Origin of the sequence: Streptosporangium sp. NPDC000563 (assembly GCF_040299985.1) — a bacterium.
Lineage (GTDB): Bacteria > Actinomycetota > Actinomycetes > Streptosporangiales > Streptosporangiaceae > Streptosporangium.
Map to the genome: position 1 here is coordinate 402997 of NZ_JBEPDA010000002.1, position 56909 is coordinate 459905.

Sequence of the window (56909 nt, forward strand, 5' to 3'; positions counted from 1 at the left end):
ACGCCCAGCAACCTGAGCCTTCTGCTCTGCCACTAGTAAGACCCCGTGCCCGGGACGGCCAGCGACGGCGGCCGTCCCGGGCACTCCCGTTCCGGGAGGGGCCGGAACACCAGGAAAGCCCGGGAGTTCGAGGAAACCCGGGAAGCCGGTCGGTTCAGGAAGGTGCGAACGTGCGAGCAGCGGATCGGCTGGTGGCCGACACCGTACGGCGTGGCGGACCCTGGCTCGCCGTCCTCGTGGCCACCTCCGTCCTGGGCGCCTTCGCGCAGCTCGCGCTCCCGCTCGTGCTGGGCAGGACGGTCGACGAGCTCGTCACCGGCGCGCCCGGCGGCACCGGAGCGGCGACCTGGCTCGGTGCCTGCGCCGCCGCCGTCACCCTCACCGTGCTCTGCGACGCCCTCGGCGTCTGGGCCTCGGGATCGAGCGGCGCGCGGTCCTCGGCCTGGCTCAGGAACCGGGTCGTACGGAACGTGCTCGGCGTCGGGCCGACGATCACCCACCGGTTCCCCGAGGGAGACCTGGTCACCCGGATGGGCCTGAACACCGAGGAGATCGGACGCGCCCCCGAGTCGATCGTCACCGGTGCCGCGCTGGTCATCCCCACCGCGGGCGGCATCGTGGCACTCACCCTCATCGACCCCCTGCTGACCGTGACACTGGTCGCCGGGCTCGTCCTCATCGCCCTCGTCCTGCGGGCCTTCCTCACCGTGAGCACCTCGATAGCGGGCGACTACCAGGCGGCGCAGAGCGACATCGCCGCCCGCCTCGTCGACGCCCTCGCCGGGGCCCGTACGATCGCCGCGGCCGGTACCGCCGACCAGGAGCGGGCGCGGGTGCTGACCGCCCTGCCCAGGCTGCGCGGCCACGCCATGGACATGTGGCGGGCCAACGCGCGGGCCGGCGTGCAGGCGGGAGCGGTGGTCCCGCTGCTGGAGGTGGCCGTGCTCGGGGTGGGCGGGCTGCGCCTGGCCGCCGGGGACCTCACCGCCGGAGAGCTGTACGCCGCCGCCCGCTACGTCGTGCTCGGCGCGGGTCTCGGCTCGGCGCTGGGCTACATCGGCAGTCTGGCCAGGGCGCGGGCCGCCGCGGCCAGGGTGCAGGAGCTGGTCTCCGAGAGCCCGCGGGTCTACGGTGGGCGCTCACTGCCCGCCGGTCCCGGCACGCTTGAGCTTCGCGGCGTCGACGCGGGCGGCCTGCACGACGTCGATCTCGTCATCCCCGGTGGGCAGGCGGTGGCCGTGGTCGGCCGTTCGGGGGCGGGCAAGTCCCTGCTCGCCGCGGTCGCCGGACGGCTGGTGGACCCGCGCCACGGCACGGTACTCCTCGACGGCGTCCCGCTGCCCGACCTCTCCCGCGAGGCGCTGCGCCGCGCCGTCGGGTACGCCTTCGAACGCCCGGCGCTGCTCGGCGAGACCGTCGGCGCCGCCGTCGCCCTGGGGCTCGACGCTGCCACCCCCGGCGCCGGGTGCGACGGCCGGCCGGGTGAGAAAGGCGAGGTCGTGCGGGCGGCGGCGCGGGCGGCCCGCGCGGACATCTTCGTCAGGCGGCTCCCCGGAGGGTACGACACACCGCTGGAGGACGCGCCCATGTCCGGAGGCGAGCGGCAGCGGCTCGGCCTGGCTCGTGCCTTCGCGCAGGGGGTGCGCCTGCTCATCCTGGACGACGCCACCTCCAGCCTCGACACCGTCACCGAACGTCAGGTCGCCCGCGCGCTGTCGCGGGAACTGCGCGACCGTACGCGGCTGATCGTGACCCACCGGGTGGCGACCGCGGCGGCGGCCGACCGGGTGATCTGGCTGGAGGAGGGCCGGGTACGGGCGTGCGGCGGTCATCGCGCGCTCTGGGCCGACCCCGCCTACCGCGCCGTCTTCCAGGCGGACGCCTCCTCCGGCTCCGGGGCCGGCGCGTCCTCCCCGGCGGGTGCGCCCTTCCAGGCCCGCGTCCCTTCTCCGGCGAACGCGTCCTCCCTCGCGGCCCCACCTTCCCCAGGGGATCCGTCTTCCCTCGGGGACCCGTCTTCCCGGACCGGCACGTCTTTCCAGGCGGGTACGTCGTGAATCCCTCGGACGTACGCGTCGCCGGCAGGCCCCTGCGGCGGGCGCTCAGGAGGGACCCGTACCAGCTGGTCAGGCTCGCGGGCTGGTCCGTCGCGGAGACGGCGCCCTCGCTCGTCATCGGCCTGGCCATCGCGCGGGCGATCGACGACGGCTTCGGCACGGGGCGTCCCGCGACCGGGTTCGCCTGGCTCGCGCTGCTCGGCGGCGCGTGGCTGCTCGCCGCGGTCGGCGCCCGGCAGGTGGTGATGGCCGTCGCCTCGATCGTGGAGCCGTTCCGCGAGGAACTGCTCGCGCACGTCGTCGACGACGCGCTGCGCCACTCGGTCATGTCCGGGCGAGGGCCGGGAGCCGCCGCGGTGGCCCGCTCCAACCTCCAGGTCGAGCTGGCCCGCGACGCCTTCGCCTCGGTCATCACGGTGGTGAGGTCGTTCGCGTTCACCGTGGTGAGCGTCGTCCTCGGGCTCGCGACCCTCGTGCCCGAGGTGCTCGCGCTGGTGCTCCCCCCCTTCGTCGCGGGCCTTGTCGTCTTCCTGCTGTCGCTGCGCGCCCTGGCCAGGCGGCAGCGGGACTTCATCCTCGCCGACGAGCGCACCGCCGAGGCGCTGGCCACCACGGTGGGCGGGCTGCGTGACATCACCGCCTGCCGGGCCGAGGAGCGGCTGGCGGACGACGTCGGCCTGCGGGTGGCGGAGCAGGCCCGCGCGGCCCGGTCGCTGGCGCGGGTGACCGCGCTACGCACGCTGTCGCTCGCGGTGGGCGGCTGGCTGCCGGTCCTGCTGGTGCTGTTCGCGACCCCCTGGCTCGTAGGCGAGGGCGCGGGCGCCGGGGTGATCCTGGGCGCCCTCGCCTACGTCACGCAGTCGCTCGCGCCCGCGCTCGGCAACCTCGTGGAAGGGCTGGGCATCAACGGGGTCCGGCTGCGGGTGGCGCTGGGCAGGCTCCTGCGCGACGGCGAGCCGCCCGCGCGGGCGCGCGGGCGGCTCGCGGCGCGGGGCGGGGGGGCCGAACTGCGCGGCGTGACGTTCGCGTACGGCCCGCACGCGGAGCCGGTGATCGACGGCCTGAACCTGGTGATCCCGGAGGGGGACCACATCGCCGTCGTGGGTCCCAGCGGCATCGGCAAGTCCACCCTCGCCGCGCTCCTGACCGGTGTGCTCCCGCCGAGGTCGGGCGAGGTCCTGGCGCGCGGGGTGCCCGCGGACCGGCTCGACCCCGCCGACCGGGTACTCATCCCGCAGGAGGCGTACGTCTTCCGCGGCTCCCTGCTGGAGAACCTGACCTACCTGGCCGGCGCCTCGCGGGAGGCGGTGGACGACGCGGTGACCGCGGTCGGCCTGACGAACCTGGTGGCGCGGCTGGGCGGATACTCCGCCGAGATCCACTCGGGGTCGCTCTCCCCCGCGGAACGACAGCTGGTCGCCCTGGCCCGCGCCTACCTCGCCCCGGCCCGGCTGGTGATCCTCGACGAGGCGACGTGTCACCTGGACCCGGCCGCCGAGGCCCGCGCGGAGGAGGCGTTCGCCCGCCGTGGCGGCACGCTCCTCGTCATCGCCCACCGGCTCACCTCCGCCCTGCGCGCCCGGCGGATCCTCGTCATGGACGGCACCAGCGTCCGGCTGGGCACGCACGAGGAGATGCTCGCCACCTCCCCGCTGTACGCGGACCTGGCCGGACAGTGGGATCCGTCGAGCACCCAGGAGCTGGTGCCTTGACCTCCCCGCCCTCCTTGACGTCCTCGACCTCCTTGCCCCTCGCGACCCGCACACCCTGCTCGCCGTGTTCCCCGCCCAGGGCCGAGGCCCGGGGACCTCACACCGGAGGAATTCGATGATCTACCCCCCCGCGGAACGGCACCCGGTCGTCGACCACCTGCACGGTCGCGCGGTTCCCGACCCGTACCGGTGGCTGGAGGACCCCGACAGCTCGGCGACGCGAAGGTGGACGGCCGCCCAGGGGGAACTGTGGCGCGAACACGCCGGCACGCTGCCGGGACGCGACCTGTGGCACGCGCGGGTGGCCGCGCTGACCGGGGCCGGAACGGTCGGCACGCCGATGTGGCGGGGCGGGAGCCGGTTCTTCCTGCGTCGTACGGCCTCCCAGGAGCACCCGGTCCTCTACCGCACCGACCCCGGCGGGGCGGAGGAGACACTGATCGACCCGATGGAGCTCGACCCGAGCGGGCTCACCACGCTCGACCACTGGCAGCCCGACCTGGACGGCAGGCTGGTGGCGTACCAGCTGTCCAGGAGCGGGGACGAGCGGTCGGAGCTGCGGGTCATGGACGTCGCCACCCGCCGGGTGGTGGACGGCCCGATCGACCGCTGCCGGTACGCGCCCGTGGCGTGGCTGCCCGACGGCAAGGCGTTCTTCTACGTCCGTTCCCGCCAGGTCCGCCTGCACCGGCTCGGCACCCCCGCCGAGGACGACGCGGTGATCATGGGTGAGGAGCGCTCGTACGGCCTGGGGATCAGCTACAACGGGCGCTGGCTCACGGTCTCGGCGATGGCGGACGGCGGCAACGACCTCTGGCTCGCCGACCTGTCGTCCTCCTCCCCCGAGCGCCCCGACCTGCGGGTGATCCAGCGAGCGGCGGGCGCGACGACGGCGCCCGCCGTCGGCCGCGACGGGCGCCTGTACCTGCTCACCACGCTGGACGCGCCCCGGGGACGACTGTGCGTGGCCGACCCGGCGCGGCCGGGTCCCGAGTACTGGGTCGACCTGGTCGAGGAGGATCCGGAGGCGGTGATCGGCGAGTTCGCGATCGCCGACCAGGCGCTCCTGGTGAGCTGGACCCGGCACGCGGTCAGCGAGATCAGCGTCCACGACGCGGTGACGGGAAACCGGCGAGGCCTGGTGCCGCTGCCCGGCCTCGGCTCGGCGAGAGAGATGACCACCCGCCCCGAGGGCGGCCACGAGGTCTGGTTCACCTACACCGACAGCGTCACGCCCCTGGGAGTGCACCGCTACGACACGCGCACCGGGCGGACGTCGCTGTGGAGCCCCGCGCCCGGCGCCGTGCAGGTGCCCGAGCTCGAAGCCCGCCAGGTGGTCTGCGTCTCCGCGGACGGCACACCGGTGCGGATGGTCGTGCTGGCCCGCCCCGGCTCGGGTCCCCGGCCGACGATCCTGTACGGCTACGGCGGTTTCGGGCTCTCGCTCACGCCGTCGTACTCCAGCTACATCCTGCCCTGGGTCGAGGCGGGCGGGGTCTTCGTCCTCGCCCAGCTGCGCGGCGGCGGCGAGGAGGGCGCGGCCTGGCACCGCGACGGCATGCTGGAGCGCAAGCAGAACACCTTCGACGACTTCGCGGCGGCGGCCGAGAAGCTCGTCTCCGACGGCTGGACCACCCCCGCGCACCTGGCCGCCTGCGGCGAGTCCAACGGCGGGCTGCTGGTGGGCGCCGCGCTGACGCGGCGCCCCGACCTGTTCGCCGCCGCCGTCTGCTCGGCACCGCTGCTCGACATGGTCAGGTACGAGCGCTCGGGCCTCGGCCCCGTCTGGAGGTCGGAGTACGGTTCGGCCGACGATCCCGAGCAGCTGGGATGGCTGCTCGGCTACTCCCCCTACCACCGGGTCGTCGACGGCGTCGACTACCCCGCGACGCTGCTTACCACGTTCGGCGGTGACTCCCGGGTGGACCCCATGCACGCGCGCAAGATGTGCGCGGCGCTGCAGGCGGCGACGTCGGGGACGCGGCCGATCCTGCTGCGCCACGAGGGCGACGTCGGCCACGGCTCCCGCTCGGCGGGCCGCGCCGTCGACCTCGCCGCCGACATGCTCGCCTTCCTCGCCGCCCACACCGGCCTGGAGGTTTTCGAGACGCGGTAGACGATCCCGCCCCCCTCCGATCCGGTGTCGCGCGAAGACCGGATCGCCTCGGTATCGGCGCCCTCAGTCGCGGTAGCGGTCGGCGAGGGCGGCGAACGCCGCCTTGGGCTCCCACGGCATGTCGGGGTAGGTCCGGCCGGGACGGTCTTCGAGCACCTTGACCAGGCCGTAGCTCGCCATGTCGAAGTCCTCGCGAGGGTCCTCGCGGTGCGGCAGGTTGTAGGACGCGAAGGTGCACCAGAACGCGGTGTCGACACCCTCGGCGGCGAAGACCTCCAGCGACTCCCTCAGGTATGTGACCTGCTCGGCCTCGTCACGGATGTAGTCGCCCTTCAGGCCGATCGCCTTCGCACCGTCCCATTCGACCATGAACATGCCACGCGCACCCAGGTCTGCCGCGCCCCGGTGGGTCGTGCACCCGAACTCGGTGATCGCGACGGGCTTCCCCCGCGCGACGAGGGAGCGGATCGCCTCGGCGTACTGATCGGCCACCTCGATCGACGTGTAGGCGTCGACCGAGACGATGTCGAAGGGCGTCCAGTCGATCCGCTCGGACGGCAGCGCGGCGTAGGTGACCTTTCCTGCGAACCGGTCGCGGACCGCGCTCACCGCCTTGGCGAGGAAGTCGTCGAGGAGGGCGGGGACCCGCGCCATCACCTCGCGCAGGCGATGCGGCTCGGCCAGCAGGGCGAGCCGGTCGGCGAGGGTGTCGCCGGGCAGGAACCCCTTGGTGAACAGGGTGAGTTCGGCGCCGGTGACGAGGACGACCTCGGCTCCCCTCCCGCGTAGCCGCTCGGCGCGTTCGGCGCAGTCGGCGAGGAAGGTGAGCAGCTCTTCGGTGGTCAGGTCGCAGGTGAACGGCGAGAACCAGACCTCCAGTCCGGCGTCGGCGGCGTGACCGGCGGCGATCTCCAGCCGGTCCGGGTCACCGCCGGTGATCCGGACCGCGTTGCAGTGCAGGTCCTCGCGAATGACGCGCATCTCCCGCTTCACGACGTCGGGGTCGAACGGTTCGCGGGTGCTCGGCCCCGCGTCGGCGAGACCGGTGTCGATGAAGCCGGTGTCGTAGGTGATGCCCTTGCCTCGCATGACTCGTACCCTTCTCAATGCCGATTGGATACCGCCGCACGTCAGAGCACAGACTCTCCGACGGGGAGGCATTTACGGTACTCATCGTACCTTAATCGGATGACAGCGCCGATTTTCGGCGGAAAAACAAGGTACACAGAGTACCCACTAAGGAGAGAAGATGACCGAGGAGCCCACCGCCGCCCCGACCAGGCGGCGCGGCGCCGCCCTGGAGCAGGCGATACTCCGCGCCGCGGTCGACGAACTCCTCGAATCCGGATATTCGGGCCTAAATATGGATAAAGTCGCCAGCCGAGCCGGTACCAACAAGAACGCGATCTACCGCCGCTGGCCGAACCGGGCCGCGCTCAGCATCGCCGCCTACCGGCAGCTGAGCGCGGCCTCCGCACCACTGCCCGACACCGGCGAACTGCGCGGCGACGTGCTGGAGCTGCTGCGTGGCGCGAACCGCCACTGGTCCTCGCCCACCGGCGACATCCTGCGCAGCCTGCTGTCGGGCGTCGCCGACGATCCGGAACTCCTCGCGCAACTCCACGAACAGTCCGGCGACGCCGGGTCCGGCATGTGGTTGACGATTCTCGGGCGCGCGGTGGCCCGCGGCGAGGCTCCGCCCGAAGTCCTCCACCCCCGGGTGGCCACCGTCGCCGTCGTACTGCTGCGCAACGAGTTCGTCACCCGCGGAGTCCCCACCGTGCCCGACAACGTCCTCGTCGAGATCGTCGACGAGGTGTACCTGCCCCTGATACGCGGACACCGCCGGACCCCGGACTGACCCTTCGTCACCTCACCCGCCGTCGCGGAGCCGTACCGGATCCAGGTCGTCGCGGACCCGGCGAGGGTGCTTCAACGTCCACTCCTCTGGACGGAGCCGAGACGGGTCATCTCCTCCTCCGAGAGCCGCAGGGCGCCGGCGGCCACGTTCTCGGCCAGGTGGTCGGGGTTGCCGGTGCCGGGGATGGCCAGCACGTGCGGCCCGCACCGCAACGTCCAGGCCAGCCGTACCTGCGCGGCCGTCACGCCGTGCGCGCGTGCGACGGCGAGCACCTCCTCGCTCTCGGCGACGCTCGCTCCCGCCTCTCGCCCGGTCCCGGCGATCGCGAAGAAGGGGACGAACGCGATGCCCTGTTCCCCGCAGGCGCGCAGGAACTCGTGGTCCTCGGGCCGTGCGCCGATGCCGTAGGCGTTCTGCACGCAGACCACCGGCGCGACGGCCTGGGCCTCGGCGAGGTGCGCGGGCGTGACGTTGGAGACGCCCAGGTGCCGGATCATCCCGGCGTCGCGCAGGTCGGCCAGCGCACCGAAATGCTCGGCGATCGAGCCGGGCGCCATGCTCCGCGGGATGCGCAGGTTCACCACGTCGAGGTGGTCCCGGCCGAGCTGGCGCAGGTTCTCCTCGACCTGGCCGCGCAGCTGCTCCGGCCTGGCCCACAGCCACTCACCCGACGGATCCCGGCCAGGCCCGACCTTGGTGACGATGACCAGGTCATCGGGGTACGGCGCGAGCGCGCTGTTGATCAGCTCGTTCGCCGAACGCAGCGCGGAGAAGTAGAAGGCCGCGGTGTCGATGTGGTTCACCCCGAGCTCGACCGCACGGCGCAGCACGCCGATCGCCCGGCCCCGGTCGCTCGGGACGCCGTTCCCGAACGCCGCACCGCTCTGTGTCAGGCGCATCGCGCCGAACCCGATCCGGTTGACCGGCAGGTCGCCGAGCTCGAAAACGCCCGCGGCCGCGGCGGTTACCGTCTTTGCGGTCATCGAATCTCCTTGTGCGTGGAGCCCCGCCTGCGGGCGGGGGAAGGAAGTCCGGGATCAGTGAGTCGTCAGTCGATCGCGGTGCGCTCGATTGGCGTCGATGAGCCGGTCGAGGGCGTCGCGGGCACTGAGGATCTCCTTGATGTGCTGGTCGATCCGGCCTCGCTCGTACACCAGCCGCTCGAACGCCTCCTCGGAGTTCTGCTCGCTGGGCGAGTCGACGCACGGCAGCAACTCGACGATCGTACGGCTGGAGAGCCCGGCGGCGTACAGCCGCTGGATGAACACCACCCGCTCGACCTCGTCGTCGGTGTAGTGGCGCTGGCCGCTGGAGCTGCGCGTGCTGGTGAGCAGCCCCTGCTCCTCGTAGTAGCGCAGCGACCGGACGCTCACCCCGGCCCTCGACGCCAACTCGCCGATCCGCATCGCGCCTCCCATCGAAAAAACCTCGGCCGAACACTTGCCTCTGACGTCAATGTCAGGTCTTAGCGTAATCGTCGTGTCCAGCCGACGGACGCGACCGTTCTCAGGAACCTCGGAAAGGCGTACGCAGATGACGACCCTGTTCGACCGCTACCGGTTCGGTGCGCTGACCCTGCCCAACCGCGTGGTGATGGCCCCGATGACACGGGTCCGCGCGGGTGCGGGCGGCCTGGCGACACCCTCGATGGCGACCTACTACGCCCAGCGCGCCACCGCCGGGCTCATCGTGACCGAAGGGGTGCAGCCCAGCCTGGTCGGGCAGTCCAATCCGGGCACCCCCGGTCTGTACACCGACGAGCAGGTCGCGTCCTGGCTACCGGTCACCGACGCGGTCCACACCAACGGCGGTCGTGTCTTCGCCCAGATCATGCACGGCGGCAGGGTCTCCCATCCCGACACCACGGGGACGCGGCCGGTGGGCCCCTCGGCCGTTCCCGCCACCGGGGAGGTGTTCACCCCGACAGGCCCCAAACCGGCGCCCGTGCCACGGGCGCTGGAGACCGCCGAGGTGCCCGAGCACGCCCGGTCCTACGCCGAAGCCGCCCTCCGGGCCGTCGACGCCGGCTTCGACGGCGTGGAACTGCACGGCGCGAACGGCTACCTCATCGCCCAGTTCCTCTCCAGCAACGCCAACCTGCGCACCGATGTCTACGGCGGATCGATCGCCAACCGGATCCGATTCGCCGTGGAGGCGGTGTCCGCGACCGTCGAGGCGGTCGGAGCGCACCGGACGGGCATCCGGCTCTCCCCCGGCGCGGGCATCTGGGGCGCGCAGGACACCGACGTCCCCGCCCTGTACGGCGCGCTGCTCGCCGAACTCGCCCCCCTGGACCTGGCGTACGTCCACCTCGAGGCCACCGCCGACGAGGACGTGCTCGTCGGGCTGCGCAAGTCCTGGCCCGCCACGCTCGTCGTCAACCCGGTCTTCCCGATGGGCCCCCGGCAGACCGACAGGGCAGCCGCCGACCACTGGCTCGGCCTCGGCGCCGACCTGATCAGCTTCGGCCGCGCCTTCATCGCCAACCCCGACCTCGTGGAACGGCTGCGCCAGGGGCTCCCGATCGCGCCGCACGACGAGTCCACCTGGTACCAGGGCGGCGACGCCGGCTACCTCACCTACCCCGCCTACCGGCACACCGCCTGAACCCGAGCCGCATCGGTCCTGTGCGAACAGCCACGCCCGCTGCGCACGCGGCACGGGCCGCGACGGCGTGTGCAGCACGCCCAGCCGCTGGGTGGCACAACACCTTTTGCCCGCGCCCGCATCGCCACCACGCGAGGCCGAACAGCGGGCGGCCAACCGGAACGACCCAAAAAATGACTGGAACAATTAGGCTATTTAATGCCTTGGCGTAATTCGTTCCATTATTAACATTTGACTTCTTTTGGTCGCAGATCACGATGTAAACGTACGAGTCACGGCCCCACATAATCGTGTACAGTCGAGGCCACGATTTCCCTCTTCGTTTCGAGTGGCGACCAAAGAAAGGTCATGCAATATGCAGAAAGAAGCAATTGATCGAGTAGGTCTTGTCTTCACCCTGCTCGACGCCGACGGCACCGGCTTCCTGGAGTCCGACGACTTCGAGCTCATGGCGAGCCGGGTCGTCGAGGCGGCCTCCGACTCCGACGACGCGACCAAAGCCGCCATGCTGGCCGCCTTCCGGGGCTACTGGGCGGCCCTCTCCTCCGAACTGGACGCCAACGACGACGGCCGCATCAGCTTCGAGGAGTACGCCGCGTGCGTCCTGTCTCCGGAGCGTTTCGACGCGGCGATCAGCGACTTCGCCGAGGCGCTGGCCGAACTGGGCGACCCGGACGGCGACGGGCTCATCGAACGGCACGTCTTCATGGCGCTCATGACGGCCATCGGCTTCGAGCGCGCGAACATCGACGCGCTCTTCGACGCGTTCGGGCCCTCGGAAACCGACCAGATCACGGTCTCGGTCTGGGCCGCCGGCATCAAGGATTACTACCGCCCGGAGAAGGCCGGAATTCCGGGCGACCATCTGGTCGGAGGACTGATCTGATCGAGACAACGGCAGCCTGACACCCCTGGCCTTCGATGAAGGAGTACACGTGAAACTCGTTATCGGACTTTCCGTCGGCCGGGGAACGGGTCCCGAGCTCGCGACCGTCTTCGAGCGGGTGCTGGCCGGAATCGCCGATGCGTATTCGGTTGAAATCGGTGTCACCCGGTCACAAAGGCTCTATCACTCCTACTCATCACTGAAGGCCGGCACCGACGTCGAGCGGGTCCGTGAACTCACCGGGGAGGACGCCGATCACTACGCGGACTTCTGCCGCACGCTGGCCGCTCTCGGCGTTCCCGCCGTCTTCCGCACGGCTGTCAACGCCCAGTCGCTCTACCTGGTCCGCCGACGCCTGCAGGCGGTGAAGGTCGACGTCATGACCACCCCGGAGGCGTCACTACTGCTGGTTCGGGACCAGGCCCAGGGCTTCTACACCGGGGAGAACACCCACGTCCCAGGCGCGCTGGTCCGCACCATGGCGTTCAGCCGGGAGATCACCGAGAAGGTCATCGCCTTCGCCGTGCGGCGTGCGCGGCAGGAGTGGCCGGACGGCGGAATCGGCCAGATCGTCATGGCGTACAAGTTCCACCTGCTCGACGGGGCCCTCGACGAGTGGGTCGCCGAGAGCGCCGCGCGGCACGGCGTCGAGATCCGCCTGTTCCAGCCGGACACGGTGAACCGCAACCTGATCGAGCACGGCCCGCATCCCCGCACGCTGATCATCGCGGGCAACGAATGGGCCGACATCATGCACGTGGTCCTGCTGGACCGCTTCGGCTCCGAACGCCAGGAGAACCGCTGCACCGAGAACGTCTATCTACATCCCGACGCGGCCGGACTGGTCGAGTACCAGACCGTGCACGGCTCCGCCGACGACCTGGCCGGAACGGACACGGTCAACCCGGTGGCGACCGTACGCGCCGCGGCGGCGATCGCCGAGCGGCACGCGGGCTGCGCCGGAGCGGTTCGGCTGGTAGAACGCGGTCTCGAATCACTCGGCCGCCGAGGCATCGGCACTCCCGACCTCGGCGGACGGCACTCGACCACCGCCATGGTGGACGCACTGCTCGACGCGCTGGAGCCCGCGGGGCTGCCGACCGCGGCGGTTAACTCATGACCACCGCGCTGGTCGTCGTGGACCTGCAGAACGACTTCTGCGTCGGACCGACCGCTCACGCCCGCTACTCCGGCGACCCCGCGACCCTGGAGTCCGTCGCGACGCGCACCGCGCTGGCCGTCGACCGGGCCCGTGCCCGCGACATGGAGGTGATCTTCGTCCGGTTCGTCGGCGACGCCGAACATCAGGGTCCGAGCTGGCGGCGCCGGGATCGCATACAGAACAAGCCGCTCAAGTGTCAGGAAGGTTCGTGGGGCGCGGAGTTCCACCGGGTGTCACCTCTGCCGGGAGAGCATGTCTTCACCAAGCGAGCGTGCTTCGACGCCTTTCTCAGCCCCGGGTTCGAGCAGCACCTCGTCCACCGGGGCGTCGAACGGCTCGTCTTCGCGGGCCTGTACGCAGACGTCTGCGTGGACTCCACCGCCCGGACCGCGTTCCAGAAGGGCTTCCACATCACGGTGCTGACCGACTGCACCACCGGTCGGCACCTACCGGACGCGGACGTCATGCGCTTCATGGCCCGTCTCTATGGCGCTCACCTGAGTGCCCACGACCATCCGTGGGTGCCCCCGACCGGAGAGGAGGACGCGTGCCAGGTGTCGAAGGCGGCGTCGGCCTGACCGCCCTCATGGTCGCCGCCGCGCGGGCGATCGAGACCCACCGGCCCGACGCTCTGGCCGCCGACACCTACGCCGAGCACTTCGTACGCGCCGCCGAGGCGTCCGTGGCCTGGCCGGTCCGCCCGGCACAGGTTCCGGGCGGGGACGCCAACCCCCTTTGGGGCAGGCTGGGGCGCTACTTCGGTCTGCGCACCCGAGTCCTCGACGACTTTCTCATTCGCTCGGTCCACGGGAGCGCCCGGCAGGTCGTGCTGCTCGGCGCGGGCCTCGACACGCGGGCCTTCCGGTTCGGCTGGCCACCGGGCCGGGTCGTCTACGAGATCGACCGCGACGGTGTGCTGGCGTTCAAACACCACGTGCTCGACGACCTCGCCGCCGTCCCGACGACCACCCGGCGCCCGATCGCGGCCGACCTGCGCGAGGACTGGGCCCGGCCGCTGCTGAACACCGGCTTCGACCCGGCCGTACCGACCGCGTGGCTGGCCGAGGGCCTGCTGCTCTATCTCCCGTCGGCCGCCGAGCGGCGTCTCATCGACACCGTGGACCGCCTGAGCGCCGGGGGAAGCACCCTGGGCTTCGAGGTCAAGCTCTGGACGGAGTCCCCGCAGGTCCGCGCCAGTCCCGTCTACGTCGCGACCAGGCAGCAGATCGGCGTGGACCTGCTCGCCCTGTTCGACGGGGAGCCGCGCCCAGACTCCGCCGGCCGCCTGCGGGAGCTGGGCTGGTCCACCGCGATCCACACGCCCTTCGACTTCACCCGCCACCACGGTCGCGGCCCGCTGCCCGAACCGAACGACGCCCTGGCGAGCAACCGCTGGGTGTTCGCCGACAAACCCGGCGCGTAGGTCTGATCGGCTTCTTGGCTGCAAACACCTGATGGCACCACCGCGACCCGAGCCGCCTCAGTCCCGCACGGACAACTGCTTCCGCAGCGCACGCGGCACCGTCCACGACGACGTGTGCAGCACGCCCAGCCGCTGGGTGGCGCGGGTCAGGGCGACGTAGAGGTTGTTGAACCCGCGTGGCGACTCGGCCACGATCAGACCGGGCTCGACCACCAGCACCTCGTCGAACTCCAGGCCCTTGGCCTGCCGCACGTTCAGCACGACGACGGGCCGGGGCGCGTCGGGGTTCTCGCCGACCGACGCCTCCGGCACGCTCGCCGCGATCGCGAGTCCGAGCGGCTCCAGCAGCGAGTCCGGCACGATGACCGCGAGCCGCCGGTCGACCAGTCCTGCGGCCTCGGCCGCGACGACCTCGACCAGCCGGTCGGTGAGCTCCTCCTGCGGCACGCGAAGTGCCCATGGCCCGACCCCGCTCTCCCGTACCGAGACGGGTGCCTCAAGGTCGGCGTCGATCTCCGTCAGTACCTCGGCGGCGACGGCCATGATCTCCGCGGGCACCCGGTAGTTCCTGGTGAGGTTCGCAAGGCGCCAGCGGCCCTTGACGTAGGGGTCGAGCACCCGCCCCCACGACAGGGTGCCGCCCGGCTCGCCGCTCTGCGCGGTGTCCCCGACGACGGTCATCGACCTGGCCGGACATCTGCGCATCAGCAGCCGCCAGGCCATCTCCGACAACTCCTGCGCCTCGTCGACGATCACGTGCCCGAACGTCCAGGTCCGGTCGGCCGCCGCGCGCTCCGCCGAGGTGCGGTGGTCCTTCTCCTCGTGCCGCCCGGCGAGCGTCTCCGCGTCGATCAGGTCGTTGACCGTGAGGATCTCGGCCTCCTGGTCGTCCTCCAGGTCGGTGGCCCGCGACCCCATCGCGACGTCCAGCACTCCCTGCGCGTAGCGGACCCGCTCACGCCGTTCGCGCTCCCGCCGGATCCGCTCCGCCCTGGTGTCCTCCCCGAGCAGTTCGGCCGCCTCGTCCAGCAGCGGCACATCGGCGGGCGACCAGCCGCCGCCGGGCTCCCGCAGCAGCGACGCCCGATCCTCGGGGGTGAACCCCGGCGTCGCCGAGGCGATGCGCTCCGGCGAGCCGAACAGGTCCGTGAGCAGTCGCTGTGGCGTCAGGTCGGGCCAGAGCTCGTCGAGTGCCGCGAGGACCGCCTCGTCGGTGAGCATCTCCCTGCGGATGCCCTCCACCTGGTCGTCGTCCAGCAGGAGCTCACCGTCGAACGGATCGGTGGCGACGCGTTCGGCGTACTGCTGGGCGAGGGCTCCGCTGATCTCCCGTACCACGATCGGCCTGGCCGGGTTGTGCAAGAGGGAGGACCGCGCCAGGTCGCGTACCCGCTCGCAGGTCCGCCGGTCCAGGCGCAGTGTCTGTCCCTCGTACTCCACCTCAAGGTGGTCCTCGGGCACCCACTCGCGGTCGCGTACCGCGGCGGCGACCACCTCGGCCATCGCCGACCGGCCCTTCACCTCAATGGTCTCCGGTCCTTCCTCCCGTTCCGCGGTCACCCCGGGATACAGCTCGCCGATCGTCGACAGCAGCACGCTCGTCTCCCCCAGCGCGGGAAGCACGTTGCCGACGTAGCGCAGGAACGTCGCGTTCGGCCCGATGACCAGCACCACCCGCCGCGCCAGCTGCTGCCGCCGGGTGTAGAGCAGATAGGCCGCGCGGTGCAGCGCCACCGCGGTCTTTCCCGTCCCCGGCCCTCCCTGCACGACGAGCACTCCGGTGTGCTCGGAGCGGATGACACGGTCCTGCTCGGCCTGGATCGTCTGGACGATGTCGGCCATCCGGCCGGTTCTGCCCGCGTTCAGCGCGGCCAGCAGGGTGGCCTCGCCCGCCAGCCCCTCGTGCCTGGTCCCCGCCGCGGATTCGAGGTCGAGCACCTCGTCGTGGACCTCGATCACCGTACGGTCGCGGTCCTTGATGTGCCGGCGCCGCCGGACGCCCTCCGAGGTGACCGCGGTGGCGAGGTAGAACGGGCGGGCGGCCGGTGCCCGCCAGTCGATGAGCAGCGGGGCAGCGTCCTCGGCGTCCTCGGCGTCCTCTGCGTCCTTTGCGTCCCCGGCGTCCCCGGCGTCGTCGGTGCCTTTGGCAACGGATGCGGTGGTGGCGTCGTCGGCGAGCAGGCCCATCCTGCCGATGTGGCGGCGCTCGCCGTCGAGCATGTCGAGCCGTCCGAAGCACAGGCCGTGCTCGGCCGCGTTGAGCTGGGCGAGGCGTTCGGCGTGGGCGGCGTGGGCGGCCTCCCTCTCGACGCGCGCCTGAGCGTTGCCGCCGGTCGTCGCGAGCACCCGGGTCAGCCGTTCGGTGACGTGTTCGCGGAGTTCGTCGAGTCGGCCGTACAGCATCGACACGTACTCCTGCTCCTCGCGCAGCACCTCGATTGACAATGGCACTCCCCGTGATATAATTAACCAGTAGACGTGTTTGTTTTTATCTTTTGAACGGCCAGCAGTGTAGCTTTCGCCGACGTGCCCGTCTACTTTCTCCCCTCTTCAGTCAATGCCGGGCAGCGCCCCTTTTTTTGCGGGCCGATCCCCCTGGGCCCGAGCATCACCGGAGAAACGGCCGACGTAGTCTCAGAACGTGGCGTGACGAGGTGTCCTGCGGTCGCCTACAGTTCGTTGTCCAATGGCCACCGTTCCAGTTGCTCAGGTGACGCGGCTCGCGACGCGAGGAGGCCGCCGATCCCGGGAACGAGCGCGAGCCCCCACACTCTGCGGCGTCCGCCCATGACGAGGATGGCCGTGATGACCGTGGCGGTGTAGGCCAATCCGTGCACAGGGCCGAGGACTCGTGAGACTTCCGGCAGGTGAACGGTGACGATGTTGGTGAGCATCAGCACGAGCGTGACGAGTTCCACCGTGCCGACGATTCGCAGTATGCGACGCGAGTTCATAGTCCGACTCCCGTGGTCGAGCCGGGCCGGTAGATCATGAGGACGACGACGATCACCCACAGCAGGTTGAACACGCCTGTCAGCATTCCGAGTCGGCGGGCGATCCTGTCAGGCACCGCCTCGTCCACGTCGTCCGAGCCCGCGTCGAGCGTGCGGACGACGCGCGTCTGATCGGGCAGGATGAACGCGATCAGCAGCGCAGCGGCGGCGGCGGTCAGGATCATGGAGACGATCAACCATATGTCGTCCAGCACACCGATGCTCGCGCCGGTTGCGATGCCGAACACGGGAACGAGCACTCCGATCACCGTGTAGACGCGGGTGATGCGGTGCAGGATGCGCACCACGGCAACGTTCCTCGGGTCGTCGGGTGCGGCGAGGGCGAGGCGCGCGAAACGTGGGAGCATGCTCGCAGCGATGGCGACCGGGCCGATGGTGAGGATGACCGCGAGCACATGGACCGAGAGTAGGAACGCGCTCACGCGCCGGTCCGCTCGCCGGTCACGCGCGCGCGTGGCAGTCGCCCGGCGCGGGACTCGCCGGTGAGGGCATCGCCGTTGACGGTGACGTCGTATTCGAGGTTCAGTCGTAGCGGCTTGGTGATGCACTGTCGCCAGGTGACGCGCTGACCGTCCGGGCCGTCCTCAGCCGCGATATCCGTGAGGGACGTGGTTTCGCCGCCACCGCTCGCGCTACCGCGGATCACCCCATCCTCTTGCTCGAAGTGGTAGTCGGCTTCGATGGTGCCGACGGGTGTCTTCATACGCAGCAGCCAGGTTCCGGCGATGGTGCTCATGTGTTCGGGACTTCCGTTCTCTGAGGGATCGGGGTGAATGGATCAGGCCGCAAGCCGGCGCGCGCTCTTCCAGGTGGTCCCGCGGCGCTCGTATTCGAAAAGCTCCTCGACCGCGTGCGCGGTGTGGGAGCCGAAGTCGCGTTCGAGCAGGTACAGGGCGACGTCGAGGCCCGAGGTGACACCACCGCCGCTGATGAGGTCACCGTCGTCCACCACGCGTGCGCGGATGGTGTTCACTCCCGTGGCGTCGAGCATGTCGATGCCGAGCACATGCGTGGTCGCGGTGCGACCCTTGATGAGGCCGGCCATCGCAAGCGCGAGTGAACCCCCGCAGTGAGCCGCGACGGTGATGTCCGGGTTGTCGAGCGCGCGGCGCATCAGGGGCATCGCGTCGCTCGACGCGAACCGGCCCAGAAGAACGGGGATGGTCTCGTCTCCGGCATCGGGATCTCCCTCGACGGGACCGGCCGCTCCTGGGACAAGCACATAGCCGGGCGCATCAGGATCCAGCGCGGCGACGGCCGTGAGGGATATCTGGGGCGTACCGGATCGCACGATGCCGGGACCGCTCGCGCTGACGAGTTCCACCGCGAACGCTCCGCCGAGGAAGTCGCTGCCGGCGGTGAGCGCCTCGAACGGGGCGATGACATCGAGCGGGTCGAACCCGTCGAAGAGCACGAACTGGGCGCGGAGCTGAGGCACGGATGGTTCCTTTCAATGGACGGCTCCTTCCCATCCTCGCCTTCGCCGGCAGGTCAGACCAATGGCTATCAAGACATAGAACACCTGAATCCAGCCACACGCTGAGATGGCTATCATCCGAGGATGTACACGGTTGTCGTGCTCGCGCTTCCCGATGTGATCGCCTTCGATATGGCCACACCCATTGAGACCTTCGGACGCGTACGCCTACCGGACGGAAGGCCCGGATACCGGCTTGTCGTTGCCGGCCACGAGCAGTCGATCCAGGCAGGCCCCCTGCGCCTGGCAATCGATGAGGGACTGGACGCGCTCGAACGTGCCGACCTCATCGTGGTACCGGGGAGGAACGACCCGTTGCAGTCGTCGCCGCCCACGGTCCTCGCAGCCCTTCGTGCCGCAGCGGAGCGGGAAACACGGATCGCGTCGATCTGCGTCGGCGCCTTCACCCTGGCCGAGGCGGGCTTGCTCGACGGCCGGGACGCGACGACCCACTGGCTCGCCGCGGACCAGTTCGCATCCAGGCACCCCGCTGTCCGACTCAACCCCGACGTGCTTTACACGGACAACGGGAACATCCTGACATCCGCCGGCGCCGCATCCGGTCTCGACCTGTGCCTGTACATCGTCCAGCGCGACTACGGAACGGCGGTCGCGGCAGACGCCGCCCGCCTCGCGGTCGCGCCGCTGCACCGCCCGGGCGGGCAAGCACAGTACATCGTCCGGAACCGAGCGACCTACCGGACGACGACTCTTGAGCAGGCGCTCTCATGGATCGAGGCGAACGCGCACCGCGACGTGGTACTTGCGGACATCGCCGCCGCGGCCGGTATGAGCGTGCGCACACTGACCCGCCGATTCAAGGACGAGACAGGGCAGAGTCCTATGCAGTGGGTGTCGGGGGTGCGCATCCGTCACGCGCAGGAACTACTCGAAACCACCGACCACACCATAGACCGGATCGCCGCCCAGACCGGATTCCCGACGACGAGCAACTTTCGTGCGCAGTTCGGCCAAGTCCTCGGCGTCACACCGGGCGCGTACCGCAAGGTGTTTCGCCCACAGGTGTCCAGGACATGAACGGCCTTGGATACGAAAGGAACCACATCAGTCCTTCATCGTCTTGATGGTCACCGGGGCGTCGGGACTTGGCATGTCCGCCTAGGCTGCTGGCCTGCCAGCGGGCGCGGAGCCTGCCCGTACCGCCGCTCCGGAGCCTTCCCCACCTGGAACACCAACGCCTCCGGACCCATCGAAGCCAGAAACGTCCAGGACCTGCTGGCTCAGATCAACGACACCGAACTTCAACACCCATCATCAGGAGGATCTTCCAGCCTGCTGGGCACACGAAAAGGGGCGGGGGCTTACAGAGCTCGAAGCCATCGATCAAGGACTGCGAAGTCTTCGTCCGCGAGTCCTCGGTATGACTCCACGCGGTGGAGGAGAGCCCGGCCGCTATGGTGCCTGGAGACCCACTCCCTGTCGGCGTCGGTGATCTCGTCGTCGACCCAGGCGAATGGGCGTCCGTCCGCCCACTCCACCAAGGTCCGGGTCTTCCAGCAAAGCCCGAACCATTGGTCTTCACGTTCATGCCGGCCGTTTGACTCCGGCCAGCTCACGACAGGCAGCCGTGGCAGCCCGACTCGGGGCGCTATCTCGGCATTCGCCGCGTCTTCCCAGGTCGTCGCCCAGACGAGTTCACAAGGCAGCGCCGCCAGCCGACGCCCCGTCTCGGAGGTGAGCCGCGCCAAGCCGGAGTCCGGTGCGGTAGCCCGTGGTGCGCGTTGCGGGTCCTCCCCAAACGGGAGAAGTGGCCCGTCGACGTCGAGGAAGAGCAGCGGGCGTACGGTATGGCCGGTCATACCGCGATGACCTGGTCACATTCGATGAGTACGCTGCGCTCGAAGCGGGCTCCGGCACGTAAGAGAGCGACCAAGCGGGGCCCACAACGCATCGGGACTGTCAAGATTCCTCTAGAAGCTCGGCGGCGGCCTTGGGATCCATGATGTTGGACCAGACCTGTTCTGCGGGCAGGAGGTCACGTTCGGGCAGTGCGTATTCGGGGAATCAGCCGTCCGTCTCGCAGCCGGGAACCCGGCCCAGGATCATCGCGACCAGGTTCGCCGGGACTGAGCCGGTAATGCGAATCGCCGCGTAGGTTTCGTTGCCGTTGTCGGCGCGGACCTGGATCCCGAGGCGGAAGCCGGAGAAGTCAGCAGCGTGTTCGTGGCCGTCGTGCAAGGATCCACGTGCGAGAGCGCGGATCGTGGAGTTGAGTCGTAGGGCGAATCTGGTTGCCGCTTCGAGCTGGTAGCGGTCTTGGTCGTCACGGGTGGGTAGGAGATGCCCGCTGTAGGTGCCGGTGGTCAGGGCATGATCGTGCTCGGCGTTGTAGCGGGCACGGGCCGCTTTCCCACTGGTTTCCAGAGCGGTGTAGAAGTCATCGTTGGAGCCGTCTTCGCGGGTCCCGGCGGCGACCATCCACATTGGGATCTCGGCCTCGGGGTCGTCCGCCATACGGCTCCGCGCCAGCGTTGCACCTTCACCTTGAACAGCACCACATCATCGATGGCACGGATGCGCTCATGCGCGGCGCCAAGATCGGCAAACTGCTCGGATGCCTTGTCCAACAGCGGGTGGCAGACCATGTCCAACGGAGTCCGCGCGGACGGTATGGGCAGTTTCAGGTCGTCACGGAGGACGCGCAACGTAGGACGGACGCGGTGCATGGAGATTTCATTCCTCCCAATCGCCGGTGCCACCGAGTTCGTTGATGCGGTCGGGCGTCAGGCCAGTGAGCAAGGACACGTTGGACGACAAGGAGCCGTCCAGGACCTTCATCGACTCGATCATCCCGCGGCGGATCTGTTCGCGCTGCTGGTCGAGGTAAGTGCGGACCGCTGCAGCGACCAGGTCTTTCTTGGTCATCCCAAGGAAGTGGGCTGCTTGGGAGATCAGTTCGTCGGTCGCCGGGTCGACTTTCAGCGGTGATTGCCGCTTGGCCGGGTGGGGCATCGTCATGACTTCCTCCTTTCCGCTCCCACGGTACCCAGGTACCTCAAGGTAGGTAAACATCAGGTGAAGTGCTCCAGAGATTCCGGACAGCCTCCCAACATCGGGGAGCGCATGTCGAAGGTGGTCACTCCGGCCACCGGGCGCTGGAAATCCGCGCCGCCTCTCGTCGACCCGTCGCATGATCCCCGGTGGTTAGGATCGCGGCATGCCCGCCTTCCTTGAGACCGAGCGGCTCGTGTTGCGGCCGTTCACCGAGGCCGATGCCGAGCATCTTCTCGCGCTGGACAACGATCCCGACGTCATGCGCTTCATCAACGGTGGCCGGGCGACGACTCTTGAGACGATCAAGGCACGAAGCCTGCCACGGCTCCTGCATGTTCACCCGTGCTTCGGGACCCGTGGTTACTGGGCCGCGGAGGAGAAAAACGGCGGTGTCTTTCTGGGCTGGTTCGAGTTCAGGCCCCTGGCCGACCACAGCCCCGCCGTGGTCGAACTCGGCTACCGCCTGCACAAGGCCGCCTGGGGCAACGGCTATGCCACGGAAGGGGCGCGAGCCCTGATCCACAGGGGGTTCACCGACCTCGGAGTGGAACGGGTGACCGCGAACACCATGGCGGTCAATGCGGGATCCCGGCGGGTGATGGAGAAGGCGGGCCTGTCGTTCGTCCGAAGCTTCACCGAGGACTGGCCGGAGGCCATCGAAGGTTCCGAACACGGTGACGTCGAGTACGAACTCACCCGGGCCGAGTGGGAGCAACGAGGCCGGGACAAATAACCCTGAGCTTCCCGTGGCGACCCGGCTCTGGGTGCTGTCTCGGCATTCGCCTCGTCCGAGTGGTGCCCATGCTTCATGCCTGAAGGCGTGGGTCGCGTCGCGATCGCGGATCGTCCGGCTTGATCCGGGCGCCTTGTGATCGCGGTTCGCAAGTCTCCGTAGGCGGTGCTCAAGCCTCCGGTAAGCGGGACGCCGTATCACTGGAGGACGACACCCGCAGCGAGCAGAACGGCGGGTCTCACCTTCCAGGAGTCCACCATGAACCGTCGCGCGATCCTCTCGGTGACCACCGCCCTCGCCTCGGCCGCGGCCCTGGCCGTCGCCCTCCCCGCCCACGCCGAGACCACCAAGGCGAGCGGCTGCAGCATCCAGCCGTACGGTCTCATCGGTGCCCGCTGGGCCCAGCTCGGCGGCGAGAACGGCAAGCTCGGCTGCCCGACCACGACGGAGCGCGACATCTACCAGAACAACGTCGGCTGGGCGGGCCGCCGCCAGACGTTCGCCCGCGGCCAGATGGCCTGGTCTCCCAAGAACGGCCCCAACCTGGTGGTGGCCGCCTGGTCGAGCAACGGCTACGCCTACTTCGACTGGCGCACGACCGATCGCGCCTTCGACAAGTTCCTCGTCCGCTGGACCAGTGCCGCCGACCCGAACGGCGCCCAGGAGGACTTCATCGGCGGCATCCGGGGGCGCTCCTACACGCGTATCCGCACCAACAGCGGCTACCGCTGGAACGTCAAGGGCTGTGACACCGGTGTGTTCGGCTCCAGCTGCCAGAAGACCTGGACCATCTCCGTCACCGGCTGACCTGCGATGGGCGACCCTTCGCATCCGCCTGCCGTCGGTGCGATGCATGCGGGTGTCGCGGGTTTCGTTTCCTGGCCGGCTCGTCCGCACGACAGGAGTCCGTGCCCGCTCCGCCCTTCTGCCACTCGCCGGTGATCACGCCTAGTTCATCCGGCTGGACGAGCCTCCCGTGTCCCGGCAGCGGAGCAGGCCGAGTTCGGTCAGGTCGTCGAACCACAGCCAGCCCGCCTCCCTGGCGATCCGCACCGCCTCGACGCGCGTGCGGGCGTCGACCTTGTTGAGGATCCGTGCCAGGTAGTTGCGTACCGTTCCGCCGGACAGGCAGAGACGGTCGGCGATCTCCCCGACCGGCGCCCCCTCGGCCGCGGCCTGCAGGACCTCCAGTTCGCGTGCGGTGAGCGGGTTTCTCTTCGCGTTGAGTGCGGCGACGGCCAGCTCGGGGTCGACGACCCGCTCGCCGGCGGCCACGCGGCGTACGCAGTCGGCGAGCTGGTCCGCGGGGGCGTCCTTGACGACGAAGCCGCGCGCCCCGGCGTCCAGCGCCCGGCACAGCGCGGCCGGGGTCGCGAGCCCGGTCAGGATCACCGTCCCGCACTCGGGGAGCCTGCGGTGCAACTCCGCCGTCGCGGTGAGGCCGTCGGTGCCCGGCAGGCCGATGTCGACGAGCGCGATGTCCGGGCGGTGCAGCAGGCAGGAGCGGACCACCTCGTCACCGTGGCCGACCTCGGCGACGACCTTGATGTCACTCTCCGTGGAGAGCAGGGCGACCATGGCTCCCCGGACGAGATGCATGTCCTCGGCGATCAGGACACTGATCATGAATCGTCTCCCCTTGCTGCATCGCGCGCTCTCACCCGGCCCGGGGACACTACCCAAGGAAGTCGGGTGACTACCGCAAGTCCGAGTTAAACACGAAACAGGGGGCGTTGAACCATGATTCGCGCAGGTAGGAGACTTCAGCGCGCGGAAAATAGGGGTAGGCGGTCATCGAGTGCGCTCTCAAAAAGTACGCGCTACCCGTACGAAACGACCTAAAAGGCCGTAAGAATCAGGGACAAAAAGCGGTGCACCCCCTTCCCAGGAGCGGTCGGTTTCGTGTTCGCCGAACGCCGGACGCCGATTCCGGGGAAGGACTTTCGACTGCGGTCCGTTACCGGAACGCCGCCGCGCCGGACGCGGTCGGACCGAGACGCCCCCGATGGACGCGGTCAGACCGGCGCACCCCGCTGTGCGCGTTCAGACCGGCGCCGCGGCCTCGTGATGTTCCAGCAGGACGTCGGTCAGCAGGTAACCGCCGTGGATCAGGTGGGCCAGCGGACGAGTGCGCAGTTCCCGGTAGTGGTCGGCGATCCGGACCGCCGCCGCGGCCGGAGTGGCGGCACTCGTCCACAGCGGCCTGTCCCGTTCCTCGCAGACGGGGACGATCCACCAGAAACGACACGCGTCGTCCAGGCGGGCGACCAGGCCGTAGTAGACGGAGATGACGACCTTTCCTGACGGCAGGCGGTGCACGTCCGCCGGGATGTTGTGGGATCGGGCCAGCAGGGCCGCCAGCTCACGAGCCCGGAGTTCGACTGAGGGGCACTCAACGTCTTCTGGGGTTCTGTGATCAACGGTCACGCTGGCGAGAGTAAAGATCCAGAGGCTCCCGCCTCAACGATGTTGCGCGATGTTGCGAGTCCGCTCCTCGCGAAGAATCGCCCATCACGAGACCGCACCGCTCAAAGGGGCGTCTCGCGGGGCATCGTTCTCACGAAACTCCGCTCCTGATGGCGCTTCACCTCTCGCGGAACGCACTCGCCGCGGTTCGCAGCAGTGCGCGGGCCTCCTTCCCGTACACCGCGGCGCCGCTCAGCGCCTGGAACGCCTTCTCGTACACGACCACGTCGCCCGGCGCCTTGTGCTGGATCTGACCCGGCACGGTGTCGACGCGGACGCGGTTGGCGTCGTATATCCAGAAGTTCTCCGGTGGCATGAGCGGCGGCCTGATCGTCGCGGGGACGATACCGAAGGACACGTTCGCGGTGCCGGAGGTCAGATCCGCCAGCCGGTCGAGTTGGGCGACCATCTGCTCGGGGCCGACCAGTGGCGTGCGGAGCGCCTGTTCCCCGACGACGAACGCGAACCGCTTGCTCCCGTTGCGCAGGATCTCCTGCTGTTTCAGCCTCGCCGCGACCGCGGCGTCGATGTCGTCGGGGATGCCTCGGAAGTCGATGACGGCGCGCAGGTGACCGCGGGCGTAGTCGCCGGTCTGGAGCAGGCCGGGGACGGCCGAGTGCTGCCAGACGCGGAACTGGTGGGTCTTGTCGTACAACGGCTGGAACGAGCGCTGGACGTGGCCGAGGCCGCTCTCCTCCAGGCGGCGCCACTCGGTGTACATCGCGTCGATGTTCTGGGCGGCCGCGATGAGGTCGACCACCTGCTCGTCCGCGTCACAGGCCTCGCACCAGGTGCGGATGTCCGCCTGGTTGGGCATTTGGACCGCGTTCTCGATCTTGGAGATCTTGGTGTGGTCCAGGCCGGTCTTCGCCGCCAGCGCTCGCCCCGTCAGCCCGGCGTCGGCGCGGAGCGCCCTGAGCCTGGCGGCGAGAATGCCTTTGGCCTCGTCGATGCGTGCTGTGGAGGTCGCCATCTCCATCACCTTGTCACCGCGAAGGGTTACTGCTCCGACAGTACGGCGGATGTTGCGATCTGTCTCAAATGTTGCAAATAGTTGCGAGCACGCTCCCATCAAACCCGACACCCGCTCACCGACGACCGGAATCCCCGGATCGGACTGTCAAGATCAGCCGAGCGTGAACGTCCTGGCACGGATACGGTGTCGGCTGGAAGGGTGGCCCTCGTCAACGACCCCCTCCTGAAGGAGGGGGCTTGAGGCGCAGCGATGCGCTTTGAAGCCCCGCGTTGACCAGCCCTGGTCATCAGCTCAAGGAGGTGCATTTTGATGGCCACGTTGAACACAAGATCGCAGACCCACCGGCGGGTGCTTCCTCAGCCTGCCGCTCTGGAATCCGTGGGAGCAGACACGCCCGAGGGTGGGCACGAAACGGCTCACGGAGACCGCCGCCAGGCGGTACCTGGTGTTCAACCCGGGCGAGGGGAGATCGAACGGACCGGCACCCGGCCTGTTCGGCGTCACCCCCAGGGCGCTTCGGCGTCCGAGGGAGCGAACCGTGAGGTTCACCCGGCCGTGTTCGTCCTGGACGCCCACGGCCACCCGCTCGACCCGTGCCATCCCGCCCGTGCCCGCCGCCTACTGGCGGCCGGGCGGGCGGTGGTGGCCCGTCACACCCCGTTCGTTATCCGCCTCAAGGACCGGCTCGTCGCCGACTCCACCCTCCAGGGCGTCGCGGCCGGTATCGACCCCGGCTCCAAGCACACCGGCATCGCGGTGTTCACCGACCAGGCCGCAAGCAGGACCGGACGGTATGCGATCCAGCTTGACCACCGAGGCGGGCGGATCCGTGACAAGCTCACCACCCGCTCGCGGTATCGAAGGCGACGCCGTAGCGCGAACCTGCGCTACCGTGCCCCCCGCTTCAACAACCGCACCAAACCGCAAGGGTGGCTGACACCCTCCCTGCGCCACCGCGTGGACACGACGATGTCGCAGGTGCTCCGGCTGGCCCGGTGGGCTCCCCTCACCGCCGTGTACGTGGAGAAGGTCTCCTTCGACACCCACACCCTGTCGGCCGGAAGGCCGCTCGAAGGAGTGGAATACCAGCGGGGCACCCTCGCCGGGTACGAGGTCCGCGAATACCTGCTCGCCAAGTGGGGGCGCGCTTGCGCCTACTGCGGTGCGAGCGATGTGCCGCTGAACCTCGACCACATCCACCCCCGCGGCCGGGGCGGCTCCGACCGTGTCAGCAACCTCGCCCTGGCCTGCATCGGCTGTAACCAGGCCAAGAACGCCACCCCGATCGAGGAGTTCCTGAAGGGCAGGCCCGCACTCCTGGCGAAGATCCTCAAGCAGGCCAAAGCGCCGCTGCGCGACGCCGCCGCCGTCAACGCCACCCGCTGGGCGCTGTGGCGGGCACTGCAGGCGACCGGCCTGCCGGTCGCGACGGCCTCCGGCGGGCGCACCAAGTGGAACCGGTCCCGAACCGGCGCCCCGAAATCGCACACGTTGGACGCCCTGCACGTCGGCCACCTGGAGACCGTGACCGCCTGGCCGTCGAAGGTCCTGGTGGTCACGGCGACCGGGCGCGGCACCTACGCCCGCACCCGCACCGACCGCTACGGCTTCCCCCGCCTACGGCTACCCCGGACCAAGCAGGTCAAGGGGTTCGCCACCGGCGACCTGGTCCGCGCGACCATCCCGACCGGCAAGAACACCGGAGTCCACACCGGACGGGTCGCGGTCCGCACCACCGGCAGTTTCAACATCACCACCCGGCACGGCACCGTGCAGGGCATCGGCCACCGCCACGTCCGCCTGCTCCAACGAGCCGACGGCTACGGCTACACCACCCACCCAGAAGCGCGGCATCGTGCCGCGTTTCCTCCCCCGCCTGAAGGCGGGGGTATCCACGCTGGAGGTATCTGATGATGGAGGACTTGCGGAACGCCGAGCGCCGGCTCCAGACCGCGCAGCTCGCTGGAGATGTCGAGGCGCTGGATCGGCTGCTGGACGATCGGCTGATCTTTACCTTCGGTGCGAACGTTGCGACCAAGGCGGACGACCTGGAGCTGCACCGCACTCGGACGCAGGTGATGACGAGGGTGGCCGAGGAGGAGTTGACCGTGCTCGCCGATGGGCGCACCGGAGTGACGTGGTTTCTCGGCACCGTCGAAGGGACCGTCTCCGGCGCGCCGTTCGCGGCCAGGATGCGCTACACCCGTACTTGGCTGTACAGCGAGACGCACGGCTGGCGAATCATCGCCGTGCACGCCGGCACGGCCGATTGACACAGCCGACACGTTGTCCGACGAGCGGCCGGCCGGATGGTCGCCGGCGAGGTTCGACCGCCCCCGGCTCCGGGCCTTCATGGCCCAGGACCCCTGAAGCCACGGCGAGCCGCAAGGTAGCCCGCCGTCAGTTCGGCGCGCTCGCGGTGGGCGGGTTGCCGTTGCGGCGGCTTTCGAGGTCGTCGAGGATCGCCGCGGTGGCCGTGACTCCGAAGCGGGTGGCGCCGAGCCGGTGCAGGTGCAGGAGCGCGTCCAGGGTGCGAACGCCTCCGGCCGCCTTGACCTGCATGTGAGAGGACACGGTGCGTCGCATCAGGGCGATGTCGGCGGTCGTCGCCCCACCGGGGGCGAACCCGGTGCTGGTCTTGACGAAGGCCGTGCCCGCGGTCTCGGCGGCCCTGTACCCGGCGGTCTTTTCCCGATCGGTCAGGTAGGCGTTCTCGAAGATCACTTTTACCGGGCGCCCCTCGGCGGCCTGGGCGACGGCGGCGATCTCGTTCTGGACGAACGCCACGTCGCCGCCACGTAGGCGACCAATGTTGATCACCATGTCGATCTCCTCCGCCCCCAGGGAGATCAGCTCGGCGGTCTCGAAGACCTTCGCCTGCGTGGTGCCGCCGCCGTGCGGGAAGCCGACGACCGTGCCGACGAGAACCCGGCTGCCGCGCAGCGTGGCGACCGCAGCCGCCACGTCGGCGGGCCGTACGCACACCGACGCCGTGCGGTACTCCAGGGCGGTCGCCAAGCCGTCCTCGACCTCGGCCGGAGTCAGTTCGGGTCGCAGCAGCGAATGGTCGATCATCTTCGCCACCTCCTCGCGTGAGGGCAGGGGGCCCTCCCAGCGCGGGACGTCGATCGAGGCCACGGACATGATGTTCTCCTTCGGGTCGCCTCAGGTAAGCTGTATATACAGCCTATACAGATCTCGATGACGGTGTCGACTGACGTCACACTGGGAACCGACACCATCCGACCGAGGAGGAGCACACCCGCCATGGCCGCGTCGCAACCGCTGTACGAGCGCATCGAGAAGCAACTGCGACGGCGTCTCGAAGGCGCCGCCGACGGTGATCCGTTCGCCTCCGAGTCGCAGCTGGCGCAGGAGTTCGGTGTCTCCCGGATGACGGCGCGCGCCGCTATGGTCCGGCTGGAACGCGACGGCCTGCTGGAGCGGGTGCCGGGACGGGGCAGCTTCGTGCGCCAGGTCGCCGCCGCCCGGCCGGTCGGCACCCTGCTGAGCTTCCACGACCAGGCCCTCGCCCTCGGCAAGACGCCACGTTCCCGGGTCCTGGAGGCCGCCGTGCGCCCTGCCTCCCCTCAGGAGGCGGCCGCCCTCTATCCACCGGCCCTCACCACGCGACCCGCGTCCGTGGTCGTCATCAGCCGTGTCCGGCTCTTCGACGACCTGCCCGTGGCCATCGAACACGCCACCTTCCCTGCCACCCTCGACGCGCTGCTCACCGCGGACCTGGAGACGGGATCACTGCATCAGACCCTCCGCCGCCTGGGACTGCATCCGACTCTCGGCTCCTCCGTCCTCACGGCGCGCACAGCCGACGACGACGCACCCGAACTCGACGTCGACCCCACGACACCGATGCTCGTCGAGACGCGCTCCATCGTTGATCAACACGGGAATCCCCTCGAATACACGACCAGCTCCTACGTGGCGCACCGCTACGCGCTCAAGGTCGACTTCTCCGTCTCCGCGCCCGGACACCCCTCGCGCCCGGCCCTGCCACCCGCGGCGAGGCGGTGAGGCGGTGAGGCGGTGAGGCGGTGAGGCGCCCAGCCTGACGCCTCACCCGATCCCCAAACACCCGGTTGGGTCGGCAAGGTGTTGGAACAGGGCAGCAAAACTACTCAAGCTGCGCCATACGGTGTCGGGAAACGATCGCCCGCCCGGGCATGACGCCGACCCCATCCCGAGTCGCCCGGCGACCACACCGAGCAGGAACACGTCCCGCTCTCCGAGCACGTCGTCGCCTACCGCCTGGACGGTCCGCTGTTCTTCGCCGCTGCCCACCGTTTCCTACGGCCCGTGTTCGGCCGCGTCTCTCCGTGGAGCGCTTCTCCGCGGTCCGGGTCAGGATTGTCGGGCACAAGCCTTACGGTAGGGCGCGTGCCAGAGACGAACCACGAGATCACGCTCGACTCGGCCCTCACCGAGGAGGCCGTGCTCTCGACCTACCGCCGCATGTTCGCGGCGCTCGCCCGCGACAGCGGCGCGGTGGTGGACGACCCCGCGCTGGTCGACATCGCCGAGACGCTGTTCGCGGCGTTCGCCGAGGCGGGCGAGGAGTGGCTGACCCACGAGCAGATGCGCCACGTCTGCCGGGCCTACCCGCTCGACCGGTTCGAGAACCGGCTCAGGGTCCTGCGCGGCCTCGGCGCGATCCGGGAGGTGTTCCCCAAGCCCAACCAGCTTCGCTACCGCGCGTCGTTCACCAGTGTGGTGGGGCTGATGTTCATCCGCCGGATGATGGACGACGGCGGCCAGTCGGAGATGCACCGCCTACTCGCTCTCGAAGACCTCAACGTGGCCGACCCTCGCACGACGATGGAGGAGGCTCGCGCCAGCGCGCAGAACCTGTCGCGCGCCTTCCGGCTGTGGGCGCTGGAGCTGATCACGCTGACCGGCGGCACCATCGAGGAGCTGCGCGAGCAGGCGCCCAAGCTGTGGGGCACCGAGGAGATCGCCAGGCGGGCGCAGAGCCTGCACGGCACCATCCTCACCCGCTGGCCCGACCTCGACCGCACCTGCACCGAACTGCGTGCCGCGATCTACTCCTACAGCGACGCCTCGCGCCGCGCCGCCGGGCGCCTGGCCGACTCGGCGGGCACGACGAGAAACCTCACGCTGCTTCCCGCGGAGACCTGGCGCACCTTCGCGCAGACCGCGAGCAAGGAGCGTCTGGCCTCCGTGCTCGACGGCTTCGTCTTCGACGCCCCCGCCCCCTGGCACGACCCGGCGGCGATCGTCAGGGCGGTGGACGAGAGCCCTCGCCCGGCACCCGCCCAGCCCACTCCCCCGCGTTCGGCCCTGCCCGACCCCGGCACCGCCGACACCCACGACCCCGGCACAGGCGGCCTCGACCACCTGGCCGCGGTGGCCGAGGCCGCGCTCGCCGGGCGCTCCACCGCCCGTCTGGAGGAGCTGCTCACCGCCGACGGCGAGTGGGTCTCCGCTCGCAGGCTGCTCGCCGACCTCGTCTCGGCCGACCTGCGTCCCGACTCCCCGTACCGCCTGCGCTGGTCCGACGGCCTCACCGCCGACCCCGGCGGCGAGCCCGCCTGGCTCTCCCACGGCCATCTCGAAAGGACCGGCGGTGCCGGCTGATCCGCGACACACGTCGCCCACGACGTCTCCCGCGCACGACCGGGTGGTCGCCACCGGGACGGCGCACGAGCGGGCGGCGGGATCGGCCGACGCCGAGTCGTCCGGGATGGCGCATGTCCGTGCCAGGGCGGGCGGACCTCTCACACTCGCGGCGGGGGAGGCGGCTCCCGCCGGGATGGCGCGGCTGGGGCGCGGCGACGGCACGGGGCTCGCACTGCCGGTCTGGCCCGACGGGGCGACCCCGTCGCTCCTGGAGGAATACCAGGTCGCGCCGGTCGCGGTGGAACGATCCGGGGAGACCCGGCGGGTGCTGGCCGCGGCCCTGCGATGCTGCTGGACCGATCTCGCCTCCGACCCCTGGCCGGGCACCCCGGCCAGGGTGGACGACGTGCTGTCGGCGTACCGTGCGCTGATCGGGCGCGGCGACGACCTCATGCGCAACTGGGCGGTCGGCGCGCTGCGCCGCCTGCACGACTCGGCCTGGCTGGAGGTCGCCGACGGGCTGGTACGGCTCGGCCCCCGGTGCGCCTCCTGGCCCGCGGCGTCCCACGCCCAACTGCGGGAGCTGATGCGCCGCCTGCCCACGGGTGAGGAGGTTCCCGGCGGCCTGGAGGTGCTCCCTGTCGCGGAGCCTCTCGACGACGCGGAGGCGGGAGCCGCTGTCACGATCCCCGAGGAGGTCGACGAGGATCTGCTCGGTCCGTTCGACGAGCGGCGCAGGGCCGAGGTCGTGGCGGCGTTCATGGCGGTGGAGCACGCGGCCGAACCGGTGCACGAGGCCCGTTTTCCCGCGCTGCGCGACCCGGTGCTGCGCCGTACGCTCGCCGAGATGCTGGAGCGTCGCGGCCGGGTCCTGATCCACGACCGCGACGCGTGGATCTCGGGTTACGCGCCCGAGACGCTCACGGGAACGAGAACGGGGACGGGGACGGGGACGGGAGCAGGCTCGGGAGCGGGAACAGGCTCGGGCTCGGCTCTGGGTGAGTCCGAGCGGGCGGTTCTGGTCCTCGTGCTGATCCACTCGGTGGCGATCCCGCGGGCCGACGGCCTGCTGCCCGCCGACAGCTGGCTCTCGCCGTTCCCCGCCCAGGTCGACGAGCTTCGGCGGCACACCAGGTTGCCGATCGGCGAGCTGGACGCCGCGCTGCGCACCCTGCGTCACGCGGGTCTGGTGACCCAGGTGAAGGCGGGCGAGGAGGCGGGGGGTTACGTGCCGGGGCCGCAGTTCCACCGGCTCACTCCGCAGGCCAGGCGTCACCTGCAGGAGGAGCTGATCCTCGCGGCGGGGCCGCACACCCCGCTGGCCGCGGCCGTACGGGCCAACCGGCGGTGAGCGGACCCGATGACGGGGTGCCGGGGTCCCGCCGGGCCGACCGCCTGGCGGGTGTGAGGTGGCCCTCTCTCATGACGAGCCGAAGCCGGGACGAGGTCCCGGAGATCCGGTGCTCCGGGCGCCGGAAGCCGGATGGAAGAAAGGAACGACGGGGTTGACCGAGCAGCGGAACCAGGCCGCGAAGAGCTCGCGCGAAAGCCGAGCCCGGGGCGCGGAAACCCGCGCCGACACGGCCGGGGCCGAAAACGCCCAGGCTGCAACCTCCCAGGGCGAGGTCACCGGAGCCACCCGCGCCAGGAAGGTCGGGGCGGAGGGCACTCGGAGCAAGGACGTCAAGGACTCCCGGGGGGAGAGCGGCGGGAAGACCCGGCCGGAGGGCACTCGGAGCGAGGAGATCAAGGACTCCCGGGGGGAGAGCGGCAGGAGGAATCGGGCAAAGAGCACCCTGAGCGGGGAGGTCACGGTCTCCCCGGGGGAGGGCGGCGGAAAGGCCCGGCGGAGCGGGGAGAGCGGAGGCTCCGGGGACACGGGCGGGACGCAGGCGACCCTGGTCCCCGTGGAGCCGGCCCGCGCCACCGCCCCGAGCGAGAACGTGGTGGGCGACCGGGTGCTGATCGCCGTGCAGCCGGTCAACATCTCGCGGCTCTCGACCCATCCGGTGCCGACCGTTCCCGGCACGCTGATCGTGGTCGCGGGCGCGGGGCCGAAGGACTCCAACGGCGCGGGCAAGTCGTCGTTCATCGCGATGATCACCGCGCTGCTCGGAGACGAGCAGTGGCGGTTCGCCTCGGGCGCGAAGGCGGTCTCCGAGCTGCTGTTCAACGCCGAGCTGGCGGCGGGCGGGGGTGGCCGGACGTGGGCCAGTGCCGACCACGGCTACATCGTCGGCGTTTTCGCACCGGCCGACTCCGTGTACACCGGACGCAACGGCTCCTCGCGGAGCGGTCCCGTCCGCACCGGCTCCGGCCACACCGTCGCCGAGAGCGCCGACCCCGTGGACGACACCGGTCCCGCGAACGGCGACTCCCCGGGCATCGGCCACCCGAACGGCGACTCCCCCGACCACGCCTCCCTGGACGACGCGGTGACCGTGTGGCTGCGGGTCAACCAGGAGGCCCCGCACCTGGAGATCCGCTGGATCCAGGGGGTGCACCTGGCGGTGGCGGCCTCGGAGGCGGAGCGGGTGACGCGGGCCGACGCGCTGTGGGCGACGCTGCCCCGCTCGGCGGGACGCCGCGACGTGGTGGCGCGTGACCTGACCAGGTTCCTGTACGGCGACCGCGTCAGGTGCGTGTCGTTCCTGTCGACCTCGGTGCGCAGCAAGGTCGCCACCAACCTGCTCTCCCAGCCGCTCAACGAGATCTCCCCCGAGCGGGTCTTCGAGGCGATCGCCGCGCTGACCGGCCTGGACGCCGAGCTCGACCAGGAGCGGGAGGCCCGCCGCGACGAGCACGCCAGGCGGGTGCGGGCGACGCGGGCCGTGGAGCTGCTGCGGGAGTTCGAGGCCGAGTCCCACACGCTCCTGGAGACCTTCGACAGGCGTGACCGTGGCCGCGTCCGGCTGGCCGGTGCGCTGCGCTGCTGGCGGGGGCGGCTGGCACGCAGGCTCACCGACGCCGGGCAGCGGGACGAGGCGCTCGCGGCCGAGTTGGAGCGGGTCCACGCGGCGGGCGCGCGTGCCACCGAGGCGATCGGTGAGGTCAGGGCCGAGATCGCCACGCTCAAGGACGACACGCTGGAGCGCGGGCTGGCCGAGGCCCGCAGGGAGCTGAGCGCGCTGCAGGCACGCGCGGCGAAGCTGGACGCCGACCGCGCGGTGGCGGAGAACTCGGTCGACGAGCTGCGCGGCTGGATCCCCGGTCTTGAGGAGCAGCGCCGCCTGGCCGACGGGCGCGACGTGACGACGGCCGGTGCGGAGCTGACCGAGGCGAGGACGCGGCTGAACGAGGCGCTGAAAGCGCTGGGCGTGGCCGACCGGGAGGCCGAGGGGGCGAAGGGCGCGCTGGACGACGCCGAAGGTGGCCCGGCGGCGGCCCAGCTCAACGCGCTCGCCGCCGCGGGTGTCGGCGCGACCGGCCTGCTCGACGCGATCGACGTCGCCGAGCAGGCGCGCGACGAGGAGGGTGCGCCGGGCCGGGACGGCCGGGTGGGGCCCGCGCTGGGAGCCCGCGGATGGCCGCACGAGCACACGGTCGTCGTCGACGCGGCCGACCTGGAGGCGGCGGCGCGGGCGCTGGACGCGCTGCCGGGGTCCGTGCTGGTCAGCGCGGCGGGCGTCACCGTGGTGGGATCGTTCGAGGTGGCCGTCACCGGCAGGGAGGCCCGCATCAAGGCGGCCGAGCAGCGGCTGCACCGGGCGCGCGACGCGCAGGAGAGCGCGGCGGCGGTCGTGCGGGCCGCCGAGGACGCCGTGGCCGAGGCGGGCAGGAGGCTTGAGGGGGCGAAGGCGTCCGTGCAACTGGCCGACATCGAGCGGCGGCTCGCCGAGCGCCGGGCCGCGCTCACCGAGCTGTCCGAGGCGCTGGCCACGATCGCGCCGAAGGTCGACGAGGCCGAGCGCCGGGCGAGCGCCCTGGACTTCCGCGCCCGTACGAGAAGCATGGAGATCGAGCGTCTGGAGGGGCGCAGGGCCAGGTACGAGTCCGACCGTGACCAGGCCGCGGAACAGGCGGCGAGGATCGCCGCCGACCGCGACGCGCTCGGGCTGGACGCGCTGGCCGGCGACTGGGGCGGCACCCTCGACGGAGCCCGCGAGTGGCTGGGCGCCCTGGAGGAGCAGGAGCGTCCGCTCACCTCCGAGGAGTGGTGGCGGGCCGCCGAGCGCCACCTGGACGAGGCGCTGCGCGACACCTTCCCCGCCTTCCCCGGCGAGGACGAGGAGATGCCCGAGGAACTGCGCTTCCTGGTCGGCGAACGGACCGCGCCCGGTGCCGGGCGCACCGCCCGCGAGCAGGCGACGTTCCCCGGCGTGTGCTCCACGCTCGCCTCCTACCTGCGCGGCCAGGAGGAGTACGAGCGGCATCGGCGCCGCCAGATCGAGACGCAGATCGTCACCCGGCAGCGCGACCTGACGGCCGCGGCCAGGGGTGCCGAGGAGGCCGCCCAGTCCACCGCCGTGCACCGGGCCGCGCTGACCGCCGCGATCAAGGCGCGGCTGACCCGGGTGGCCGAGGAGTTCGACAAACTCGACACCTCCTACGGTGGTTACGGCGCGACGCTGGAGTTTCCCGTGCCGCCCGCGCCCGCCGACCCCGAGCAGCGCTGGGCGTGGCGGGTGACGCCCAAGTGGCGCAGGGGCGAGGGGCAGGGCTTCGTGCCGTACAACCGGCGGGCCAACACCGCGCTGATGGACGAGAAGGCGGTGAAGCTGGTCTGCGCGGCGGCGATCGCGTCCTCGGGGGGCGGGCACCTGTGCCTGGTCCTGGACGAGCTGGGCCGTAACCTCGGCAAGGAGCATCGCAGGGAGGCGGTGGCGCTGTTCCGCAGGATCGGCGAGACGTACGGGATCACGGTGATCGGGGCGCTGCAGGACGACATGGAGCCGTACGCCGTCGACGCCTGCGGGCAGTACGTCAAGCTGCGCCGCTCCTCCGACGCCATGCCGTACAACGAGCCGCCGGTCGTCATCGGCCACGACCTGCACGCCGAACGGGTGCGCGCCCTGGCCTCCGCGGTGAGCAGGTGAGCAGGTGAGCGTCCCTCGGTCGCGGCGCGGACGCGCGCCGCGACCGAGGACCACCCGCCGGAGGCCGGGGCCGCCGAGCGGGGACCCCCGCTCGGCGTCAGGTGGTGTCAGGCGGCGAGCCGCATGTGCTCGTACGCCCATTCCTCGAAGGTCGTGAGCGGGATGCCGAAGGCCCGCGCGTACTCCGGACGGGCGGGCTGCTCGACCGTGTTGAGGAACTCGTGGGAGGAGACGCCCGCCCACGGCATTCCGGCGGCGACCGCCTCCTCCATGGTCATGTCGGGCGCGGTCACCTCGGTTCCCAGGGTGCGGGAGAGGACTGCGGCGACCTCGGCCATCGTCAGATGGTCGCCGGCCAGTTCCAGTTCGACCTTGTGGAAACGTTCCGGCTCGGCGATGGCCGCGGCGGCGGTCGTGCCGACGTCGGCGGCCGCGACGAGGGAGAGCCGGGTGCCGGGCTTCAGCACGGTCGCGAGGCCGCCCTCGATGCCGCGCGGGAACAGGTACGCCAGGGACGGGAGGAAGTTCTCCATGAAGAAGCCCGGTTTGATGATCGTCCAGTGCGTGAAGCCCGCCTCACGCACCCGGTCCTGTGCGCCGGACTTGGCGGCGAAGCCGGGCTCAAGCATCGCCCAGCGGCCCTCGGCCCAGCCGGGGGTCTCCACGTGCTGGCCCGCGCCGGTGACGGAGGTGTGCACGAACTGCGGCACGTCCGCGGCCAGCGCTCCCTCGACCAGGTTGGCGGCCTGGGTCAGCTCGCCCTCGAAGTCGAAGGCGTCTCCCTTCAGCGCGGGCATCTGCATCGAGAAGACGGCCCGTGCTCCTCGCGCGGCTCTCACCAGGGAGTCTCGGTCGTCGAGGTCGCCGGTGACCAGTTCGGCGCCGAGCGCCTCGACCGCCCGTGCCCGGTCGGTCGTGGGGTCGCGGACCAGCGCCCGGACGGGAACGCCGTTGGCGAGCAGGGCGCGGGTGGTGGCGCCCCCCTGCCGTCCGGTGGCGCCGGTGACCAGGACGGGTGCGGGATTGGTGGGCATGAGGCCTCTCCTCGGGTGATCGCCGATTAAACGGCGGACCCCGCCGTTTATATTCGAGTAAGATACGGCGGACCCCGCCACTTAGCAAATGTTGAGGTGAGACCATGCCCGTCAAGCGGGCGGACGCCCGGCGCAACTACGCGCGCCTGCTCGCCGTGGCCGAGGAGGCGGTCGCCACGTACGGCGCCGACGCGTCCCTGGAGGAGATCGCCCGCACCGCGGGGGTCGGATCCGCCACCGTGCGCCGCCACTTCCCCAGCCGCCACGCACTGCTGCAGGCGGTCTTCCGCGAGCGGGTCGAGGCCCTGTGCGCCCGTGCCCGCGCGTTGACCGAGAGAACCGACACCCGGGCCGCACTTCTGGAGTGGCTGCGCGCCGTCACCGCGGACGCCGCGACCATCCGAGGGCTGGCCATCGCACTGACCCGCGAACGGGCGGCCGGCCCCGACGTGGCTCCCGAGAACTGCTGCTCGGCGCAACTCACCGAGGCGGGCGCCCCCCTGGCGCGCCGCGCCGCGGACGACGGCGCCCTCGCACCGGGCGTGACCATCACCGACCTGCTCAACCTGATCACCGGCATCGCCCTGGCCACGGAGCACCACCCGGACCCCGCCACCGAGGCGGACCGGCTGTTCGCCCTCACCGTGGCGGGGGTGAGCCCTCCTCGGCGGTGAGCGCCACGCCCCGGAGTGAGCGCCGGCGCGTGGTCACCGGCGGAAGCCGGCGACGTGTGCGGCCCAACGGGCGTGCAGGCTGTTTTCTCCGGAGCGCACGGGCCGTTCGGACGCCGCTCACCGGCCCGGATGATCCCGTTCCGGGATGATTCGGTGTTCTTCGGTGTTCTTCGGTGTTCTTCTGCGTCCTTCAGTGTCCTTCCGCTGTCACGAGGGAGGGCTCACGATGCTGCGCATCGTGAGCTCCGCGTCCTGGAGGGAGAGGGAGACGCGCACGGAGCCCAGTTCGGAGGTTCGGGAGACGTGCGTCCCACCGCAGGGGATGCTCGCCTCGCCCTCGGGCAGCGAGCAACGCCACGTCCGCCGCCCCGACAGGGACGGGGACGGGCTGTCGACCGTGACCGGCGCGTCGGCCGCGATCCACTCCATGAGCTGCTCGTCGATCCGCCGGGTGAGGTCGCCGAGGTCGAGGTCCCCCGCCTCGAACCCCTTTCTCCGCAGGGACTTGCCCAGGCGGTAGACATCGCTGCTGCCGTGTTCCACGATCCGCGACGTGGTGATCGCCGCCTGGTCGAAGTCGGGACGGCCGAGCGAGTCGGGCTTCACCTCCTTGCGCCACCGGTCGGCCAGTGCCGCGTTGAGGGCCAGGGCGGTGAGGTGGCACGCGGTGTGCCCGGCGGAGAGCGCCGAGCGGTACGCCTCGTCGACGGCCAGCACGACCGGTCCGGCGTCCCCGGTGACCGGTTGCTCCAGAACGTGCACCACGAGCCAGTCCCAGCCCTCGGCGCCGCGCCGCACCGGGATCTCCTCCCCCAGATAGAGCCGCTCGCCGTCCGACGCACCGGTCACGCAGTCGAGGACCGGCAGCCCGTTCACGGTCCCCCGGTCGGCGGGCTGGTCAGGCCAGGTGTGGTCCAGCGGATGGAAGGGGGTCTCCGCCGTGACCACGCCGTAGCCGCCGTCGAGCGCCGTGGTCGAGACCACCCGCGAAACTCCGCGCACGTCGCCGTGCGGATAGGTGACCTGGGTGTCCATGACTGATCCGTGACTCCAATCGTTCCGTGTCGTCCCCGATTCGTGAGGACCGCGCCGGACACGATAGGGCCTCGCGGTCCCCTCGATCCGGACTCCGAGCATCAGGCGGTCTTCGCGGCGGCGGCACGACCGAGGCGGGCAGCGCGCGGACGATCCGCCGGACCGTCACTTCCAAGTGAATTACAAGATCGTGCGCCTAGGGTCACCGGCGTGCGAGAAGTGGTTGTCGTGGGTGTTCTCATCGCGGCCCTGAGTGGCTGCGCGTTGGAAGGCGAGGAACGGATGACGGGTACGGCGGATGCCGGGCGAGAGACCACCGCGGAGCGGCAGGCCGGGGCGGAGCAGGTCGAGGCCGGAGTGCTCAAGGGGCGGGTCGTCGACGCGGCGGGCAGGCCCGTCCCGGGCGCGGAGATCGTCGCCGACAACCAGCTGCTGTACAACAGCAACCTGGTCGTGACGACCGACAAGGACGGCCGCTACCGGGTGAGCAGCGACGTCGCCGCGGCCACCTTCCGGGTGACCGGCACCGTGACCCGCCGCTTCGAGGGCCGCGCCTACACGATGGACCTGACCCCCCACGACGACGCCTCCTTCGCCGGTGCGGACGGTGCGATCCGCGACTTCACCTGGCGGCTCACCGGTGAGCGATCCGACGGGCTGGGTTTCTACGGCGGCATGCTCCTCTTCCACCTGGAGTTCTACAACCCGCAGAACCCGCAGACCTTCCTGCAGGACGAGGACGTCACGCTCACCCTGACTCCGCAGGGGCCGTTGATCGACGGCTCGGCCGGCGAGGTCATCACCCGCCGGGCCGAGCGCGGCGGCGACGGCTCGGGACTGATGGACGTGCCCATCGGCCGCTACCGGATCACCGCCGAGCATCTCGGACACCCTCTGAAGATCCGGATTCGCGACACCGGCGAGTACGGCGAGGCCGTCGTCGCCGACTTCGAGCGCCTCCTGAGCACCGTCTACCAGATCCAGCTCGATCTCAAGCCTTGACGAGGCGCCCAAGGCGCCGGGCGCATGGCCGAGAGGCGAAGGTCGCGCTGGAGGACGCCGAGGGTGGCCCGGCGGCGGCCCGGCTCAACGCGCCCGCCGAGGCGGACCGGCTGTCCGCCCTCACCGTGGGAGCCCTCCTCAGCGGTGAGCGCCACGCTCCTGCGGCGGGTTCCCTCGCCCCTCTCCGACGACCGCGAAGGACACCGTCGAGTGCCTGGTCCGGCTGGGATTGCACACTCGTTCCATTGACGAGATCTTGTGGGGTAGCCGATCCCCCTCAGGAGCCGACATGCTGCCCCTTCACATGCGCCGCCAGGAGTTTCACCCCGATCCCGAACTCGCCACCGCCCGCGAGGAACCCGGCCTGCGGCGTGTTCCCACGCCCTACGGCCAGGAGGCCTGGCTGGTCACCCGTTACGACGACGTGCGCGCCGTACTCAGGAACGCCGAGCTGTTCAGCTACGCCAGCGGCATCAACCTGCCGCCGATGAGTGAGGAGCAGGCCAAACGTATCCGCGCGGGTGCGCTGCTGATGATGGATCCGCCCGACCACACCCGGTTACGGCGCATGCTGACCCCCGAGTTCACCATGCGCCGTATCCGTCGGCTGGAGCCCCGGGTCCGCGAGATCGTCGCCGACCACCTGGACGCGATGGAGCGTACCGGCGCGCCGGCCGATCTCATCTCCCGGTTCGCCACCCCGATTCCCGCGCTGGTCATCTGCGAACTGCTCGGGGTGCCCTACGAGGACCGAGACTCCTTCCAGGCCAACAGCATCGTGGTCCTCGACTTCAACCGCTCGCCCGAGGAGCGCGGAAGGGCTCAGATGGAGTTGGTCGCCTACATGACCGGGCTGGTCGGGCGGGCGCGGGCCGAACCGGGTGAGGACCTGATCGGCATGCTGGTCCGCGAACACGGCGATGACCTCACGACCGACGAACTGGTCGGCATCGGCGGGTTGTTGCTGGTCGCCGGGCATGAGACGACGGCCAACATGATCGGTCTGGGCACGCTGGCGTTGCTGCGACACCCCGACCAGCTCGACCTGTTCCGCGAGGACCCCGGCAGGGCCGGCGGCCTGGTCGAGGAGCTGCTGCGCTGGCTGACGATCGTCCACCAGGGCGCCACCAAGGTGGCCATGGCCGACACCGAGATCAGCGGCGTGCCGATCGCGAAGGGCGACGTCGTGGTGGTCTCCCTGCCCGCCGCCAACCGCGACCCGGCGCTGACCGAGGACCCGGAGCGGCTCGACATCGAACGGCCCGACCTGGCCCACGTCGCGTTCGGTTACGGCGCGCACCACTGCATCGGGGCTCCGCTGGCCCGGATGGAGATGCGCATCGCGTTCTCCGCCCTGTTCGACCGTTTCCCCGGGCTGCGCGAGGCGGGCGAGCCGGAGTTTCGTTCGTTCAACGTCGTGTACGGCCTGTCGGCGTTCCCCGTCGCCTGGTGATCCACCGTCCCGGGGGCGCCGGTGACGGCCGGCCCGCCGGGCGGCACGGGTTCGGGCGGCACGGGTTCGGGCGGCACGGACACCCGCCACCCGCGCTCGGCGAAGTTGCCGGTCCTCATGGACCGGTACGGGCGACACGGGCACCCGCACCCTTTGTCGTCAGGGGTTATCCGAACGTCTTTCCGGGCAGCACGCGGCCATGCGTGGACGATCGACTGCTCACAGCTGGGGCGTGGTGCTCGACGCACCCGACGCCCAGGCGCTCGCGCGGTTCTACGCGCGCCTTCTCGACTGGAGGATCACCAAGGACGAAGTCGACTGGGTCACGGTCGCACCGGCCGACGAGGGAGCGTATCTGGCGTTCCAAACCTCCACCGACTACGTACGCCCGGTCTGGCCGTCCGCCGACGGCTCGCAGCAGATGATGATGCACCTCGACCTGGAGGTCGGCGACCTTCACGACGCGGTGGCCCACGCGCTCGGAGAGGGCGCGACACTCGCCGCCCACCAGCCGCAGGACGACGTCCGAGTCCTTCTCGATCCCGCCGGGCACCCGTTCTGTCTCTACCAAGTTCGTCGGCAGTGCTCCGGCCTTCAGGCCGGGGGTGAAGCCGGCCGTCCCGCGTAGCGGGGCAGGAATAGCCGATTCGCCGCCAGGCGAACCGGCGTCTGCCTTGCTCAAAGTGGTCGTTGCTGCTGCTCGATGTACTGGCGCAGGACCGTCAGCGGTGCTCCACCCACCGATCCGGCGAAGTAGGAGCCGGACCAGAAATGCCCGCCCCACAGATATTGGCGGACGTGGGAGGTGTATTCCTTGCGGAGCAGGCGCGCCGAGACGCCTTTGAGGCTGTTGACCAGTTTCGAGAGGGCCACTTTGGGTGGGTAGTGGACGAGCAGGTGGACATGGTCTTGTTCGCCGTTGAACTCGCGGAGTTCGGCCTCGAAGTCCGTGCACACCTCCCGCATGATCTCCTCGCAGCGGGTCAGCATCGCGTCGGTGAACACCCCACGCCGGTATTTTGTGACGAACACCAAATGAACGTGAAGGCTGTAGACGACATGGCGTCCGGTGCGGACATCGGGATTCGGTTCCCATCGCGGTGACATAAACCAAACGCTACGATCATCGAGTGAAGCAGGAGAAGCGGGTCCGGGCGCACGTGGCGCGTCTCGACCTGACCGCCGCGCAAAGCGCGCTGCTGGACGGTCAGGCGCACACCGCTCGCACGCTATGGAACCTGCTGCACGAATACACCACGTTCCGCCAGGGCCGACTGGCTCCGGTGAAAGCGTGCGACCAGGCAATCCGGGTCGCCCGCCACCAGATCGACTGGATGGCCCGGCTTCCCGCCCAGGCCGCCCAGGCGGTGCTGAAGACCTACCGGCAGGCATGGGTGAACTTCTTCAACCCCGACCATCCGGCCGAACGTCCGACGTTCAAGTCCCGGCGTTCCCGGATGGCGGTGGACGTTCCCCAAGCCCGTGACCTGCACATCGGGAGGATCAACCGGCGGTGGGGAGCGGTCAACCTGCCCAAAGTCGGCCGGGTCCGGTTCCGGTGGACCAAAGACCTGCCCGGCGTCACCCGAGGCGGGCCAGCCGGGCGGATCACCGGTGCCCGGCTGGTCAAGGACGCCTACGGCTGGCAGATCGTCTTTCGTGCCGAGATCCCAGCCGTGATCCCGGCACCGCATCCGGGTGGCCGGATCGGTATCGACCGGGGCATCAACGTCGCCCTGGCCATGTCGGACGGCACCACCCGTGAACATGGGCCGTGGCTGAGTGAGGGGGAGAAAGAACGGCTGCGCCGGTTGGAGAAGAAGGCCGCCCGGCAACGGGCCACCCATCGCACGGGCCAGCCGATCTCGAACCGGCAGGCCCGCACCTACCGCCAGATCGGCAGGCTCCGCGCGACAGCCAAGCGCCGAGCCGTCTGCTGGCAGCACCAGACCAGCACCGAACTCGCCGAAGCGTTCAGTGAGATCGGGGTGGAAGACCTGCAGATCACCAACATGATCCGCTCAGCACGCGGCACCGCCGAGCAGCCCGGCCGTAACATCGCACAGAAAGCCGGGCTGAACCGGGCGATCAGCGGCGAAGCCTGGGGCCGAACCGTCACCATGCTGGAGTACAAGACCGCTGATCGCGGCGGCCGGGTGGTGAAAGTCCCGGCGGCAGGCACGTCGCAGACCTGCCACCGATGCCGTCACCGCGACCCGGCCGCCCGCGACGGGATCAGGTTCTCCTGCACCAACCGCGCATGCGGGTGGACCGGTCACGCCGACACCAACGCCGCGATCAATATCGAAACCGCCGCAGGAACTGTGGTGGCAGGACGTGGAGACTCAGGGGTTACCCGGTCTGTGAAGCGTCAACCCCCGCGCGCCGCTTGACCGCGACGTGACGGGAGAATCTCCGGCCTTCAGGCCGGGGAGGAGTTCAAACGGACGGGTGACGAGCCACCCGGGGAGCGACGCCGCGTGAACACCGGCATGCCGGTGTGCACCAGGGAATCTCCGGCACGGAGCGGACGGTATGGCCTCTCTCCGGAAGGAGAACGGGCCGACGCCTTCGCCTCGTCCGCGAAACGCACGCCTGAGCGGGCCGGCTAGTTGTTCTTGCCATTCCCCTGGTTCCCCTGGTTGCTTCCTTGGCCTTTGCCGCGCTGCGCCGGATTCCGGTACTTGTTCGGGTTCGCCTTCTTCACGGCAGGTCCGGACGTGCCGGCCCTGGGAGCCCCGGTGGCCGTCCTGGGGGCGGCCTCGGTCTGTCCTGTGCGGCGAGACACGACGGTGGATTGCCGTTCGTCGAGCACCTGCCGTGTCTTCGAGGGCTCCGGGGTCTCCGTGGTCTCTGTGGTCTCCGGGGTCTTCGAGGGCCCCGGGGTACCGAAGGGTTGCGGCGTCGCGACGGAGGCGGCACCGGAGGGAGCGCCCCGCTCAGGCCCGCCTGCCCCGCTCGTCCCCGCACCGCGCCATTCGGCGGTGACGGCGGCGGCGACGATGATGCCGACGGCCAGGGCCGCGACACCCGCCGCCAGGTGCCGACGTTCGGTGTTGCGCTGACGCACCGGGGTGTGCCGGGCGTCCTCACGGGCGCGGCCCCCCGTGGAACGGCGACCGGCGTCCTCGCGAAGGTGCCGATCCGTGTGACGGTCGGCGTCCTCGCGGAGGTACTGCCCCGTGGAACGCAGGTCGGCCTCGGACCGGCCGGTGGGCCCCTGGTCGAGGGTCGGCTCCGCGACGCGAGCGGCGAGGAGAGGTGCGTCGGTGCTGCCCGCCTCCCACTCCCAGAGCGTGGCCACCTCCTCCAGCTGTGTCCTGGCACGGGCGATGTCGGTGCGCCGGGCGGGATCCTTTTCGAGCAGGCCGGTGATGACGGGCGCCAGAGGACCGGCGTTCCGGAACGGTTCGGGGTCGGCCGTCAGTACGGCGGCGAGGGTGGCGAGTGCGCTGCCTCGTCCGAACGCGGAACGGCCCTCAACGGCGGCGTACAGGGTGGCCCCGAAGGACCACAGGTCGCTTTCCTCGTTCGATTCGAGACCGGCGGCACGCTCGGGGGCGATGTAGGCGGGCGTGCCCACCACCATTCCCACACTGGTGAGCGACACATCCTCGTCGACGGCGATGGCGAGCCCGAAGTCGGTCAGGATCGCGTGCCCGTCATCGGTGAACAGGATGTTGGCGGGTTTGACGTCGCGGTGTGTGATGCCGACCTCGTGGGCGGCCTCCAGCGCCGACAGCACCTCCAGCCCGATGCGCGCGGCGGTGGGAGCGAGCAGAGGTCCCTCCTCCGCGAGGATCTCGGCGAGGTTGCGTGAGCGCACGAGCTGCATCACGATCCACAGGCAGTCGTCGTCGGCCCGCACCACGTCGTACACCGCGGCGATGTTGGGGTGGCTCAGCCGCGCGGCGAGGCGAGCCTCCCGCATGGTGCGCTCCAGCAGGACCTCGCGCTCCGGCACGGTCAGGTGGTCCGGGATCGCGACCTCCTTGACCGCGACCTCACGATCGAGCAGCTCGTCGTGGGCCTGCCACACCGTGGCCATGCCGCCTTTGCCCAGCCCTGCCACGAGGCGGTACCGCCCAGCCAGTAACCACCCCTCGTGCCGTGAGGAAGATGAAGAAGCCATGGGGCATGCCTACCCGATGATTGATCCCGCATGTCGCGGTTATCACCGCATCCGATGCCGACCGGTTATCGGATCGTCCTCCAAGGCGCCCCTGTCGATCCGTGTTATCTCGCGTCCATCAGGCGGCTCTCCCAGGCCCAGGCCACGATCTCGACCCGGTTGCGCACACCGAGCTTGACCATGATGCCCGAGACGTACCCCTTCACCGTGCTCAGCGAGATGAACAACCCGTCGGCGATCTCCTGGTTGGTGTGTCCCCTGCCGATCGCCCGGACGATCTCGGTCTCCCGCGCGGTCAGGGGCCGCGCGGGCACGCGGATCTCGGTTCGGGCTCCGCGGTCGGCGAGGTGGTGCAGCAGTCGCAGCGTGATGGACGGTGAGATGAGCGCGTCGCCGGTGTACGCGGCCCGTACGGCCTCGACCAGCAGGCGCGGGCCCGCGTCCTTCAGCACGAATCCGGCCGCGCCGTAGCGCAGTGCGCCGTGGACGTACTCGTCCAGGTCGAACGTGGTGACCATCACCACCTTGGTCGGGGCCTCCGCCAGGGTGCGGGCGACCTCGATCCCGTCGAGGCGGGGCATCTGGATGTCCACCAGGCACACGTCCGGACGCGTCCTGCGTGCCTGCTCGATCGTTTCGACACCGTCGCCGGCCTCGGCGACCACGGTGATGTCCGGCTGGTCTTCGAGAATGGTCCGCAGGCTGGCCCGGATCATCGCCTGGTCGTCGGCGAGCAGCACCCGGATGGTCATCCGCGCCCCCTGCCGGGCTCGGGCGGTGTCGTCCGACGCCGAGGTGCCCTGACGGACACGAACGGCACCGTACGGCACGTACGGCACCGACGCCCTCCGGCAGGTACGGGCGGTGTCATCGGTGCTCGCCGAGCTCGCCGAGCCGTTCGCGGCCCCCGGCCCGTTCGCGGCCCCCGGCGTCGGGAGCGGCGGCAAGAGCGGCGTCGCGCAGGAGACCGACCGCGCGACGGGTGGCAGCCAGGGCCTCCGAGCCCGCCGTTTCGATGTCGGCGAGGGAGTCGGTCGCCTTCTCCGGGTGCCTGGCGGTGACGAGCTGGGCGGCCTGGGCCTGGAGCACGATGCTGGTGACATGGTGGGCGACGACGTCGTGCAGCTCCCTGGCCAGTTCAAGGCGTTCGGCACGCCGTATCCGCTCGGCGACGGTACGCCGCCGGACGGCGAGCAGCCGCAGACCGGTCCCGGTCACCACGGCGGCGAGCCAGAGCAGACCGTTCAGCACCGGCACGGCCGAGCCCGGGTTGGCGAGAAAACCACTCGCCACCACGGCCAGACCTCCGGCGCCCACCGCGCAGGCCGCGCGGACGGGCAGTGTCCTGACCGCGGAGCCGACGAGCACCGCGAGCCCCAGGGACGCGGCGGGACTGGGTTCCGCGGGCAGGTGGACGAGGCGGGTGGCGAGGACGGCGAGCGCGGCCACGGCCAGACCGGCGACGGCGATCCACAGCGGGTCGCGGCGGCGCATCAGGGCGAGCGCGCACACCGAGGCCGCAACCACCGCGCCGAACGGCGAGTGCTCGGCGCCCCAGCTGCCGGCGACCTGGTACGCCTGGAAGGCCACGGCGACCGCGAACACGACGCCGAGCCCGGCGTCGGCCGCCGTCTTGAACCGATCGGGAACACGCACGGCGTTCAGGCTAGGCGAGGCACCCCGCCGGCCAGTACCGGCCGAAAGTACGGTCCTTTCCCTGCTTTCTGCCGATATGGGAGCGAGCTCGGGTCCGCAGGATGGGGTCCCATGCCACCCGAAACTCTTCCCCCGACGCCGGATGCCACCGGACAGGGGCACCCCATGACGACCTCCTCCGGCCGGTCGCGGGTCGTCGCGCTCGACGTGCTGCGCGGGTTCGCCCTGTGCGGAATCCTGCTCGCCAACGTCAAGCCGATCGCCCACATGATCCACACCACGGACGCCATGCGGCCGTTGGTGACGGCTGGTCAGGACGACTCCTGGCTGGGGCTGGGCCTCTTCGTCGACCAGCGCTTCTTCCCGATCTTCTCGGTGCTGTTCGGCGTCGGCTTCTCGCTGCTGCTGGACTCCGCGGGACGCCACGCCCCCCGCCCCCGGGTGCTCCTGCTGCGTCGGCTCCTGGTCCTGCTCGCCGTGGGCCTGGCGCACATGTTCCTGCTGTGGCGGGGCGACATCCTCACCGTCTACGCCGTCGTCGGCCTGGTGGTGCTGCTGCCCTCGACCTGGTCGCCGCGCCGGGCCGTCGCCGGGCTCGCCGCCGTCCTCGTCGCGACGCCGTTGATCCTGGGCGGCAACGGGGTGCCGCTGGTGCCGGGACTGTTCCTGCTGGGCTCGGCGCTGACCCGGTACGGCGTGATCGACCGGCTGGAGCGCTCGGTGCGTGTCCCGGCCGCGCTCGCCCTGCTCTTCGCGGCGGGGGCGGTGCCCGCCGTGTGGCTGCAGGTCGGGACGCGGGCCGACGAGGCGTACTTCAACACCTGGTTCGGCCTCGCCGGACTGCTGATGGCGGGCCTGTACGTGTGTGTCCTGCTGCTCGCGCTCAGGACGCCGTTCCGGCCGGTGCTGCTGGGGGTCTTCTCGCCGCTGGGCCGGATGGCGCTGACCAACTACCTGTCGGCCACGCTCCTCGTCCTGGGGGCCGCCCGCCTCGTGGGCGGCTCGCCGGACGACTGGTCATCGGCGACGGTGCTCCTGATCTCGGGAGCCGTTCTCGTCCCCCAGTGGCTGGTGTCCACGCTCTGGTTGCGCCGCTACCGCCAGGGCCCGCTGGAGTGGCTCTGGCGCTGGGCCACTTGGGCCCGGCGTCCGCCCCTGCGCCGCACCCCCTGACCGGTCCACCGGGCGCGTCCGGTGTTTCCTGCCGGCCGGGACGAACGCGGCGAGGCGTGCCGCGACGGGTTGCCCGAGAAGGATCCCGAAAAGGGCCAGCGCCAGCCCGCAGAGCTGTCGCGCGGTGAGCACCTCCGCGGCGATCACCGTGCCGAGCAGCACCCCGGTCACCGGGTTCAGCAGCCCGACGAGTCCCACCGTTCCCGCCGTCAGGTGTCGCAGTCCGGTGAACCAGGCGACGAAGGCGAGTGCCGTCGCGACGACGCTGAGATAGACGAACCAGAGGGTCTCGGGTCCGTCCAGGCTCGGCGGGGCGCCCTCCACCGCGACGGCGAAGGGCAGCAGGACGAGCCCTCCGGCGACGAGCTGCCACGAGGTCGAGGAAAGCACGTCGACCTCGCTGCTCCACCTCTTGGTCAGCACGTATCCGAACGACGACATCACCATGGCCGCGACGGACGCGAGAACGCCGAGGGGGTCGGCGGCGGTCGCACCGGTGAGCAGCATGAGGCAGACCCCCGCGATGCCGACGCCGGCTCCGGCCAGGTGCAGCACCCGCGGGCGCTCCGAGAGCAGTGACCAGGCCAGGAGCATCATCACGATGGGCGACGTCGCCATGATCGTCGAGGCGACGCTCGTCGGGAGCAGCTGGGCCGCCAGGTAGACGAGCGCGAAGAACGCGCTCATGTTGAGAGTCCCGAGGACCAGGGACTTCCACCACCACGTCCCCCGGGGAAGCCTCCTGCCGATGAGGAGGAGCAGCAGTCCCGCGGGCAGCGCCCTGATGACCGCCCCATACAGCGGATAGCCGGGCGGGAGGAACTGGTGGGTGACGAAGTAGGTCGTCCCCCACGCGATCGGCGCCATCGCCGTGACCGACGTCCAGCGGAAATTAGCTTCCATGGAAGACAATATAGCTTCCCTGGAAGCTACACTCCAGACATGAGCGAACCCCTGGACCACGTGGCCCGCATCCAGCAGGAGTGGGCCCGCGAGCGGCCGGACCTGGATGTGAGCCCGCAGGGGGTGATCGGGCGCCTGCACCGCCTCGCCGGACACCTCACCGAACAACTCTGCGTCGTCTACCGGCGCTACGGGCTCGGCGAGGGAGAGTTCGACGTCCTCGCCACCCTGCGACGCGGCGGACCGCCCTTCGAGCGCGCCCCCGGAGAGCTCGCCGCCTTCACCATGGTCACCACCGGCGCGATGACCAAACGCATCGACCGGCTCGAACGCGACGGACTGGTCACCCGCCGCCCGAGCGAGAGCGACGGCCGCGGACGGGTGGTCGCACTCACCGACGCCGGCAGGGAACTGATCGACCGGGCGTTCGCCGAGCACATGCGCAACGAACGCCGCCTCCTCGACGAGTTGGCCCCCGAGGAGGCCGCACACCTCGAATCACTGCTCACCACCTGGCTGACCCGCTTCGAGGCTCCGCTCCGGACGGACATGTCAGCTTCTCGGCCGTAAACGACCGAGCTTGCAGCTCCTCGCCGTCGATGGCTTCGACGGTCCGGTCCGCGTCAGGCAGCGTGACTCACTGCCCAGCCCATCTCACCGCGTGCGATGTTGCGGGCTGCGTTGACGTCCGCGTGCTCAGCGAAGCCGCACGACGTACACGAGAAAGAGGCTTGATCGAGCCGGTTCCTGCGGTCCACCTGCCCACATGAGGAGCACTGCTGGGAGGTGAAAGCCGGATCGACGTGGATTCGGCCCGTGCCCGGCGGGCAGAGCCCACCTTGCCCAGGTTCCCGGCCCGGAGGTTGGCGTGCAGGGTGGCGTAGGCGTCGGCGACCTTCTTGATGACGTGCTGCGCGGCCTGGGCGGCCAGCCCGTACTCGTCCTTGATCTGCGTGTAGGTGTGCTTGCGCAGGTCGTGGTTGCGAAACGTGCGCCGCTCGTGGGCCTGGCGGGAGACCTGGCAGGCGGCCGCGTTGACCGCGCGCAGGGTCGCCTCCAGCGCCGCTGCCTGCTCGGGCGTCGGCAGGAGCTTCACCAGCACCACCAGTTTCACAATCGCACACACTATCCTTCGGCCCCTGTCGCCGCAGTGAAATCCTGATCCCGATATCCGCAGGGGCCGCACCGTCGTCTACAGCCTCCATGCGCAGTTGGTCTTCACTCCCGCATACCGGCGGAAAGTGTTCACCGGCGAGATGCCGCACCGCGGTGAAGCCATCATGATCGAGGTAGGCGACAACGTCGGCGCCGTCCCGGTCGAGTTCAACGGCGAGCACGATCATGTGCACTTGCTGGTCGGCTACCTGCCCAAAGTGGCCCTGTCGGTCCTGGTCAACTCCCTCAAGGGCGTCTCGGCCCGGCTCCTGCGCGAAGAGTTCGGCCCGCACGTGCGTCGATATCTGTGGGGCGGGCATTTCTGGTCCCCGTCCTACGTCGCCGCCTCCTGCGGCGGCGCCCCACTGTCGATCATCAAGGAGTACATCGAAAGCCGGAAACGGCCGGACTGATCTGCTCACGTGAACCAGCCGTCACGGCACCGTTCGGGCCTGGAGGCCCTCCCGCGCTGTCGTTTCCTCCCGGGCGTAAACGCCCGGGGTTCCACGCCAGATTCCGCTGAAAAGCGGGGGCCCGCTCGTCGTTCGAGGTCGTTCGGACGGTGGACACGTCCAAGGTCGTCCGGACGGCGCGCATGGAGCGCGTCGACCCGCGTACGGGGCTGTCAGCCGTTGGGTCTGTCAGCCGTCCAGACGGACGGTGACGGTGACACGACCCGCTTCGTCACGTCTCGCGACCGCGTGCCCCGCACGATCGACGCCGTCCAGCTGCAGCGATATCGGCCCGCCCGCCCCCAGGAAGTTGCGCCACCACGTCTTGGCGTCGGGAAACTGAACACCGATCGTGACGGTGTCGGCCACGCGCTGGAAGGCGACGGGTGTGCTGAAGGTGCGTCCCGAGCGGCGTCCCGTATAGGTGATGACCGTGAGGCGTTCGCTGATCCGCCGGCCCCATCGAGGAGAGGAGCGCAACGTCATGACACACGAATTGAAACGGCCGATCGCCCGCTTCGGAAGCGGCGCCCGAAATACCACAGAACCTCCACATGATGAGTGTCTCTTGCCGACCATCGTAACCGGCTAAGCGGAGGGCCCATCCGTTTAGCCGGAAATGGGAAACACAGGCACCGAGACATCTCAGATGTCCTCCCTCCGACGCGCCCACAGGGGCCGCGCCGGAATCCTGCACCGACCGTCCCCGGGCCGTGTCGTCGTCGGGCGCGTCACTGACGGACCGTCGAGCCTCGGCGTTCCTTGCGGATGTGCAGCTGCGCGGGCACCCGGGTGCGCAGCTCGGCGACATGGCTGACGATGCCGACCGCACGACCGCCGTCGCGCAGGCCGTCGAGGATGTCGAGCACCCCGTCGAGGGTGTCCTCGTCCAGGGTGCCGAAGCCCTCGTCGACGAAGAGCGTGCCGATCTCCACTCCCCCGGCCTCCGCGCTCACCACGTCGGCCAGGCCGAGGGCGAGGGCGAGCGAGGTGATGAAGCTCTCGCCGCCGGAGAGGGTCGCCGGGTCGCGGCCCACGCCGGTCCAGCTGTCCAGGATGTGCAGGCCGAGCCCGCCGCCGGACCTGCTCCGGTCTCCGGCGGAGCGGTCACGGTTGTGCTCCAGGAGATAACGCCCGCCCGACATGTGGTCGAGTCGTTCGTTCGCCGACGCGACCACCTGGCCGAGGCGCTCGCCGAGCACGTAGGACGACAGCCGCATCTTCCAGCGGTTGTCGGCGGAGTTGCCGCCGGTCAGGGTGGCGAGCCGTTCCGTCAGGCGGTGCCGCTCGTCGGCCGGCTCCCAGCGTCGCAGGCATTCGGCCAGTTCGGTGCGGAGCGCGGCCAGCCGCGCGAGGCGGGCCTCGCCCCGGTCCCGTTCGGACAGCAGGCGGGCGTGGGCGGCGTCCGCCGCGTCCCGCGCGTCGCGCAAGGCCGCGAGGTCGGGTTCCGGCTCGGCCGCCGCGGCGACCAGCTCGGGGTCGGCGAGCATCGCGGCGACCGCGGCGCCCTCCTGGGCGAGCTCGCGGAGCCGGGCGGTCTTCTCCCCCCGCTCGGCGGAGGAGCGGACGGCCGCGCGGGCGTCGTCGAGCCCGAGGAAACCCACCTCGACGACGGCGCCCAGCGCCTGGTTACGGGCCGCCACGAGCTCCTCGGCGGCGACCCGCTCGTCCCTGACCGCCTCGACGGCCTCCCGCAGCAGCTCGGCCTCGTCGGCGAGCCGGTCCAGCCTGGCGACCAGCGTCGGGTCCTCGCCGCGCGCCTCGACGAGGCGCGCGGTCAGCCGCTCGGCCTCGACGGCGAGCCTTTCCGCGTTCGTCCGGCGGGAGGCCAGCCCGACGGCGAGCTCGCGTGAACGCTCCCCGAGCCGTTCGGACTCGGCGGCGACCTTCTCGACCTCGGCCGCCAGCGCCGTCTCGGCCCGCGCCGACTCGCGCAGCGCGGCCAGTGCCCGCTCCGCCCCGGTGAGCTCGTCCGCGGCGTCCCGTACGGCCAGGCCGGTCCTGTCGCTCGCCTCGCGGTGGGCGGCGGCGAGCTCGATCACGCGGGTCGCGGCGGCGAGCGCGGCGGACAGGTGCGCGATCTCCCGTGCCAGGCGGTCGCGGCGGGCCCGCACCGTGGGGTCGGCGCCCCGGGCGTCGTCCAGGCGGGCGGTGAGACGCTCGCGCTCGGTCTGCCAGCCCGCGCGGCGGGCGCGTCCCTCGGCGAGCCGCCCGGCGATCTCCGCCGCCCGGCTCCTCGCGTCCTCCAGCTCGGCGGTGATCCGCTCCACCTCGGCGGCGAGGGTCTCCTCGGTGCTCGCCGCCGAGGTCAGCGCCTCAAGCTTCCTGCCGGCCTCGGCGAGGATCTCCCCCGCTTCCTCCCCGGTCGTCTCACCCGCGACGGCGAGAGCCTCGTCGAGGCGCAGGGTCAGCGTCGTGACGGTGTTGTCCGCGGCCTGACGGCGTTCCATGGCCGCCTCGTAGGTGCTCTGGGCCACGCGCTCGTCGTCGGCGGTGGGTGCCTCGTCGGCCGGGGCGGCGGGAGCGGGGTGTTCGGGTGAGCCGCAGACCGCGCAGGGGTGGCCCGGGGTGAGCTTCGCGGCGAGTTCCGCGGCCATGCCGTCGATCCTGGACTGCCGGATGTCCAGGTGCCGGTCACGGAGCGTCTGGGCGAAGTCGGCGGCGTCCGTCCGCGCGGCGCGGGCGGACTCCAGTTCGGCGCGGAGAATCTCGCGGCGCCGTGCCGCGGCGAGCACCGCGGTGGCGGTGTCGACGCTCGCCCGCGCCGCCGGGACCCCCGCCGCTGCGGCCCTGGCCTCACCGAGCCGAGCCGACACCTCCGCCGACGCGGCGGGCAGCCTCTCCAGGATCTCGCGGACCTCGGCCTCCTGCCGAACCGTCTCCGGGAGCTCCGCGTCGAACGCGGCGATCAGCCCGTCGACCTCGGCCAGCCGGTCCTCCTCGGCCCGCAGCCCCTCCAGCGCGGCCAGTTCCCGCCCGCACTCCCTCTCCCGGACGGTGAGAACCTCACGAACCTTCCCGGGGTCGAGGTGCTCACGTATTTCCTTGAGGCCGGGAGCCTTGCGGCCCTCGTCGGGGTCGAGAGGCCCACCGGGCTCCAGGGCTTCACGGACGTCCTCGAGACCGAGGGCCTCGCCGGCCTCGTCGAGGCCCAAGGGGTCGCGAACCTCGGGAGCGAGGACGGCCAGGCCGGCGGCGAGGTCGGTGCGGGCCGCGGACAGGTCGGCGGCGAGGCGGTCGCGCTGCTCGGCCGCCCGGAGACGGGTGACGGCGGCCTCCACCGCCGACTCGGCCGCGGGGACGCGGGCCGCGTCCAGGCGTGCGGCGGTGAGGCGTTCGTCCAGTTCCCTGCGGAGGCCGGGGAGGACCTCCAGGCGGGCGTCGGTCTCCGCCTGCGCGGCGACCAGCTCGGCGATCTCGCGAACGGCCCTCTCCCGCTCCTGGACGATTCCCGCCAGGCGTGTCTCCTCCGCTCGCAGCTCGCCCAGGCGGGTGATCTCGCCCTGGCGGTCGCGTTCCAGCGCGACCAGGTGGCCGAGCACCGCGTGGCGGCGGTCCGCACCGGCATCCGTATGGTCACGGACGTCACCGCGAGCACCCGCACCCGCGTGGTCACGAGCCTCGCCGTAAGCATCGGCGCCCATGCCGGCACGGGCGCCGCCAAAAGCGCCACCGTCCGCGTGGGCGCTGGTCCCGTCGCCGTGGCCCGCACCCGCCGCATCGTCACCGTCGTGCGCGGTGCCGGTGCGGTCGCGGACGACGCCCCACCGGCCGACGGGAGCACCGAGGAGGGGAAGGGCGCGGGCGACGGCGTCGGCGGCCAGCCGGTGGGCCTTGGACGCGGCCTCGGCGCGCTGCTCGGCGCTCTGGATCAGCGGCAGCACCCGGTCGGCGGCCGCCGCCTCCTCCAGGATGATCTCCAGGTCCGCGCGTTCCTCGGCCGTCTCCTCCAGCGCCCGGCTCCGGGTCAGCGCCTCGGCGTAACGCCGTCGCCGGTCGGCCAGCGCGGCACCGCGCTCCAGGCTCTCCCGTGCCCGCCGTACGGCGCCCTCGCCCTCGGCTCCCTGCCCGTCCAGCCGCGCGGCCTCCAGGCGTGCGAGCTCCTCAAGCGCGCGGGCCCACCCCAGCGGGTTGTCCTCCACGGAGTTCGCGGAGTCCGCGGAGTCCGCGGGATTCGCGGAGTCCACAGGGTTCGTGGGGTTCGCGGGGCCCGCGAATCCCACCGGCTCCATCGACTCCGCGGGGAGCCCCGAGTCGGGGAGTGCGTCCAGCGCGGCCAGCAGGGCGGGACCCGCGGCCTCCTCCAGTCGCTTGACGGCGAAATCGACCTCCTTGCGGAGGGCCTGCTGCTCGCGGTACGCCTCGGTGCGCTGCTCGGCGAGCCAGGACTCGGCGGCGGCGTAGACCTTCACCGAGAACAGGCGCTCCAGGACCCTGCGGCGTTCCTCGCCGTCGGCGCGCAGGAACTTGGCGAAATCTCCCTGGGGCAGCATCGCGACCTGGAGGAACTGCTCGGCGTTCATGCCGAGCAGGGTGCCGACGAACTCCCCGGCCTCGTCGACCCTGGTCGTAAGCCCCACCCATTCCCCGGAGGGCGCGAGCTCCTGGAGCAGCGCCTTCTCGTTCTCCCTGGTCGTGCCGGTGCCCCTGAGCTTGGGGCGCTGCCAGGCCGGCGACCGGGTGATCTTCAGCCTGCGGCCCCGCACCGTGACCTCCAGCGCCACGCTGGGCCCACGCCCAGGGGGCGCGTGGTCGCAGCGCAGGCTCTTGGCGCTGTCGCGCCTGCCGGGCACCCTGCCGTACAGGGCGTAGCAGAGCGCGTCCAGCACGGTGGTCTTGCCCGCGCCGGTGGGGCCGTGGATCAAGAACAGCCCCGCCTCGGCGAGGGCGTCGAAGTCGACCTGCTCCTCACCGGGAAAGGAGCCGAAAGCGGTGATCCACAGACGGTGCGGGCGCATCTACGCCTTCGCCTCCTTCATACGGGAGAACTCCACGGCCTCCCGCAGCAGCCGGGTCTCAGCGGGGTCGGCGGCCTCGCCGCGCACCTCGCGGACGAAGTCGAGGGCGACGTCGATCTCGGGGCGCCCGGCCGCCCTGGCGCGGGTCACGGTCTCCTCGCCCCCGCCCTCGGGCTCGAAGGACAGGGCGAGTGTGTGCGGGAAGCGGGCCCTGAGCCGCTCCATCGCGCCCTTGGGCCTGATCCGGTCGACGAGCGTCACCTGGAGCCAGTGCTCCTCGTGACGGGCGTGCTCGGGAGCGGTCAGCAGGTCGTCGATGCGGCCGGTGAGGCGGCTGACCGGCCTGGGCACCGGGGCCTCGACGAACTCGGCGCCCTCGTACCCGCCGGGACCGATGTCGACCACCCAGGAGCCCTTCGTCTGACCGGCCTCGGAGAAGGAGTAGGCGATCGGGGAGCCGGAGTAGCGGGCGGTCTCGCTCATCCGCTGGCGGCCGTGCAGGTGGCCGAGCGCCACGTAGTCGACGCCGTCGAAGGCGCGCACCGGGACGTGCGCGACGCCTCCCACGCTGATGTCGCGCTCGCTGTCGCTGCCCCGCCCTCCGGTCACGAACGCGTGGGCGAGGACCACCGACCGGGGGCCGCGCCGGGCGAGGTCGGCGCGGACCAGGGACATCGCGTGCTCGATCGCGGCGGTGTGGGTGCGCTCGGACAGCTCCCAGGGGGCGCGTACCAGCTCGGGCTCCAGGTAGGGGATGCCGTAGAAGGCGACGTCGTCGACGACGACCGGCTCGCCGACCCGCCCCGGATCGGTGCGCAGGTGGACGCCCGCCGCGTCGATGAGGTCGGCGCCGAAGCCGAGGCGGCGGGCCGAGTCGTGGTTGCCGCTGATCAGCACGGTGCGCACGCGGGCGTCGACCAGCCGTCGCAGCGCCTGGTTGCACAGATCGACCGCGTCGACCGAGGGAAGCGCCCGGTCGTAGACGTCACCGGCGACCGCGACCACGTCGATCCGCTCCGACCTGACCGTCTCGATCAGGTGGTCGACGAAGACGCCCTGGGCCGCCAGGAGGCTCTCCCGGTGGAACGATCGGCCCAGGTGCCAGTCCGATGTGTGCAACACCCGCATGTCGCACGAAGCTAACAG

The 56909-nt window shown here is 70.8% G+C and carries 51 protein-coding genes and 1 pseudogene; 26 read left to right on the forward strand and 26 right to left on the reverse strand.

Translation table 11 applies throughout. From position 1 onward, the window contains the following. Window positions 1–170: 170 nt before the first annotated feature. The 3 genes from ABT352_RS10210 to ABT352_RS10220 all read left to right on the forward strand — a co-directional run bounded on the left by ABT352_RS10210 (window position 171) and on the right by ABT352_RS10220 (window position 5885). A complete protein-coding gene (locus ABT352_RS10210) occupies window positions 171–2057 on the forward strand; it encodes an ABC transporter ATP-binding protein (RefSeq protein ID WP_350944089.1) in 1887 nt (628 codons plus the stop codon). Further along, window positions 2054–3769, forward strand: a complete 1716-nt coding sequence (locus tag ABT352_RS10215; RefSeq protein WP_350944091.1) for an ATP-binding cassette domain-containing protein — start codon at window positions 2054–2056, stop codon at window positions 3767–3769. Before ABT352_RS10210 ends, ABT352_RS10215 begins: the two co-directional genes overlap by 4 nt. Window positions 3770–3884: 115 nt before the next feature. Then, a complete protein-coding gene (locus ABT352_RS10220) occupies window positions 3885–5885 on the forward strand; it encodes a prolyl oligopeptidase family serine peptidase (protein ID WP_350944093.1) in 2001 nt (666 codons plus the stop codon). A 63-nt stretch (window positions 5886–5948) separates the two neighbouring features. Here ABT352_RS10220 and ABT352_RS10225 read toward each other — a convergent pair whose 3' ends face one another. Continuing rightward, window positions 5949–6974, reverse strand: coding sequence for a glycoside hydrolase family 113 protein (locus ABT352_RS10225; RefSeq protein WP_350944095.1), 1026 nt, complete (start codon window positions 6972–6974; stop codon window positions 5949–5951). Window positions 6975–7134: 160 nt separating this feature from the next. On the opposite strand from ABT352_RS10225, the gene ABT352_RS10230 reads away from it, so the two are divergent. Beyond that, window positions 7135–7746 carry a TetR/AcrR family transcriptional regulator gene (locus ABT352_RS10230; protein WP_350944097.1) on the forward strand — a complete coding sequence of 204 codons (612 nt, stop codon included), beginning with the start codon at window positions 7135–7137 and terminating at the stop codon, window positions 7744–7746. Between the two features lie 71 nt (window positions 7747–7817). On the opposite strand, the gene ABT352_RS10235 is transcribed toward ABT352_RS10230, so the two are convergent. Together ABT352_RS10235 and ABT352_RS10240 are read right to left on the reverse strand one after the other, a co-directional pair. Beyond that, window positions 7818–8729, reverse strand: coding sequence for an oxidoreductase (locus ABT352_RS10235; RefSeq protein WP_350944098.1), 912 nt, complete (start codon window positions 8727–8729; stop codon window positions 7818–7820). A 54-nt stretch (window positions 8730–8783) separates the two neighbouring features. Then, complete coding sequence (locus ABT352_RS10240; RefSeq protein ID WP_350944252.1) at window positions 8784–9152, reverse strand: MerR family transcriptional regulator; 369 nt, start codon at window positions 9150–9152, stop codon at window positions 8784–8786. 127 nt (window positions 9153–9279) lie between these two features. Here ABT352_RS10240 and ABT352_RS10245 point away from each other — a divergent pair, with 127 nt between their 5' ends. The 5 genes from ABT352_RS10245 to ABT352_RS10265 all read left to right on the forward strand — a co-directional run bounded on the left by ABT352_RS10245 (window position 9280) and on the right by ABT352_RS10265 (window position 13824). Next, the gene (locus ABT352_RS10245) at window positions 9280–10353 is read left to right on the forward strand and encodes an alkene reductase (protein WP_350944100.1); all 1074 of its coding nucleotides are present in this window, start codon (window positions 9280–9282) and stop codon (window positions 10351–10353) included. A 355-nt stretch (window positions 10354–10708) separates the two neighbouring features. Then, the gene (locus ABT352_RS10250) at window positions 10709–11239 is read left to right on the forward strand and encodes an EF-hand domain-containing protein (protein ID WP_350944102.1); all 531 of its coding nucleotides are present in this window, start codon (window positions 10709–10711) and stop codon (window positions 11237–11239) included. A 49-nt stretch (window positions 11240–11288) separates the two neighbouring features. Continuing rightward, a complete protein-coding gene (locus ABT352_RS10255) occupies window positions 11289–12359 on the forward strand; it encodes an isocitrate/isopropylmalate family dehydrogenase (RefSeq protein ID WP_350944103.1) in 1071 nt (356 codons plus the stop codon). Beyond that, the gene (locus ABT352_RS10260) at window positions 12356–12979 is read left to right on the forward strand and encodes a cysteine hydrolase family protein (RefSeq protein WP_350944105.1); all 624 of its coding nucleotides are present in this window, start codon (window positions 12356–12358) and stop codon (window positions 12977–12979) included. Before ABT352_RS10255 ends, ABT352_RS10260 begins: the two co-directional genes overlap by 4 nt. Then, on the forward strand, window positions 12949–13824 hold the full coding sequence (locus ABT352_RS10265) for a class I SAM-dependent methyltransferase (protein WP_350944107.1): 876 nt from the start codon (window positions 12949–12951) through the stop codon (window positions 13822–13824). Before ABT352_RS10260 ends, ABT352_RS10265 begins: the two co-directional genes overlap by 31 nt. A gap of 57 nt (window positions 13825–13881) precedes the next feature. On the opposite strand, the gene ABT352_RS10270 is transcribed toward ABT352_RS10265, so the two are convergent. The 5 genes from ABT352_RS10270 to ABT352_RS10290 all read right to left on the reverse strand — a co-directional run bounded on the left by ABT352_RS10270 (window position 13882) and on the right by ABT352_RS10290 (window position 18276). Then, window positions 13882–16275, reverse strand: a complete 2394-nt coding sequence (locus tag ABT352_RS10270) for a HelD family protein (protein WP_502992853.1) — start codon at window positions 16273–16275, stop codon at window positions 13882–13884. 218 nt (window positions 16276–16493) lie between these two features. After that, window positions 16494–16778 carry a DUF3817 domain-containing protein gene (locus tag ABT352_RS10275; protein WP_350944109.1) on the reverse strand — a complete coding sequence of 95 codons (285 nt, stop codon included), beginning with the start codon at window positions 16776–16778 and terminating at the stop codon, window positions 16494–16496. Beyond that, window positions 16775–17260: a hypothetical protein gene (locus ABT352_RS10280; protein WP_350944111.1), complete on the reverse strand. Its 486-nt coding sequence runs from the start codon at window positions 17258–17260 to the stop codon at window positions 16775–16777. Before ABT352_RS10280 ends, ABT352_RS10275 begins: the two co-directional genes overlap by 4 nt. Next, on the reverse strand, window positions 17257–17574 hold the full coding sequence (locus ABT352_RS10285) for a hypothetical protein (protein ID WP_350944112.1): 318 nt from the start codon (window positions 17572–17574) through the stop codon (window positions 17257–17259). The genes ABT352_RS10280 and ABT352_RS10285 overlap by 4 nt, the downstream gene beginning before the upstream one ends. A gap of 42 nt (window positions 17575–17616) precedes the next feature. After that, the gene (locus tag ABT352_RS10290) at window positions 17617–18276 is read right to left on the reverse strand and encodes a DJ-1/PfpI family protein (protein ID WP_350944114.1); all 660 of its coding nucleotides are present in this window, start codon (window positions 18274–18276) and stop codon (window positions 17617–17619) included. 123 nt (window positions 18277–18399) lie between these two features. Between ABT352_RS10290 and ABT352_RS10295 the strand changes: the two genes are divergently transcribed. Then, window positions 18400–19353, forward strand: a complete 954-nt coding sequence (locus tag ABT352_RS10295; protein WP_350944116.1) for a GlxA family transcriptional regulator — start codon at window positions 18400–18402, stop codon at window positions 19351–19353. A 284-nt stretch (window positions 19354–19637) separates the two neighbouring features. Here ABT352_RS10295 and ABT352_RS10300 read toward each other — a convergent pair whose 3' ends face one another. From ABT352_RS10300 to ABT352_RS10310, 3 genes are all read right to left on the reverse strand, one after another. Then, a complete protein-coding gene (locus ABT352_RS10300) occupies window positions 19638–20135 on the reverse strand; it encodes an HAD domain-containing protein (protein ID WP_350944117.1) in 498 nt (165 codons plus the stop codon). Between the two features lie 205 nt (window positions 20136–20340). Further along, a complete protein-coding gene (locus ABT352_RS10305) occupies window positions 20341–20790 on the reverse strand; it encodes a hypothetical protein (RefSeq protein WP_350944118.1) in 450 nt (149 codons plus the stop codon). A 219-nt stretch (window positions 20791–21009) separates the two neighbouring features. Further along, complete coding sequence (locus tag ABT352_RS10310; RefSeq protein ID WP_350944119.1) at window positions 21010–21294, reverse strand: hypothetical protein; 285 nt, start codon at window positions 21292–21294, stop codon at window positions 21010–21012. 199 nt (window positions 21295–21493) lie between these two features. On the opposite strand from ABT352_RS10310, the gene ABT352_RS10315 reads away from it, so the two are divergent. Together ABT352_RS10315 and ABT352_RS10320 are read left to right on the forward strand one after the other, a co-directional pair. After that, window positions 21494–22063 (forward strand): GNAT family N-acetyltransferase, encoded by a 570-nt coding sequence (locus ABT352_RS10315; protein ID WP_350944121.1) that lies wholly within the window; start codon window positions 21494–21496, stop codon window positions 22061–22063. Between the two features lie 258 nt (window positions 22064–22321). Next, window positions 22322–22870, forward strand: coding sequence for an LGFP repeat-containing protein (locus tag ABT352_RS10320; protein ID WP_350944123.1), 549 nt, complete (start codon window positions 22322–22324; stop codon window positions 22868–22870). A gap of 141 nt (window positions 22871–23011) precedes the next feature. Here ABT352_RS10320 and ABT352_RS10325 read toward each other — a convergent pair whose 3' ends face one another. From ABT352_RS10325 to ABT352_RS10335, 3 genes are all read right to left on the reverse strand, one after another. After that, on the reverse strand, window positions 23012–23689 hold the full coding sequence (locus tag ABT352_RS10325; RefSeq protein WP_350944124.1) for a response regulator transcription factor: 678 nt from the start codon (window positions 23687–23689) through the stop codon (window positions 23012–23014). 417 nt (window positions 23690–24106) lie between these two features. Then, on the reverse strand, window positions 24107–24490 hold the full coding sequence (locus tag ABT352_RS10330) for a hypothetical protein (protein WP_350944125.1): 384 nt from the start codon (window positions 24488–24490) through the stop codon (window positions 24107–24109). A 157-nt stretch (window positions 24491–24647) separates the two neighbouring features. Further along, complete coding sequence (locus ABT352_RS10335; protein ID WP_350944127.1) at window positions 24648–25502, reverse strand: helix-turn-helix domain-containing protein; 855 nt, start codon at window positions 25500–25502, stop codon at window positions 24648–24650. Window positions 25503–26060: 558 nt separating this feature from the next. On the opposite strand from ABT352_RS10335, the gene iscB reads away from it, so the two are divergent. Together iscB and ABT352_RS10345 are read left to right on the forward strand one after the other, a co-directional pair. Further along, a complete protein-coding gene (iscB, locus tag ABT352_RS10340) occupies window positions 26061–27416 on the forward strand; it encodes an RNA-guided endonuclease IscB (RefSeq protein WP_350944129.1) in 1356 nt (451 codons plus the stop codon). Then, entirely contained in the window at window positions 27416–27778 is a 363-nt protein-coding gene (locus ABT352_RS10345) for a nuclear transport factor 2 family protein (RefSeq protein WP_350944131.1), read from the forward strand. The genes iscB and ABT352_RS10345 overlap by 1 nt, the downstream gene beginning before the upstream one ends. Window positions 27779–27905: 127 nt before the next feature. Here ABT352_RS10345 and deoC read toward each other — a convergent pair whose 3' ends face one another. Continuing rightward, window positions 27906–28649, reverse strand: a complete 744-nt coding sequence (gene deoC / locus ABT352_RS10350) for a deoxyribose-phosphate aldolase (protein WP_350944133.1) — start codon at window positions 28647–28649, stop codon at window positions 27906–27908. Window positions 28650–28772: 123 nt separating this feature from the next. On the opposite strand from deoC, the gene ABT352_RS10355 reads away from it, so the two are divergent. From ABT352_RS10355 to ABT352_RS10370, 4 genes are all read left to right on the forward strand, one after another. After that, complete coding sequence (locus ABT352_RS10355; RefSeq protein WP_350944135.1) at window positions 28773–29537, forward strand: GntR family transcriptional regulator; 765 nt, start codon at window positions 28773–28775, stop codon at window positions 29535–29537. A gap of 363 nt (window positions 29538–29900) precedes the next feature. After that, window positions 29901–31118, forward strand: coding sequence for a hypothetical protein (locus tag ABT352_RS10360; protein WP_350944137.1), 1218 nt, complete (start codon window positions 29901–29903; stop codon window positions 31116–31118). Continuing rightward, on the forward strand, window positions 31108–32451 hold the full coding sequence (locus ABT352_RS10365; protein ID WP_350944138.1) for a hypothetical protein: 1344 nt from the start codon (window positions 31108–31110) through the stop codon (window positions 32449–32451). Before ABT352_RS10360 ends, ABT352_RS10365 begins: the two co-directional genes overlap by 11 nt. A 154-nt stretch (window positions 32452–32605) precedes the next feature. After that, on the forward strand, window positions 32606–36136 hold the full coding sequence (locus ABT352_RS10370; RefSeq protein ID WP_350944139.1) for a coiled-coil domain-containing protein: 3531 nt from the start codon (window positions 32606–32608) through the stop codon (window positions 36134–36136). A gap of 107 nt (window positions 36137–36243) precedes the next feature. Here ABT352_RS10370 and ABT352_RS10375 read toward each other — a convergent pair whose 3' ends face one another. Next, on the reverse strand, window positions 36244–37170 hold the full coding sequence (locus tag ABT352_RS10375; RefSeq protein ID WP_350944140.1) for an NmrA/HSCARG family protein: 927 nt from the start codon (window positions 37168–37170) through the stop codon (window positions 36244–36246). A gap of 104 nt (window positions 37171–37274) precedes the next feature. Here ABT352_RS10375 and ABT352_RS10380 point away from each other — a divergent pair, with 104 nt between their 5' ends. Beyond that, on the forward strand, window positions 37275–37844 hold the full coding sequence (locus tag ABT352_RS10380; protein ID WP_350944141.1) for a TetR/AcrR family transcriptional regulator: 570 nt from the start codon (window positions 37275–37277) through the stop codon (window positions 37842–37844). 207 nt (window positions 37845–38051) lie between these two features. Here ABT352_RS10380 and ABT352_RS10385 read toward each other — a convergent pair whose 3' ends face one another. Continuing rightward, entirely contained in the window at window positions 38052–38879 is an 828-nt protein-coding gene (locus tag ABT352_RS10385; RefSeq protein WP_350944142.1) for an alanyl-tRNA editing protein, read from the reverse strand. A gap of 210 nt (window positions 38880–39089) precedes the next feature. Between ABT352_RS10385 and ABT352_RS10390 the strand changes: the two genes are divergently transcribed. The 3 genes from ABT352_RS10390 to ABT352_RS10400 all read left to right on the forward strand — a co-directional run bounded on the left by ABT352_RS10390 (window position 39090) and on the right by ABT352_RS10400 (window position 41962). Then, complete coding sequence (locus tag ABT352_RS10390; protein WP_350944144.1) at window positions 39090–39881, forward strand: carboxypeptidase-like regulatory domain-containing protein; 792 nt, start codon at window positions 39090–39092, stop codon at window positions 39879–39881. Window positions 39882–40170: 289 nt separating this feature from the next. Continuing rightward, window positions 40171–41334, forward strand: a complete 1164-nt coding sequence (locus ABT352_RS10395) for a cytochrome P450 (RefSeq protein ID WP_350944146.1) — start codon at window positions 40171–40173, stop codon at window positions 41332–41334. A 199-nt stretch (window positions 41335–41533) separates the two neighbouring features. Further along, window positions 41534–41962 carry a VOC family protein gene (locus tag ABT352_RS10400; protein ID WP_350944148.1) on the forward strand — a complete coding sequence of 143 codons (429 nt, stop codon included), beginning with the start codon at window positions 41534–41536 and terminating at the stop codon, window positions 41960–41962. Window positions 41963–42012: 50 nt separating this feature from the next. Here the strand turns inward: ABT352_RS10400 and tnpA (ABT352_RS10405) are convergent, their stop codons facing one another. Next, window positions 42013–42441 carry an IS200/IS605 family transposase gene (gene tnpA, locus ABT352_RS10405; RefSeq protein WP_350944150.1) on the reverse strand — a complete coding sequence of 143 codons (429 nt, stop codon included), beginning with the start codon at window positions 42439–42441 and terminating at the stop codon, window positions 42013–42015. 23 nt (window positions 42442–42464) lie between these two features. Between tnpA (ABT352_RS10405) and ABT352_RS10410 the strand changes: the two genes are divergently transcribed. Continuing rightward, on the forward strand, window positions 42465–43727 hold the full coding sequence (locus ABT352_RS10410; RefSeq protein WP_350944151.1) for an RNA-guided endonuclease InsQ/TnpB family protein: 1263 nt from the start codon (window positions 42465–42467) through the stop codon (window positions 43725–43727). Between the two features lie 215 nt (window positions 43728–43942). Here ABT352_RS10410 and ABT352_RS10415 read toward each other — a convergent pair whose 3' ends face one another. The 3 genes from ABT352_RS10415 to ABT352_RS10425 all read right to left on the reverse strand — a co-directional run bounded on the left by ABT352_RS10415 (window position 43943) and on the right by ABT352_RS10425 (window position 47122). After that, complete coding sequence (locus ABT352_RS10415) at window positions 43943–45466, reverse strand: serine/threonine-protein kinase (RefSeq protein WP_350944152.1); 1524 nt, start codon at window positions 45464–45466, stop codon at window positions 43943–43945. 104 nt (window positions 45467–45570) lie between these two features. Continuing rightward, window positions 45571–46218, reverse strand: a complete 648-nt coding sequence (locus ABT352_RS10420) for a response regulator (RefSeq protein WP_350944254.1) — start codon at window positions 46216–46218, stop codon at window positions 45571–45573. A gap of 115 nt (window positions 46219–46333) precedes the next feature. Then, on the reverse strand, window positions 46334–47122 hold the full coding sequence (locus tag ABT352_RS10425; RefSeq protein ID WP_350944153.1) for a histidine kinase: 789 nt from the start codon (window positions 47120–47122) through the stop codon (window positions 46334–46336). A gap of 165 nt (window positions 47123–47287) precedes the next feature. Here ABT352_RS10425 and ABT352_RS10430 point away from each other — a divergent pair, with 165 nt between their 5' ends. Continuing rightward, the gene (locus ABT352_RS10430) at window positions 47288–48295 is read left to right on the forward strand and encodes a DUF418 domain-containing protein (protein WP_350944154.1); all 1008 of its coding nucleotides are present in this window, start codon (window positions 47288–47290) and stop codon (window positions 48293–48295) included. A 135-nt stretch (window positions 48296–48430) separates the two neighbouring features. Here the strand turns inward: ABT352_RS10430 and ABT352_RS10435 are convergent. Further along, window positions 48431–49198, reverse strand: a pseudogene (locus ABT352_RS10435) (EamA family transporter); the annotation flags it as partial. Between the two features lie 39 nt (window positions 49199–49237). On the opposite strand from ABT352_RS10435, the gene ABT352_RS10440 reads away from it, so the two are divergent. Then, the gene (locus tag ABT352_RS10440) at window positions 49238–49768 is read left to right on the forward strand and encodes a MarR family winged helix-turn-helix transcriptional regulator (RefSeq protein ID WP_350944155.1); all 531 of its coding nucleotides are present in this window, start codon (window positions 49238–49240) and stop codon (window positions 49766–49768) included. Between the two features lie 53 nt (window positions 49769–49821). Here ABT352_RS10440 and ABT352_RS10445 read toward each other — a convergent pair whose 3' ends face one another. Further along, window positions 49822–50403 (reverse strand): zinc ribbon domain-containing protein, encoded by a 582-nt coding sequence (locus ABT352_RS10445; RefSeq protein WP_350944256.1) that lies wholly within the window; start codon window positions 50401–50403, stop codon window positions 49822–49824. Between ABT352_RS10445 and tnpA (ABT352_RS10450) the strand changes: the two genes are divergently transcribed. Next, a complete protein-coding gene (tnpA, locus tag ABT352_RS10450) occupies window positions 50368–50766 on the forward strand; it encodes an IS200/IS605 family transposase (RefSeq protein WP_350944258.1) in 399 nt (132 codons plus the stop codon). The genes ABT352_RS10445 and tnpA (ABT352_RS10450) overlap by 36 nt on opposite strands. A 228-nt stretch (window positions 50767–50994) precedes the next feature. Here the strand turns inward: tnpA (ABT352_RS10450) and ABT352_RS10455 are convergent, their stop codons facing one another. The 3 genes from ABT352_RS10455 to ABT352_RS10465 all read right to left on the reverse strand — a co-directional run bounded on the left by ABT352_RS10455 (window position 50995) and on the right by ABT352_RS10465 (window position 56891). Next, complete coding sequence (locus ABT352_RS10455) at window positions 50995–51291, reverse strand: hypothetical protein (protein WP_350944156.1); 297 nt, start codon at window positions 51289–51291, stop codon at window positions 50995–50997. Between the two features lie 245 nt (window positions 51292–51536). After that, complete coding sequence (locus ABT352_RS10460) at window positions 51537–55763, reverse strand: AAA family ATPase (RefSeq protein ID WP_350944157.1); 4227 nt, start codon at window positions 55761–55763, stop codon at window positions 51537–51539. Beyond that, on the reverse strand, window positions 55764–56891 hold the full coding sequence (locus tag ABT352_RS10465; protein WP_350944158.1) for an exonuclease SbcCD subunit D: 1128 nt from the start codon (window positions 56889–56891) through the stop codon (window positions 55764–55766). Window positions 56892–56909: the final 18 nt, after the last annotated feature.

Coding starts and splice junctions, on each gene's coding strand:
- ABT352_RS10220 (WP_350944093.1), top strand. CDS start 3,885: ATGATCTACCCCCCCGCGGAACGGCACCCGGTCGTCGACCACCTGCAC.
- ABT352_RS10225 (WP_350944095.1), bottom strand. CDS start 6,974: ATGCGAGGCAAGGGCATCACCTACGACACCGGCTTCATCGACACCGGT.
- ABT352_RS10230 (WP_350944097.1), top strand. CDS start 7,135: ATGACCGAGGAGCCCACCGCCGCCCCGACCAGGCGGCGCGGCGCCGCC.
- ABT352_RS10235 (WP_350944098.1), bottom strand. CDS start 8,729: ATGACCGCAAAGACGGTAACCGCCGCGGCCGCGGGCGTTTTCGAGCTC.
- ABT352_RS10240 (WP_350944252.1), bottom strand. CDS start 9,152: ATGCGGATCGGCGAGTTGGCGTCGAGGGCCGGGGTGAGCGTCCGGTCG.
- ABT352_RS10245 (WP_350944100.1), top strand. CDS start 9,280: ATGACGACCCTGTTCGACCGCTACCGGTTCGGTGCGCTGACCCTGCCC.
- ABT352_RS10250 (WP_350944102.1), top strand. CDS start 10,709: ATGCAGAAAGAAGCAATTGATCGAGTAGGTCTTGTCTTCACCCTGCTC.
- ABT352_RS10260 (WP_350944105.1), top strand. CDS start 12,356: ATGACCACCGCGCTGGTCGTCGTGGACCTGCAGAACGACTTCTGCGTC.
- ABT352_RS10275 (WP_350944109.1), bottom strand. CDS start 16,778: ATGAACTCGCGTCGCATACTGCGAATCGTCGGCACGGTGGAACTCGTC.
- ABT352_RS10285 (WP_350944112.1), bottom strand. CDS start 17,574: ATGAGCACCATCGCCGGAACCTGGCTGCTGCGTATGAAGACACCCGTC.
- ABT352_RS10295 (WP_350944116.1), top strand. CDS start 18,400: ATGTACACGGTTGTCGTGCTCGCGCTTCCCGATGTGATCGCCTTCGAT.
- ABT352_RS10300 (WP_350944117.1), bottom strand. CDS start 20,135: ATGACCGGCCATACCGTACGCCCGCTGCTCTTCCTCGACGTCGACGGG.
- ABT352_RS10305 (WP_350944118.1), bottom strand. CDS start 20,790: ATGGCGGACGACCCCGAGGCCGAGATCCCAATGTGGATGGTCGCCGCC.
- ABT352_RS10310 (WP_350944119.1), bottom strand. CDS start 21,294: ATGACGATGCCCCACCCGGCCAAGCGGCAATCACCGCTGAAAGTCGAC.
- ABT352_RS10315 (WP_350944121.1), top strand. CDS start 21,494: ATGCCCGCCTTCCTTGAGACCGAGCGGCTCGTGTTGCGGCCGTTCACC.
- ABT352_RS10320 (WP_350944123.1), top strand. CDS start 22,322: ATGAACCGTCGCGCGATCCTCTCGGTGACCACCGCCCTCGCCTCGGCC.
- ABT352_RS10325 (WP_350944124.1), bottom strand. CDS start 23,689: ATGATCAGTGTCCTGATCGCCGAGGACATGCATCTCGTCCGGGGAGCC.
- ABT352_RS10335 (WP_350944127.1), bottom strand. CDS start 25,502: ATGGCGACCTCCACAGCACGCATCGACGAGGCCAAAGGCATTCTCGCC.
- ABT352_RS10345 (WP_350944131.1), top strand. CDS start 27,416: ATGATGGAGGACTTGCGGAACGCCGAGCGCCGGCTCCAGACCGCGCAG.
- deoC (WP_350944133.1), bottom strand. CDS start 28,649: ATGTCCGTGGCCTCGATCGACGTCCCGCGCTGGGAGGGCCCCCTGCCC.
- ABT352_RS10355 (WP_350944135.1), top strand. CDS start 28,773: ATGGCCGCGTCGCAACCGCTGTACGAGCGCATCGAGAAGCAACTGCGA.
- ABT352_RS10375 (WP_350944140.1), bottom strand. CDS start 37,170: ATGCCCACCAATCCCGCACCCGTCCTGGTCACCGGCGCCACCGGACGG.
- ABT352_RS10380 (WP_350944141.1), top strand. CDS start 37,275: ATGCCCGTCAAGCGGGCGGACGCCCGGCGCAACTACGCGCGCCTGCTC.
- ABT352_RS10385 (WP_350944142.1), bottom strand. CDS start 38,879: ATGGACACCCAGGTCACCTATCCGCACGGCGACGTGCGCGGAGTTTCG.
- ABT352_RS10395 (WP_350944146.1), top strand. CDS start 40,171: ATGCTGCCCCTTCACATGCGCCGCCAGGAGTTTCACCCCGATCCCGAA.
- ABT352_RS10400 (WP_350944148.1), top strand. CDS start 41,534: ATGCGTGGACGATCGACTGCTCACAGCTGGGGCGTGGTGCTCGACGCA.
- tnpA (WP_350944150.1), bottom strand. CDS start 42,441: ATGTCACCGCGATGGGAACCGAATCCCGATGTCCGCACCGGACGCCAT.
- ABT352_RS10415 (WP_350944152.1), bottom strand. CDS start 45,466: ATGGCTTCTTCATCTTCCTCACGGCACGAGGGGTGGTTACTGGCTGGG.
- ABT352_RS10420 (WP_350944254.1), bottom strand. CDS start 46,218: ATGACCATCCGGGTGCTGCTCGCCGACGACCAGGCGATGATCCGGGCC.
- ABT352_RS10430 (WP_350944154.1), top strand. CDS start 47,288: ATGACGACCTCCTCCGGCCGGTCGCGGGTCGTCGCGCTCGACGTGCTG.
- ABT352_RS10440 (WP_350944155.1), top strand. CDS start 49,238: ATGAGCGAACCCCTGGACCACGTGGCCCGCATCCAGCAGGAGTGGGCC.
- ABT352_RS10445 (WP_350944256.1), bottom strand. CDS start 50,403: ATGGAGGCTGTAGACGACGGTGCGGCCCCTGCGGATATCGGGATCAGG.
- ABT352_RS10455 (WP_350944156.1), bottom strand. CDS start 51,291: ATGACGTTGCGCTCCTCTCCTCGATGGGGCCGGCGGATCAGCGAACGC.
- ABT352_RS10460 (WP_350944157.1), bottom strand. CDS start 55,763: ATGCGCCCGCACCGTCTGTGGATCACCGCTTTCGGCTCCTTTCCCGGT.
- ABT352_RS10465 (WP_350944158.1), bottom strand. CDS start 56,891: ATGCGGGTGTTGCACACATCGGACTGGCACCTGGGCCGATCGTTCCAC.